A 54,738-nucleotide genomic window follows, 5' to 3' on the forward strand; every position below is an offset into this window, starting at 1 on the left:
TATTACCTGGGCTGGCCGTGGAGCTGGTTGAGTGGGGGCATTCTGGGGTTTTTGATTGGGTTAACCAGCCTGCTGGGGGATCTCACCGAGTCCCTCATGAAACGGGATGCGGGAGTAAAAGACTCCGGGGATCTCATTCCCGGCCACGGCGGCATTTTGGATCGGGGCGATAGCTACGTCTTTACCGGGCCGCTGGTGTTTTACTTTATGGAATGTCTGGAATGGCTCAACGCCTATTTCAGCCAATAATCGGGTTTTGTTCCTCAGCCTTCCTTTGCTGCATCTCCAAGATGACTTGTCTGACGTTTTCCAGACAGCAAAATCCCTGCGGGTTGTTCACCTGACAGCCACAGCCCCTGGCTTTGATGTGGTCGGCAATCCCCTTGAGGATAGCCTGGGGCGTTTTGGATCCCTGGAGCTCTTGCCAAATGCGCCGGCGCGTCCATCCAAAACAGTAGCAGACAGGCACGTCCTCGCCACTTTCTTTTTGAAAGACGGGAACCTTGAGGTCGTCAACCCCAAAGCTCTGACCTTCCTCAGAAAAATAGACGACGGGGCAAAGGGGATCCCGACAAAACGCATAGCTGGCGTTAGCATTAAGTTGCTCCAAAGCCTGACAAGACAGAAGGCTCTTCAGCGTAATCAGTTGAACCGGGATCCCTTGCTCCCCGCTCTTTGGACACAAGGGCTGCCAAGCTTTAGCAGAAAATGGGAAAAAGGGTTCTCTTGTCATGGGTTATTAAGCTGTTGCTGTTGAAAGATAGCGCAAGAGGAACTTTTCTCCTGCTCAGAAAATTTTTGTTGACACTTTTCAATGAGTGTCGATAACTCCCCTCTAAGTTCCTGGAGATGGGCAATTGACTTGTCGATTTGTCTTAGTTTTTCAGTTAGCTTTACGTACACCTGCCAACAGGGCAGGGCTTGCCCGTTCTCCTGAAGCAGGAGCAATTCTTTGATCTCGGCCAGGGTAAGTCCCAAAGCCTTAGCGCGGGCAATGAAAGCTAGCCGCTCCAGCTCAGCTTCTCCGTAGAGGCGGTAGCCCCCCTCTGTCCTACGGGGCTTGGGGATGAGCCCCAGGCGCTCGTAGAAGTAGAGGGTTTGGGGGCTGATGCCCAACTTCTCGGCTACCTGACCCACCCGCAGCAGCTCAGACATGCCGGGTTCTCTACCCTCTCTCCAGAAGCTCTCTTAGTCTAAACCCTGTAGCTAACTACAGGGTCAAGAGGGATCCCCAGCAAAGCCCACCTCCCCAAAAGAGCCCGACGGCTGGGAGTAAGCTTGCTAACCTAGTTAGGGTAGTCCTTTGAGCAACCCAGCCTCCGCATGACTGCTGCACCTTCCCTCGCCAACCTGCCCAGCCAGTACAACCCCTTTGAGACCGAGCCCAAGTGGCAGCGCTTTTGGGAGGAAAAGGGGTTTTACGTGGCGGATCCCAAGGCGCCGGGGGAAGCCTTCAGCATGGTCCTGCCCCCGCCCAATGTCACGGGCAGCCTGCACATGGGCCATGCCTTTGCCTTTACCCTGCCGGATGTGGTGGTGCGCTACAAGCGCATGCGCGGCTACAACGTCCTCTGGCTGCCGGGCACGGATCATGCCAGCATTGCCGTGCACACCATTCTGGAAAACCAACTGCGCCAGGAGGGCAAGAGCCGCTTTGACCTGGGCCGCGAGGCTTTTCTAGAGCGGGCCTGGGCTTGGAAGGAGAAGTCGCAGGGCACCATCAAAAGCCAACTGCGGCGGCTGGGCTTGTCGCTGGACTGGACACGGGATCGCTTTACCCTCGATGAGGGGCTGAGCCGGGCCGTTACGGAAGCCTTTGTCCGCCTCTACGAAGCAGGGCTCATCTATCGGGGCGAGTATCTGGTCAACTGGTGTCCGGCCACCCAGTCGGCGGTCTCCGACATCGAGGTGGACAACAAAGAGGTCAAGGGCCACCTCTGGCATTTCCGCTACCCCTTGGCCGCCGACCCCAGCCAGTACCTGGTGGTGGCCACCACCCGCCCTGAGACAATGCTGGGGGATACAGCCGTGGCGGTTAACCCCCAAGACGAGCGCTACCGCCATCTCATCGGCCAGTTCATTCGGCTGCCCATCAAGGATCGCCTTATCCCCATCATTGCCGACGAGTATGTGGATCCCACCTTTGGGTCTGGATGCGTCAAGGTTACCCCAGCCCACGACCCCAACGACTTTGAGATGGGCCAGCGCCACCAGTTGCCCTTGATCAACATCCTCAACAAGGACGGCACCCTCAACGAGAACGGGGATCCCTTCACCGGCCTGGATCGCTTTGTGGCCCGCGAGAAGGTGGTGCAGTGGTTTGCCGAGCACGGCCTGCTGGAGAAGGTGGAAGAGTACACCCACACCGTGCCCTATAGCGACCGGGGGGGTGTGCCCATTGAGCCTTTGCTCTCCATCCAGTGGTTTTGCGATGTCTCGGGGATGGCAGCTCGTTGCTTGCAGGAGGAGCGGGAACACCACAACCCCCGCTTTATTCCGGAGCGCTGGACCAAGGTTTACACGGGCTGGCTGGAGAAGCTGCGCCCCTGGTGCATCTCGCGACAACTGTGGTGGGGGCACCAGATCCCAGCCTGGTATCCGGTCATCAACGGCCAGCTCCCTGAGGATCCCCAGGTTTTTGTGGTGGCTCGCAATGAGGAGGAAGCCTGGATCAAGGCGCGGGAGAAGTTTGGTCCAGAAGTTGAGCGGCTGGAGCGGGATCCCGATGTTTTGGACACCTGGTTTAGCTCAGCGCTGTGGCCCTTTTCCACGCTGGGCTGGCCAGAGGAGACGGAGGACTTCAAGCGCTACTACCCCACCTCCCTGATGTCGACGGGCTTCGACATCATCTTTTTCTGGGTGGCCCGCATGGCCATGATGGGGGTGCAGTTTACCGGCCAGATCCCCTTCAAAGATGTCTACATCAACGGCCTGGTGCGGGACGAGCACGGGGCGAAGATGTCCAAGTCCAAGGGCAACGGCATCGATCCCATCGAGCTCTTGGACAAGTACGGCACCGATGCCCTGCGCTACGCTCTGGTCAGGGAAGTGGTGGGGGCCGGGCAGGATATCCGCTTGGCTTACGACCGCAAGACCGGCGAGAGTGCCAGCGTGGAGGCAGCCCGCAACTTTGCCAACAAGATCTGGAACGCCTCCCGCTTTGTGTTGATGAACTTGGAGGGACAGACCCCCGCCCAACTGGGATCCCCTGTCCCGGAAGCGCTGGAGCTGGCCGATCGCTGGATCCTCTCCCGGCTGCACTCCACAGCCACCCAAGTGATCGAGGAGCTGGAAGCCTACGGCCTGGGCGAGGGGGCGCGGCTTCTGTATTCCCTAATTTGGGACGACTTTTGTGACTGGTACATCGAGCTGGCTAAACCCCGGCTGCGGGGAGAAGACCTGGCCTCCAAGCGCACGGCGCAGCAGGTACTGGCCACCGTGCTGGAGACCATTCTGCGGCTGCTCCACCCCTGGATGCCCCACGTCACCGAGGAAGTCTGGCAACTCCTCACCCAGGCTAACCAAACCACTTCCATCTCGGTGCAGCCCTATCCCACCCCTGACCCCAGCTGGGTTAACCCCCAACTGGAGCGGGAGTTTGGCTTGGTCACCCAAGTCATCACCAGCCTGCGCAACCTGCGAGCGGAAGCTGGCCTCAAGCCCCATCAAACCATCGCCGCGCTGCTGGTTACCGAGGATCCTGAAGAGCAGCAGATTCTCACCGCCGCCCAGGCCTATATCCGCGAGCTGGCCAAGGTTGAGTCGCTGGAGATTGCAGGATCCCTAGCCACGGAGCCCAGGCAGGTGGCGGCGGCCGTGGTGGGCACGGTGCAGGTGCTGGTGCCCCTGGCAGGGCTGGTGGACGTGGAAGCGCTGCGGGCCAAGCTGCAGAAAGACCTAGCCAAACTGGAAAAAGAGGCCCAAGGGATCCGCACTCGCCTGGAAAACCCCAACTTCTTGAGCCGCGCCAACTCTGACGTGGTGCAGGCTAGCCGCAAGCAACTGGCGGAGCTGGAGGCCCAGAGGCAGCTCTTGCAGGCCCGCCTGGAGAAGCTGGGCTAGGCTATGGCTTGTCCGGCCAGGGATCCGTCAGGTCGGCGGTCAAGGGATCCCAGTCCCATCCCCAGTCGCGGGCAATGGCTTGGGTAAGGCCCAGCTGTCCATGGCCGGGGTAGCGGGCTAGGGACACCAGAAGATCTACCAGTTGCTCGCCGCTGGGCATGCGGCCAAAGATGTGCAGCCCGTCCCGGATTTGGGATTCTTTGAGCTCGCAGAGATAGCCATCCAGGCGGTTCCAATCTTCCTCTTTTTCCAGGTTGAACTGCTGATCCAGGTGCTCTGAGCGGACCAGCTCCTCAATCTGGGCGCGAATGAGGGGACAGCGGCTGGGATCCAACTGTTGGGCCTGCACGTACTCATCCATCAGCCGCTCCAACTCTGCCAAGGGGCCGTACAGCTCGGCGCGCGTGAGGGGCGGGGTGAGGTGGTCGATAATTACGGCTTGGGCTCGCCGCTTGGCCTGGGATCCTTCCCCTGGATCGTTGACGATAAAAGGGTAAAAGTGGGGCAGGGGCCCCAGGGCAATCTCCGGGTAGCAGGTAGAGGAAAGGGCGGATCCCTTGCCGGGCAGCCATTCTAAGTTGCCGTGCTTGCCCACATGCACCACCGCCTGCACGCCAAAGACCTGCCGCAGCCACAGGTAAAAGGCCAAGTACTCGTGGGGGGGCACCAGATCTGGGGCGTGGTAGTTCAAAGAAGGATCCCGGTCGTAGCCTCGCGGCGGCTGGATGCCGACAAAAACGTGCCCTAGCTGCAGTCCCACCACGGGAATATCCTGAGAGGGCGGATCCCCCCATTGCCGGATGAGATCGGTTTGGATGGGCTCCGGCAAGCAGGCAAACCACTCGCGGTAAAGGTCAGCGGAAAGGCATTGCCGAGCCGGGCGCAGGGATCCCAGCGGGTCATAGGTTTGGCTTTGGGTTAGCCAGCCAATCAACTCATCGCCGCTCTGGGGCAGGGGGCCCACTTGGTAGCCGTTTTCCTTCAGGGCCTTGAGGATCTCGACGCAGCTAGCTGGCGTATCCAACCCAACTCCATTGGCCAGGCGTCCATCCCGACTGGGGTAGTTGGCCAAAATCAAAGCCAGTCGCCGCTGGGAAGGGGGAGTGCGCCGCAGTTTTACCCAGTTGGCTGCTAGATCGGCTACAAACTCCACCCGATCCGGCACCGCCTCATAGGCCACGACTTCCGTTTGCAAGCGGGGATCCCGCTGTTGAACAGCTTTAAAGGAAATGGCGCGGCTAATAATGCGCCCATCCACCTCGGGCAAAGCCACATTCATGGCCAGATCCCGCGCCCCCAAGCCCCGCGTCGAGTCCTGCCAGCTCTGCCGGGGTCCACTGCTGAGGATGACCTGCAAAACGGGCACATCCAACTCCTGCCATAGTTTCACATCGAGCTGCTGGCTGTCCAAGCGCGCTAGCGAAAAACTGGTGGTATTGAGCAACACCTCAATCTGGCCGCCAAAGTGATCCCGAAGGGCTTGAGGCAAGTCCGGGTCTTGAAGGCTATAGGTGTAAAGGCAAAAGGGCTGCAACCCCCGCTCCAGCAGGGCTCTGGCCAAAGCATCGATGGGCTGGGTGTTTCCCGCCAGCACATGGGCCCGGTAGAGCAAAATCCCCACCTTGGGAGCTGGGGAAGGAGCCGGCAGAGCGACAGGAGGGTGGTAGACCCCCAGGCGAGGCAACACTTGAGGATCCGGCACGGGATATTGGCGCCCCAAAAATTCCCTGGCTAGAAACAGCAGACAGGCCGCCACATTCTCCGCTCCCCCCTCCAGCCAGTACCGCCACACCCGATCCGCCACGCCCAGGGGCACAGTGGAATGGCTCACCAGATCCCAGTCAGGGCGATCATCGCCGGGAATGACAATTAGGGTGGATCCCGCCTCGGCTGCCACCTGTTTGGCCACCTCTAGGCCGTAGCTCCAGTAGGCCCTTCCCCCCAGCAGGCGAATGAGGATAACTTGAGCTTGCTGCAATACCTTCTCGGCGTAGTCGTCGATGCTCAGGGGCTGCTGCAAGTGCAAGAGATTGGCAGCCCGCACCTCCGGGAAGTCTTGGGGCAGAAGCGAAAGAGCCGCGCTCAGGGCGGTGAGATCCGTATCGGCTGCCGAAAGAACCACAAGGGGAGCCGGATCCTGCTCCAGAAAAATAACCCCGGACTGGGTGGGATCCCATCCTCCGGGCAAAGCTGCTATTCGGTGCATGGCCTAGCGCTAGGTGACCCTCATGCAACCTTTCTCAAGGTATGTCCTGACTAGCGACTGTACTTGAGCACAAAGGCATCTTAACCGCCAGCGCTCGACTGGCTGGGAAGGGCTCCCTCAGTGGATCCCGCTATCCAAACGTTCCCCTGGCCATCAACAGCAACGGAAGTGGCCTCGCCATGCTCAGAAGTTCCGAACTGGCGGAGCCAACCGACTGAATCCGAATCGATTGGACGGTCGACTGGATCTGAATCGGTTGAACGAGGACCGCAGGCTCCCAGAAAAATTGAACCGGCAAAAGAAGTCAAGGCTCCTAAAAGAGCTATCCTAAACACCCTTTTTTTTCATCTCTTCCAAATCCTTCCTTCCGGCCAAAGCCGCACCGCCCAAAGCTTAGCACGGCGTAGCTTTCTACGGCTGCCACCTATTTGGCCACCTCTAAGCCATCAAAATTGGCAGCCCGCACCTCCGGGAAGTCTTGGGGCAGAAGCGAAAGAGCCGCGCTCAAGGCGGTGAGATCCGTATCGGCTGCCGAAAGAACAACCAGGGGAGCCGGATCCTGCTCCAGAAAAATAACCCCGGACTAACGACCGTACTTGCGCACAAAGACATCCTTCATCCCAGCATGGGACTGGTCGGCAAGGGATCCCCAGGTTACGCCTGCCACCACGAGGTTGCCCTCTTGGCCTACAGCAATGGCCTGGATCCAGTCGAAGTCGGCGCTGCCAAACTGATGGCGCCAGAGCTCGCCGCCGTTGGCCTCGTAAAGGCGGACGAAGGCGTCGCTGCGCCTCGAGGAAGACCCCTGCGTGTGGCCTGCTACCCAAATCCTTCCACTCCCATCCACAGCAATGGCTAGGACGCGCTCCCCTTGCCCACCTGCAAATTGGCGGCTCCAGAGCTCGTTGCCGTACAGATCGTACTGATGGGCGAAGACCTCATAGGCCTTGGACGGATTCTTGCCCTGGGCGTAGCCTGCCACCCAAACCTTCCCCTCCCCTCCCACGGCCACGGAAAGAGCGCCGTCGCCTCCTCGGTGGGAAAACTGGCGCATCCAAACCTGGTTGCCACTGGGATCGTACTTGCAGACAAAGCCACCGGTTCTTGCGCGGTCGCGGACAAATCCGGCTATCCAGAGGTTTCCTGCCCCATCGGCAGCCAGGGCAGCGACCTGCTGGTGGGCTCCCAACTCGCGGACCCAAAGCGGCTTGCCGTTGGCGTTGTACTGGCGCACAAAGCTCTTGCCTGCCCCTGTTCCTGCAACCCAGACGTTGCTCTTGCCATCCACAGCGATGGCGATGACCTGGTCAGGCCCAGCGCTACCCAACTGCTGCGTCCAGAGCTCTCTGCCTTGGGGATCGTACTTGCGCAGGAAGATGTCTTCTTCGCCGGCATTGCTGTAGCCAGGGAAGGCACCGTGGGTCATCCCTGCCACCCAGGCATTCCCCCTCCTGTCCACTGCCAGGGCAACAACCTCGTCCGAAGCAGGGGTACCAAACTGCCGCGTCCAGAGCTCTCGGCCCTGGGCGTTGTACTTGCGCAAGAAAACGTCACTGCCCCCCGCAGAACTTTGGCCAGGAAGGCTTCCTTCGGTGATCCCTGCCACCCAGACATTCCCCTGCCCGTCCTCAGCAAGGGCGCGCGCCTCGTCGGAGGAAGGGGTGCCAAACTGGCGAGACCAAGGACCAGGATCCCGGCCACAGGCAGCTAGAAGCGCTGAGCTGGCAAGAGCCACACCAGAGAGAACCACCTTACTCAGCGCTTGCTTCCTGCCCATAGGCCCAGGCTGGCCGTCGGCAAAGGAACCTGTCCTCTCGATAGGGTAGCTATCCGCCTCTCTCCCCGCAACAGCCGTGGCATGTCTGGGCAAGCTGGGGCAGGTGAACTCCGGATGCCGCCGTACGGCCACGGCCCAAGGGTGGGTTTCACGTTCGATGGGCGGGCGGGGCGGATGAAGCTGTGGCGAATGGGCTTGCGACCTGCAGACACGTCCTCGAAGCATCCCCTTCGACGCTGACATAACGCACCCGCAAATGTTGGGAATCCTCTCCATAGGTGCTGGGGCAGAGGTAACAGCAGGCCATCTGCCCTTTCGGAAGGGCTTTGGCCAGGATCCCTAGCCAGCGCAAGTTAGGTTAGTTGCGGAGCTCAATCGTGACGTTGGCTAACTGCACATCGTCGTAATCCACCCACGCTCCACCCTGCTGGCTGAGGGGGTTACCTCCTAGCGGCAGTAGAATTTGCAGGGATCCACCAAAAAGAGGAATACTGACACGGGGGCCGCTGACGATCCCGCCTGTCTGAACCCAAGTTTTGCCAGTGCGCAGCGTTACGGTGTTTGAACCTAGGCGCAAGTGCTGTAGCGGCAGAGGGATGCGCAGGTCGTCTCCTCCTAGCTGAACTTGCTCAACTTCCACCCCATTCAGAAGGACTTGTAGAGGGGACATATCGGCGGTGGGGATCCGAGATTGGCCAGCCCGATAGGCAGCGGCAGTATCCAACCCAATCAGGGATCCAATCCGCAAAACCGGTGGGCGAGGCGGCAGGCGTTCCAAGGTGAAGGAGCGGGTCATCTCTACCGCTTGGGCAGGCCCTAGAAACTGGCTGGCAGCCGCCGACTCAGGCGAATACCGGTTATCGCCGAGGCGAATGACATTGGCCTCCAGCACCAGCGTAGTGTTGGGATCCCAGCGCTCCAACTGCAACTGCAGAGGTCGATCCCGGCCGATCTCTCCGTTGCCTGTGCTCTGGGAATAGGGCAAATAGTTCTCCAGCCGCGCCACCAAAATCTCTTCTGCCGGCAGCGGCCCTGGCAGGCGAAACCGCCCCTGGGCATCGGTGCGCACTGCAATCCCTGCCCCTGGGATGGCTACCTCCACCCCAGCCAAGGGCTGCCCTGTGAGGCGGTCCACCACCTGCCCAGAGTAGGCAGAATCCAACTGCACCTGTCCGGTGGGAGCTTCCGTAGCTGTCTGAAGGCGCTGCTGCAGAACCTGCCAATCGGCTTCCGTAATCCGCCCGTCCTGATCGACATCGGCAGCCAGGATCTGGTTGTCAGTCAGCCCCTGCTCCCCCCGCAAATAGGCCCCCAACAGGTTACGATCGTGCACCGTCAAACGGCCATCCCCATCCAGATCGCCCGGTTGAAAAGGCCGCGCTTGGGCAGAAGCCACGCCTATCCAAGCTAGAGCAAGGGATCCCAGCAGCAAGAGAGAAGGGGCTAGAGGGGAAACCCTAGACATCGCAACTTCCCCGGCGAGAGCTCTGGAAGGGGCTCCTTATGTTTTTTTAGCCCAGTTCATTTTCTCCCAGTTAGAACTGGCAGAGCCGGAGCAGAGTACTCTCGAGCCCAATTTTGCTTGCCTTTGGCTGCAGGAGCCAAAAACTTGATGGTAGGATAGCCGTGGTGACTTGCCGTCCTATGGCTCGATATTCTTGCACTGCCCAGCTTACGGGCTCGGCCGAGCAGTTGAGCGAAGCCATCCGCGCCCTTTTGGAGCGTTGCCAGCTCACCATCCTCCACCACAGTCCTGACTACTGGGTGGCTGGCGAGCCCCCCGGAAAAAACCCCTACACCAAGCTGGTAACCGTGGAAGTGTTGGTGGATCGCACTGGCCAAGGCCCCGACGGGCCTGTTCAGATAACTTGCATTGCCAAAAACGAAGAGCTGCCCCTGAGAAGCGTCAACCACTGCCAACAAACCTTTGCCCAATTGAGGGCAGAGCTAGCCCAGTTGCAAGCCCAACTTGCTGCCCAGCGGAAAGGCGCTATACAATAGCGGGGCTGAGTTGCTTGCCTCCTATGGCACGTCGCTGCCAACTGACCAACAAAAAGCGCAACAACGCCTTTGCCATCTCCCACTCTCACCGACGCACCAAGCGCTTGCAGGAAGTAAACCTGCAGTGGAAGCGCATCTGGTGGGAAGAAGGTAAGCGGTTCGTTCGTCTGCGTGTCTCCACCAAGGCCCTGAAAACCCTTAAGACCAAAGGGCTAGGAGCTATGGCCCGCGAGGCTGGCATCGACCTCAACCAATTTTAAGGCTTGGGATTCCGACCTCTACAGAACTAGGCCCCTAGGCCGACCTAGGATTTGTACCGGCAACAGCCTACAGCAGCCCAAACAGCTTGCGCGACTTAGGTCTTAGCCCTGCCAGCAGCGTGGTGAGAGTGTCCCGCTGGGTCAGCTCGTTGGTGCCGCTGGCGTGCTCAATCAAGAACTTGCGCATTTCCTCGGAGAGCTTGGCGTCGGTAAAGTCGGCGCCGACAAAGCTGGCCCCTTCGATTTGGGCTTCTTGCAGGTTGGCTCCCACCAAGAGGGCTTGGTCGAAGTTAGCCTGTTGCAGCTGACAACAAGCCAGGACTGCCTGCGAGAGGTTGCAGCGAAATAGGTTGGCTTGGCGAAAGTCAGCGGCAAAAAAGTCGCCTCCCGTTAGGTTGGCAGCCACCAAGCTGGCCTTATGAAAGATGGAGTGGCTGAAGTGGCCTTCCTGAAAGCTGCTTTTGTCCAGCTTGGCAGCGGTGAAGTTGCTATAGTCCCCTAGAGCCTGGCTAAAGCTGGATCCCCGCAAATCTGAGGCAGCAAAATTGGCCCGCTCCATCTCGGCGCGGCGAAAGTTGCACAGCCGCAGATCCGCCTGCTGCATGCTGAGCGAGCGCAGGTTGGCCCGCGTCAAGTTGGCCTTGGGCATCCGAATGCGGTCGAACAGGCCCCGCGAAAGGTAAGCGCCTTCGAGGTTGGCACCCACCAGGGAATGTCCTTGCCGCAGGGCTTCCAGCAGATCCCGCGTAGTTTCAATGCGAACCGGCTCCAAGGGTTGAGAAGAAGGATCATTCACGGGTGGGACGTTCCTCACCAACCAACCTAGCTGAGGACGGAGGGCTAATTACCAAGCTAGCGTTTGCGCCGCTTGCTGAGGTTAAGAGGATGTTAACAAAGCTAGCCCTGCTGAATTCGCTCAGATTTATTGCATACTCGGGGCAGCCTTTTGTTTGCGAACCCTAACCACCCATGCAGGTAGCCTTTATCGTCGATCCGCTGTCCCAGTTGCAGGTAAACCACGACACCAGCATTGCCCTGATGGAGGCGCTACAGCGACGAGGACACCGCGTTTTCTGTCTGGAATTGGGCGATCTCTACTGGGATCAAGGGGAAACGTGGGGGTCGGTATCCGAAATCGTGCTGGATCTAAAGGCGGATCCCTGGTATGAGGTCAAAGAACGGCGCCTGGTGCCCTTGAGTCATATGCAGGCGGTATGGATGCGCAAGGATCCGCCGGTGGATACGGCCTATCTCTACGCCACCTACCTCTTGGATCACCTCCCTCCCAGCCGTACCCTAGTGCTCAACCATCCCGCTGGCATCCGCTCGGCCAACGAAAAGCTCTACGCCCTGCAATTTAAGGAGTGGATCCCGCGCACCTGTGTTAGCAGCAATAAGGCCTTGCTCCGCCAATTTGTCGAGCAGGTAGGGCAGGCAGTGCTTAAGCCTCTGGGCGGCAAAGGGGGAGAAGGGATCCTACGGCTCACTGCCGGGGATCCCAACCTCAATTCCCTCATCGAGCTGAGCACTCAATTTGGCCGGCTGCCCGTGATGGTGCAAGAGTATTTGCCCCAGGCAGCAGCGGGAGATAAGCGCATTTTGTTGCTAGAGGGAGAACCTTTAGGTGCAGTCAACCGCGTCCCCAGCGAGGAAGATTTCCGGGGCAATGTGGCTGCTGGGGGTCGGGTGGAGAAAACTGAGATTACCGAAAAGGAACGGGCTCTCTGCGCAGCCTTGGCGCCAGTACTGCGCCAGGAGAAACTCTATTTTGTAGGCATTGACGTGATTGGCGAGCGGCTGACGGAGGTTAACGTTACTAGCCCAACCATGTTGCGGGAGATCAGTCAGTTGCAGGGAGTTGATCTGGCTAACCAAGTGGCCGAGTGGCTGGAGAAAAAGGTACCTGTTAAAACCTAAGCTAGCGTGCCCTTCAACGTTGTAGGGCCAATAAAAAGGGCCCCCAAGGGGGGCATGTCGCGACCGGCCAGCGACCTACAAAACCCTAGAGCAATATAAGACGCGCTCCATTAATGGGTGGCTTTGAACACCGCTTTGATCAAGTCCTAGGATCCCAGAAAAAAAACTCGGTCCCAGCAAACATCATCTTTTTTTTAGATTCTGCTCCTAGGGGGAGGGTGACTTGGGATCAGCTGCCGACTGCCCCCGCCCCAGCCAGCGCCAAGTAGTGGGCAGCAGGGCTGCGGCCAGCGCACACTTCAATAGATCCCCAGGAATGAAGGGAAACACCCCCTTGCTGAGCACCGCCAAGGCGGAGGTGGGTCCAACATTCTCGTTCAGCCACACCCCCAGCCAAGTAGCTCCCAGAGCGTAGATCAAAGCCGAGCAGGAGAGCATTGCCGCGGCCATCTTCCAGGGACTGCGATCTACCCCCCAGCGCTCCACAAACCAGCCCATTAGCCCTGCGGCCAAGGGAAAAGCCAGCAGGTAGCCTCCTGTTGCCCCCGCTAGGTGTCTGAGCCCAGAGCCGCCGCCGCTGAAGAAGGGCAATCCCAAGAGCCCCTCCAGCAGATACAGCAGCAAGGCGAGAAAGCCCAGCCTGGCCCCAAAGCCTGCTCCCACCAGCATTACCCCAAAGGTTTGTCCAGTGATGGGCACCGGTGTAAAAGGCAGAGGGATCCTCACCTGCGCCAGAGCTGCTACGAATAGACTCCCTCCCACCACCAGCAGCAGATCGCGAATGCGAGAAGAACGGGGCAGAAAAGTCTGGGCCAAGGGCAGGTAAGTCGCAGTCATAGAGCACCTGGAGTGTCGAGACATGAAGGTCAGTATAGGGGAATGCAAAGAAGAGGGCAAGTACACACTAACCCTTTCCTAAGGCATTCGCGCTTGGGCAAGCACAGCTTGGGGAATAACTCACAAACGCAGCAAAGCATCACTTGGAAGCAACAAAAAAAGGGCATTAAGCCCCTAAAAATAGCTTCCCCTTTCAGCAAATAGCTAGCCTTTGATACACAGAATTGGCTTTAAGCGCGCTACAAGTTTCGCAATCTTGGCTTGTTCGGCAGCGCGCACCACTTTGTCGACGTTTTTGTAGGCCTGGGGCGCTTCTTCAGCTACCCCCCGCAAAGAGGGACTGCGCACGATGACGCCGCGCCGTCTCAGTTGTTCGATAATCTCCTGCCCTGTCCAGGCTTTGAGGGCCTGGTTGCGACTCATCGCCCTCCCAGCGCCGTGGCAGGCTGAGGAGAGGGAAAGGGCCTCCCCTTGCGCGGTGCCGACCAGAATGTAGGAAGCCGTGCCCATGGAGCCACCGATGATGACGGGCTGACCGATAGAGCGAAAAGCTTGAGGAAGCTCTGGGTGGCCAGGCCCAAAAGCGCGCGTTGCCCCTTTGCGGTGAACGAACAGGCGGCGCTTTTTCCCCTCTATCTCGTGGGTTTCCTCCTTACAGGTGTTGTGGGAGACGTCGTAAATAAGGTCGAGTTCAGCCTTGGGGAAAAGCTCAGCGAACACCTCGCGCACCCAGTGGGTGATGATCTGGCGGTTAGCCAAAGCGCAGTTGGTTGCCGCCCGCATCGCTCCCAGGTAGCTTTGCCCCACTTTGGACTTCAAGGGCGCACAGGCCAGCTCGCGATCAGGTAGCTCTATGCCGTGTTCTTTAGCCGCCTGTTGCATCTTCTTCAAGTACTCAGTGCCGATCTGGTGACCCAAGCCACGGGAGCCGCAGTGGATAGTAATCACCACTTCCCCCGACTTAAGGCCAAAGCCCTTGGCAATCTCGGGATCGTAGATCTCGTCAACAACTTGGACTTCGAGGTAGTGGTTACCCGAACCGAGGGTTCCCATCTCGCGCCGCTGGCGCTCACGGGCGTAGGCGGAGACTTCGCTCGGCATTGCTCCGCGCATGCGGCCATGTTCTTCGATGCGCTCCAGATCCTCTTTCTTGCCGTAGCCTTGAGCAACAGCCCATTCTGCTCCGCCTTCGAGCATAGCTTCCATCTCTTTGTCGCTCAACGAGATCTTGCTGCGGCTGCCGAGCCCTACCGGTACGCTCGCGTACAGGGCATTGGCTAGGGGCTCTGCCATCTCCTCCACTTCCTCGCGCTTTAGCCCGGTTCGCAAGGTTCTCACGCCGCAGGAGATGTCAAATCCCACGCCGCCGGCGGAAATCACCCCCCCTTCTTCCGCATCAAAGGCCGCCACCCCACCGATGGGAAAGCCATAACCCCAGTGGGCGTCTGGCATCACGTAGCAGGCTCCAACGATCCCTGGCAAGGTGGTCACGTTGCTGGCCTGCTCGGCCACTTTGTCGTCCATTTCCCGGATTAACTCCTCGTCGGCAAAGATCAAGACCGGGACACGCATTCTGCCTTTTGGAGGAATGCGCCAGACCGTCTCATCTACACGCTCGAGTTTCTTGATATCCATAGGTTGCCTCCCCTTACACGTCCACCACGCACTGGGCCACCCAAAGCTCACCCTCTCGGGCTACCTTGAGTTCCGTGTAAGTTGCCCCCTTAACTTCTACCGCCGGTCGGTGTCTGGCAGGGTCAACTCTTTCCCCCCACAGGCTGGCCTTGAGATGCTCTTTTGCCAGGTGCACTTCGACTTTTCCAAAGAGCATGCCTCTGACGGCCATCTCGTAGATCACTGCGTTCAGGAAATCCACCAACAACAGTTCCAGATCGCCTGCATTTCCTAGCTCGATCTCTAGGTGTTCTCTGGGAGCTACTTCATCCACGCTAGTGACCACCGCAGTCAGGGCCAAAGCTGCCTGGGCAAAGGCTTCCTCCGGCGTTGCCCCATAGCCGCGCACACCAATGTCGGCCATGTGTTCAAAGTGCTCCCATCTTGCCCGCACCACGGCAGTCCCCCTGCTCTCATTCTCAGGCCAAAGCCAGAGGCCACCTGGATAGATTAAGGTTTCTCTCTAGAAACTGGAAGAGGAAAGAAGGCGTAGCTCAAAGGTGAGGATGTTGGCAGCCAAAATCTCCAGGGCTCCTCCCTCAATGAGCTCGCGGGTGAGGCCGCTTCCAGATCCACTTTGCTGGAGTAACTCACGGCTGCGGCGCATGGTCTCTTGGCGCTGGGGATTGTCGACAACCACCTGCCGCTGGTTGGAGAGACTAAGGCGATAGTAGTTGGGCAGTTCGCCGCGGGTGGCATCAATGGCCAGATTGGTCTCTTCAGGAGCCACGCGAAAAGGGGCGCGGGCAGTGAGCAAAGCCACCTGGATATCCTGGTTTTGCCCGTCCAGACCTTGGAGCTCCGAAAGGTCAATCCGGAACCTAAGGGTGTCGCGATCCCGGTTAACGCGCTCCACCCGCACCTGGTTAAAGCCAACGGCAAACTCTCGCTCCTGCTCACCAAAGCGCTGGATGGTAGCTTGCAAAACGGCCTCCTCGTTAAGAGGGGTAACCCGAATCAGGTAGTCCCAGTCACGCACAAAGGTGTACTCGTTGGGCCCGACCCGGACATTGGGATCTACCAGGTTGGCAGTGGGACCAGGGCTACCGGCTCGGCTAAGGGCCACCATGTACCAGTAGTTAGGGCTAATGGGCAGGCCCAGGGTCATGCGCACTTCCAACAAAAGCCGTGCCCAGCTAGCCCCAGCCGTGAGGGCCACAAGGGCTGCTGCTCCAAGGCCGCTCCACAGCCACCGCTGAGGACGCAAAAACCAAGCTACGCCTCCACTCCTCATCAAGCAGTTCCTCTGGCCTCAAGGCCGAGGGCTCCTACCCCTGATCCTAGCCTCTTAGGACTTCCTCCTGCTATGCGAGCCTGGATCCCTTTCGATGGAGCCTATCCCTAGGAGTTAGCCAACTCTTGCGGCACTTCTGTCTCTTGAGTCCTTCCCCCCCGACCGGTTTTGCCGGCGTGCCTGGACAACTGCCACCGTAAGCAAATGGGAGAGCAAGCCCACTGGCCCGGCAAACAAGCACAGCAGCAGGGAATGGGTTGTCCAAACCCGCTTTTCCCACCCCTCCAGGAAGATCCATCGTCCTACAAACAAATCCATGACGATGTAGTGAACCCACCCCGTCGCCATCACCGAGGGCTGGCTGAATAGAGCTGTTAGATTGCTCAGAGATAGCTGGGGATTGAAAAACTCCCTAAGAGTCGCTGTGCTAAACCCGCCAGCCAGAAGGTAGAGATAGACTGCTGCCAAAAGGGCAATGGGCAAGAGCGATTCCATCACCCTGCGGGTTACTTTCCAACCCGGCAACAGGATCATCAAGGCCCAAAAAGGAAGCGCAAACCAGTTGGCTGCGTTAAAGACTATCTCCAGCATGCTTGGAACCCCCAGCATTACCTGTCTATTATCGGCCCAGCAGCCCTGGCAATAGAGCTGACAGCAAGGCTACTGTTGCTGGCGGCAGCAATGCGGGAAATCCGGGATCCGCTATCGCCCATGCCCCAAAGATTGCTGATGCTTTTGGCTGTGGAGGTAGGTTGAGCTGGGCCGATGCCGGATTCTCCTGCCTCCGCGTCGGGGGATCTCAGCAACTCCCTGGGTTCCTCAACCCGCTGGGCTGCCATGACCTTGGGGGCAGCAGGTTCCCAGGTGGGCTTGGGGGTAGTCTCCGCAGCAGGGTCCTTCTGGGGAGAAGGCTGCTGAACCGGCACTTTGCCAAGCAGATCTGGCAGCATCTTGGATGGGGCAGAGGGAAGTTGACCCGCAACCTTTCCCCACAGAACTTTGAGGAGTTGCCACATATGGCTTAGCTTCCAGCGCAACTCATAAGTCCAGGATGGTGTTATCCTGCCATGCCTTGCTCTCAGAGTCTATCTCTCCGCCAAGGGCTGACAAGATAAACTCATAACGAGTATGATGAAGAAGCCGAACTGAGAAGAGACCCACCATGGTGGAGATTCGCGAGATTCCCCTGGCTCAGATTCGCCGTCCGCTGCCGCGGCAGACGGATCCGGGGAAGGTGCAGGCGCTGATGGCTTCCATCCAGGAAATAGGCCTGCAGGAGCCAATTGAGGTTTTAGAGGTGGAGGGAAAGTACTACAGCTTCTCGGGCTGCCACCGCTACGAGGCCTTTGTCCGCCTGGGCAGGGATCGGATCCCGTGTCGAGTGCGTAGGGCCACGCCTGCTGTTTTAAGACTTCATTTGGCCTGAGGGAGGGATCCTTTCGTTGCCTCCTTCCTCTCGAGAAACGTAGCCCTGCTCATAGGCAAAGCGCACCAGCTGGGAGCGGTTTTCCAGAGAAAGCTTGCTGAGAATATTGGTCAAGTGGGTCTGGACAGTGCGCGGGCTAATGCATAGCCTTTCGCCAATCTGCTTGTTGGTGTAGCCCTGGATAACCTCCCGGAACACCCGCTCTTCGGCAGGGGTTAGGTTGAGCTCCTTCAAGCGGGGGCGAGGGGCAACATCAGCCTTAGCGGAGTTCTGCTGCTGGATGAGACGGAGGATCTCCAATTGCGTGCGGCGGGATCGTTCAATCTGCGCCTCAATCTTGGCCACCAATTCCAGGGGCTCAAAGGGCTTGATGATGTAGTCGTCGGCTCCCCACTCATACCCCTGAATGCGGTCGCCCAGTTCGCCACGGGAAGAGAGAAAGATAAAAGGAACAAGCTCGCCGCCTCGCTGTTGGCGTAGCTGCCGGCAGAACTCGAAACCATTCATTTCCGGCATCACCACATCTGACACCACCACATCCGGCTGCTCTTCAGCAAACAGGCGCAATCCTTCTCTGCCGGAAGTGGCTGTGCGAACCCGATAGCCATGCTGGCTGAGATGGCGGCTCAGAACCTTGAGGGAAATGGGATCGTCATCTACGACTAGGACGCGCTTCATGATGACCTGAGGGGGAGCCGAAGACTGGCAGCCAAGCTGGAGATCCCTAGCCCATGATAATAGCTGCGGCGGCTCAAGGCAGTTCTTAAGCCCCCATTCCCGAGTAGCGCTGCAGACCCTTCCACCAGAGCCAACGGTTGACCAGCCAAAATAGCCCCAGCCAGGCCAGGCCCATGGCAAAGCCGCGCAGGATGTCCTGGGGGAGCCCTACCCAGAGACTGGCGGGAAAATGCACCAAGTAGGGAAAGGGCGTCCAGCCTAAGACCTGGCGCACTGCTGGCGGAAACACTTCTAAGGGGGCGATCACCCCCGAGAGGAACAAGTACACCAAAAAGTGAAATTGCTCCAGGGCTGATATCCTTTCTACCCAAAAGGCCAGCAGCGCCAGCGTGTACTGCATAAGAAAACGCAGGGCAAAAGCCAAGAGAATAGCCAAGGATCCCAGCGCCACTTGTTGCCAAGAGGGGATCCAAAAAGCGCGGGGATAGAGTAGGAAAAAGAGGGCAATTAAAGCCACAGTAAAGGGGAGGCGGGCGAGGCGTTCCATCAGGTGGCTGGCCACGTGGTGCCAGGCGGGATCCAGAGGCTGTAGTAGGCGGGGAGACAACTTGCCCTCGACCACCTCCTGCTCAAAGTCCCAGATGACCCAGATGATGCTAAACTGGCGCACCAGGAACACCGCTAGGAAATAGCGGATGAACTCCAGGGAAGAGAGCGAGAAGTTCCCTGCGCGAGCAGCCTCGCTCCAGAGCCCCATCATGATCAGAGGCAGAGATCCAGCCAGCGCCCACAAAAGAAGTTCCGCCCGGTACTCCAGCATATAGGCGTAGTAGGCGGAGCAGAGGGCAGCCAGTTTGCGCAAAAAAGCCTTCATGAAGACCCTGCTGGCAAGGGATCTAGTGGACGCAAGGCAGGCAAGAAGTTGGCAAGAGTAACTACCGCTCCGACAACCACAATGGCCGGGGGCAACACCGGCGGCGGCTGCACAACCAGGCTGTCCAAACGCAGCAGGTGAACCTCCTGCTCTGGGGTGGTACCCCAGCGGATCAAGGCCACCGGCGTATCGGGAGCTTTCCCCCCAGCCAACAGTTCAGCGGCAATATGGCCGAGGTTGTGGATCCCCATGTAGATCACCAGCGTTTCCACCGCTCCTGCCAAGGCGCGCCAGTTGACTCGGGGGCGGTATTTCCCTGCCGCCTCATGGCCGGTAACAAAGGCAACTGAGGAGCTGAACTCCCGATGGGTGAGAGGGATCCCGGCATAGGCGCTGGCGGCAATGCCTGCAGTAACCCCGGGCACCACTTCCACGGGGATCCCCGCCTGGACTAGGGCCAGCATCTCCTCGCCCCCCCGGCCGAAGATGAAAGGATCCCCGCCCTTGAGCCGCACCACTACAGCTCGTGTCTGCGCTTTTTCAATCAGCAGGGCCGTGATCTGCTCCTGGGGCAAGGTGTGAGCCCCCCGCTGTTTGCCAGCATAGATGCGCTCTGCTGTGGGGGGGATCAGATCCAGGATGGGGGATCCCACCAGGGCATCGTAGATGACTACATCCGCATGGGCAAGCAGGGTCTTGCCCTTAACGGTCAGCAAGCCCGGATCTCCGGGCCCTGCCCCCACCAGATACACTTTGCCCATCTTGTCTCCCAACAGCCTCTTGGAAAGATCCATCTTGCTTAAGCAAGACGGCTTTGACCAGCCCATCTAGCGAGAACAGGCCGTCCGCACCGTCTCAACAATGGCCTGCAGCAGTTGAGGATCGCGCCAGAGGGGTGGCTCCAGCTCAAGCTGCAACAAGGGCCACTGCCGCCGCAACCGCTGAACCTGGTCTTGTAAGGAGCGCAGCAAGCTGCCCGGGAAGAGGAAAAAGGGCAGCACCCGCAGGCGGTACTGGCTAAGGCGCAAGCAGTGAACGACGGTGGTCTCTAGCGTAGGAGGCTGGGCGGCAAAAGCCAGGTGAATCGGGATCCCAAGCAGGTGCTGTTTTAAAGCTTGGATCTCAGCTTGCAGCTGGGCGGCAAACTCGGGCAGACGGCTGCCATGGCCGAACAGGATCCAGGCGTGGATCAACTCCCCCAACTGCTGCGCCGCTGCTACGCGCGCTGCCACCAGATCAAGCAGGGCTGGATGCTGGCCAATCGGCGGTGTCAACAGCAGCTTTAGGCAGGGCCAGCGAGCCCGAAGCTCCTCCAGCACCGCTGGCAGATCCTCCTCCACATGGGCTCCCCTCCCCATGAAGAGCGATACCAACACCACTGGGTTGTCGCACCTGGGCAGCCGAGCCGCCAAGTACCTGTGAATCTGCTCCGCCAGGCCCAGGGACTTGCCTTCCAACTGAACCAGCTCCACCACTTGAGGAGCTAGCTGCTGCCGCACCCTCGCCAGCAAGTCCGCTGCCGCCTGCTGGTATTCCGGATCCCGGCTGCCGTGACAGACCAAAAACACCAGGGGAGGTGAAGACATGACAGAGCTTAGGGATCCAGACGCACTTGTTCCATTTTGCTCCCTACTGGCAAGGTTTCGCGCCAGATCTGGACGTATGATTTGAGATAATGTACACGCCCCTTTTCTAGACTCGCCGGCCCTTTCCCAGGGTTTCATGTCATTTGAGAACCGCTCCACTGCCCCCGAACTGCTGATCCACGTTTTGCGGGAGGGCTTGACCGAATCTACCCATTATTGCCAAGCCGTGGTGGCCGATAGCCGCGGGCGCTCCCTGGCCGTAGCCGGCAAAAGCACCACACCCGTCTTTGCCCGCTCTGCCCTCAAGCCCTTTCAGGCGCTGGCCATGCTCTCCACGGGCATCCGCGAGCGCTATCGGCTTGGCGAGAAAGACATCGCCATCATGTGCGCCTCCCATCAGGGCACTACGGCCCATGCGCGGCAAGTGTTCAGCATGCTCTGGCGCGCCGATCTTTCCCCCGAGCTGCTGGTCTGCCCCACCCCACCCGGCAAGCCTAGCCCACTGTGCCACAACTGCTCCGGCAAGCACGCTGGCATGCTGCTAGCAAGCCGCGCCCAGAACTGGACTTTGCAGGACTACGCCCAGCGGCAACACCCCGTTCAGGCTCTGGTGCGGGCTAAGTTGGCCGATTTGTTGCAAATGCCCTCGGAAGAGTTTTTATTTGCCCGCGATGACTGCGGCGTGCCCACCTACCAGTTGCAACTTAACCAGCTAGCTTACCTGTATGCTCAACTAACTGCAGGAGAGCGGCCTGAGCTGGAAGCCATTGTCCGCGCCATGACCCACTGTCCGGAAATGGTGGCGGGCGAGGGATGTTTCGACACCGAGTTGATGCGAGCTACCCAAGGCGAGCTGGTCAGCAAGTCCGGCGCCGAAGGGATCCAGTGCATTGGACGCGTCGGAGAGGGGATGGGCCTGGCCATCAAGGTCCAGGATGGAGCAGCGCGGGCCAAATATGCCTTGGCTTTGCACCTGCTGCAGCGTATGGGCTGGATTCAGCCTGCTGCTGCCGAAATGTTAGGGGAGCGCTTCCTCTCCATTGGCCCTTACACCCGCCTTGAGGTGGAAGGGGAACTGCGTATGCCTTGAAGAGCCGGAGGTGGGAAGGCCTTGCACCCAAACTCTTGGTGATGCTAGTTTTTTCGAAGAAAAGGCCCAAAAACTAATGATTGAAGCCCTCTTCAAGACTCTTGACGACGAGCTAGGCAAGCTATTTGCCTTGACTAAGAAAGCAAAGGAGACCGCAGGGAAAGCCCAAGTCGCTTGTAAAGGAGGGCAAGTTCCAGCCCTGAGCCGCCAGCTACAAGGCTGTAGCTCTGTCCTCAGCGAGGCTCTTTCCCAGGTGGAGACGGTAAGACAAGCCCTTGAACAAACCCAGCAGGTTTTGGAGAGAACTTCTCTTGAAGAACTTGCTAGCGAGGTAGGAGAACGAGTCGGCCAGCCTTGGCTGCCTACGGAAAGCCCCCATGTCTTTGTAGCCTTCCCCGCCTTAGTGCGCTTTTCCAGGGAGGGAGTGCGCATAGATCGCAAGCTTCTACGCTCTCAACGGCCCAGTGCCATTGCAGAGAAGATTCTCCGAGCAAGAATGACCAAAGGGAAAGAAACTAATCCAGAGGTAGTTCTTGAACGCATCTGGAAAGCGGCAAAAATTGCAGCGGGTTACTTGAGAAAGTCAAGCGCAGAGCTGCCTCGTTCTCTTCAAGTACCTGCTCGCGATGTCTTCGAGGTGCTCCACCTCAACAACCCAGACTACACCGAAGTGGAGTTTACGCGGCATCTTTACCTCTTGGATCGAAATGGCACCAACCATGTGGAGGGCTACCGCTTGATCTTCTCCGCGTCTACAGGCACGCGCTCGGGTCGCTACTACCGCATTCGAGACGAAGCTGGGGTGGAGCACGCCTACTATCTTTTGGAGTTTGAGAAGCTATGAGCGAAGAGGGCCAGGGTCGGCTAGAGCCTGATTTGTGGCTGCGCTGTCTGGAAGAAGACTACTTGCGTTCTTTTATCCCTGAAGGTGGTGCCACTGTCAAGCTGGCCGTTGTTCCGAAAGATTCCTACTCTTGGGTGCGGAAAGCGCTGCTGGAAAAGCTTAACCAGTATTCCTTTCATATTTTTGATTTGACAGAGGAGTGCTTAAAGCTGCATTCAGTCGAACAGCTTTGGTTTGCCCTTGCTCAGAGAGTAGATTGGGAGACTTTTGCCAAAGATCTGCGCTTCAACATTCTCCAAAAAATTGGATACCCTCCCAGGCTAGATCTGCAGGACTGCACTTTAGAGCAGTTGGCCGAATTCTATCAGATTGAAGCCCGTGAGATCAAACTAGAGTTTCAGCGGGAAATTAAGAGAGGTATTTTTCTGGATTACTCACTAGCCCTTGACTTTCGCAAAGCCATAGTCCGACTTGTCTACGAACCCCTTCAAAGCCCAGGCACTCTGGAAGGTCTATGCTCTGCAATTCAAGAGTGGCTTAAAGGTACGCTGAGCTCTATCAGCCGGGTGCGTGAAGCGGCTATTTTTCGAAAGATTGACAGGACAAATGCTCGAGAGATTCTACTTTCTTTCTTAAGACTATTTACACGACGATCCGGCTTAGTAGCAGTCCTTGTCAGCTTGCTTCACTACTACGAGCGGACCCCCAGTGGACGCCCTAACTTTACCAGTCGACAAATCCTTGAGCTCTACGAGACTTTGCGTGAGTTTATCGATGCGGAGAGTGAACTAGAAAAAACTGTGTTAATTTTCTTAGCTCCTCCAGAGTTTATTGAATCTGAGCGTCTGTCTTATCATAGATATCGAGCTTTGCAAACTCGAATTGAGAATGAGGTTTCTTCTCTTCAAAAGCCTAGTCCATGCACAGCTATGGTGCAGCTTCTATGAATGTAGCGATTGCAGCTAGGCGGGCCATTGAAGCCCTACGAAATGGCGTTCCTAACCGGTTCGCAGTTGCAGAACTTGGCTCTTGGCAGTATCAGATTGAGGAGCGTTTTCAAGAGCTGTGCAAGGGTGCTAGTTCAGGCCCTGCAGGAATGCTGATAAAGGGGGATTTTGGGACAGGCAAGTCCCATCTTCTACTAACCCTGCAGGAGCGAGCAAGGAAGAATAATTTTGCCACCTCCCTAGTTGTCGTCTCCAAAGAGTTGCCCCTCGGTAACCCCAATCGCCTGATTCCCCGCCTCCTTGCCCAGGTCGAGCTCCCTGACATGGTTGAGCGTGGGATCCAAGGCATGGCAGCCCGGCTACAGTACTCCTCGCCTTCTTTCCAGAAGTTCCAGCTTTGGGTTAACCAGTGGCAGTTTGGGTCAGGCTGGTGGCCGGCCACCTTGGCTCTGTACCAAAGGTTAGGAGGCGATGACGAGAAGCTAGACGCCATTGTCCGCTTTTGGGCTGGTGAGCCCACTCTGAAGTCCTCAGAGGTAAGGCGAAGCCTACGGGATCACGGCTTGGCAGGTGCTTATCCCATTGGCAAGCTACCCCCTGCAGAAAGCCTACACTGGCAGCGCCTGGCCTTCTGTGCCCAGCTATGTCGGGCCATAGGGTTTGGGGGCTTGGTGGTTTTGGTGGATGAGATTGAGCTTATTGCCCAGTACAGTCTTCTTCAGCGGGTCAAGTCGTACCGCGTTCTTGGGCACTTGTTTGGTACAACAACCCTGCCTGAAGAAATAAAGAAAGCTCCGCTGGTTTTCGTAGGAGCAGTAACCCGCGATTTCGAGAGGGTCATTCTACAAGAAAAAGGAGATTGGGAGAAAGCACCTAAGATAGCTCTCCAGAAGCATATGTCTGAGGAAGTCGTAAAGGCCGGCATGGAGGCTATTAGCCAAGCTACCCCTCTCCGTTCCTGCTTAGAAGCCCGCGAGGCCATTCAATCCATGTGGCATAGGGTAGCGGATCTCTACCAGAAAGCTTATCCCGATTGGGTACGCCCATCGCTGCCACAGCTTCCTGAGCTCTACAGCACAACCACTGTGCGGTCAATTATTCGCCGCTGGATTACGGAGTGGGATGTGCGTCGGTATTACAGCCCCGATACAGAAATTGTGATTGTAGAAGATGAGGCGATCAAGTCTACCCCAACTGAGGAGCTTCCAGAGTTGGAAGAGGACGAAGAATAAGCCCAGTCAATCCCTAACTAGCTTTGAGAGCCCTCAGCGCTGGAAAGGGTTTTGGAAAGGATTCGGGCTGGAGCTTTGCCTTCTGTTGCGGTACTTGGGGTTGATGGTCAGGGTGCCAGCTCCCAGGCCTCGCTGCGCCAAAAACTCCAGGTTGCGGTGGCGCATGGTGGTGTCGTAGTCAGTTTTAACGCGATCTTCTAGAATAGCCACCTGCTGCAGCGCACTTAGCAAAATGGAAGCTGCCTGTTCGGAGGTGTAGCCATTCTGGGAGGCATAGCGCACGGCAAACTCGTCGGCTGCCACCTGGGCCTTCTGGCCTTTCTCCGCTTTGCGCAGAAGGAACACTGCTGACGCCGCCAAACCAGAGGCCAGAGCCACGCCAAGGTTGTCCCCCATCTGCAGCTCCACCAGGATGCCCATCGTGCCTGCTCCAATGAGAGCAGGATACAGCAATAGCGCCGACCAGTTGTCTCCCAAGGCCAGCTCGGTGGCCATCACGGCTTCCCGCAAAAAGTAGATCTTCTGTTGATCAGGGCTCAGCTTCTGCCAACGGCTAAGGTCGATGGCAAAGCGGGTGTACTTCTGCCAGGGGAAGCGCCAGAGCGGCTGCACAACCCGAGACTGGTCAGGGGATCCAATCTCGATCTGCACCTCAGGTCGGATCTCCACCGGGAGAAACTGGATCAGGCGATCGAACTCAGAAATGGTGTACATACCGGCGCGGTAGAGCTGCAGTTGGAGATGGAGATCACTACCTACCTATGGTAAAGGATTCTGGTCTTCTCTGGGGGCTAGCTCCCAAAAAGCCTAGAGCCAAGGGGCTACGCGAACTGGGACTGTTGCCCTGCTACCGGTAATTGACAAACTGCAGTGCCACCGGGTAATCCTGCTGCTTGAGCATTTGAATTACCGCCTGCAGCTCATCTTTGTCTTTGCCGAAAACCCGCACCAGATCTCCCTGAATCGAAGGCTGCACCTTCTTGAAGTTGTCGCGGATTTGCTTGGCAATCTGCTTGGCCAACGCCGGGTCAATGCCTCTTTTGAGGCGAACTACCTGACGCACCCGGTTGCCAGCGGCACTTTCCGGAGCTTGAAAGTCGAAGATCTTCAGGGAGAGGCCCCGCTTAGCTGCTTTGGCTAGGAGAAGATCCCGAATGGAGTTGAGAGCCATCTCGCTGGCGGTGGTGATGGTCAGGGATCCCTCCTCCAGCTTAATTTCCGTCTGGGTATCCTTGAGGTCGTAGCGCTGCTTAACCTCCCGCTGAACCTGGTCTAGCGCATTCACCAACTCCTGCCGGTTGAAGTCGCTGACAATATCAAACGAGTGGGTGGAGGCCATAGCCCTCCTCTTCACTGGCGTTCCGTAGTTTAAGCCTATCAAGGGCTTCGCAGGTGCGGGAGAGGCTACAACAGAGGAAGGGAGACTCCCGCTCCTCCTCGAGTTAGCAAAGCAGCAAGATGGGCGATGTTGTTTTAATTACAGGCGCTTCCGAGGGTATCGGCAGGGCAACTGCCTTTACCTTTGCCCGCGGTGGCTACCGCCTGGCACTGGCTGCCCGCACGGCCGAAACCCTGAAGCAGACAGCCATCGAGCTGGAGCAAAGGCTCAATGCGGAAGTATTGGCTGTCCCCACCGATGTGACGCAGCCGGATCAGGTGCAAAAGCTGGTCGAGGCTACCCTGGAGCGCTATGGTCGCATCGACTGCCTGATCAACAACGCCGGCATCTGTCTGAGTGGCCCTTTCCTGCAGACGACGTTGGAACACTGGCAGGCGCTGATGGCAGTTAACTTCTGGGGCTATTTGCACACCATCCGGGCAGTGCTCCCCGACATGCTGAAGCGCAAAAGAGGCCAGATTGTCAACGTCGGCTCTATAGGTGGCAAAATGCCCCTGCCTCAGATGGCTGCCTATTGTGCCAGCAAGTATGCAGTTAGCGGGCTGACGGAGGCGCTGCGTCTAGAGCTGCAACCCCACGGCATCCAGGTCATCGGTGTCCATCCGGGCCTGGTCAACAGCAACTTTCTCAAGCGGGCCATTTTTCTCGAGGAGCCGGGAGAGGACAACTTGACCCACCCAAGCAGGGCACGGCAGCGAATGCAGCAGGCCTTGGAGAGCTTTTGGGTTAGCCAGCCGGAAGATGTGGCCGCAGCCATCTGGGAGGCTGTCTGCCACTCCAAGTCAGAAGTGGTTGTCGGTATGGCCCAGTGGGCAGTAGCAGCCTACACTCTCTTTCCTGGCTGGGTTGGTCTGTTGCTGCAAAGTTTGCCCGACTGATCCTAGGCTCAACTTCGCCAGTTCAGAGGCGGGTATAGTGTATGGTAGGCCCTGCCAGTTGCAGCGGAAGGATCCTGAGGATCTATGGTAGACCCCGTGCCTTCTCCTCCAAGTGCTCAGCAGCATCTTCTCATCGTGGAAGACCGAGATGGACGCCGCACGCAGGTGCTGACGGCTGCAAAGTACTTTATCGGTCGCGACCTGGCCAACGATATCTGTCTTAACTCTCAGTACGCCTCCCGCCACCATGCCATGCTGTTGCGCATCCCTGCTGAAAAGGAGGGAGAATACTCCTATCGCATACTGGACGGGGATCTGGAGGGCCGGCCCAGCACCAACGGCCTGTTGATCAACGGCCAGAAAGTCTCTACCCACCAGCTTAAGTCGGGAGATGTCATCAGCTTTGGTCCAGACGCCAAGGCTACCTACATCGTCAAGAACCCCTAGCTTGACCTTTATTGGGTTTGCCTTCTTCTTGAGGGTTTTCCTCTAGTCCTCGTTCGCGACAGCGGTGCGGAGTTGCCGGACAATTCGCTACCTTGTGGCACAATGTGCAATTTCGCCAACGCACCTTCTGCCTTGACGTGGACTAGCTAAGCTAGTAAGCTGGCAGGTGCCTTTTTTCTAGGCATTTTGCCTGGGCTAAAGTTGGCTCCGTCTCTAGCCTGTGGGCTCTATCCAGGGCAAGGAGCAACCACTGTCAGCTCGACGGGAGGTGGGGGCTGTGGAGATCCCTCTGGCGGCGCGGTAGGCGTTGAGCCTGCTACCAGTCATGGATCATGGGAGTGTTTGTTAGCGTTTCGTAGGTCTCTCAGAGCGGATGAGTTGGCAGTCACAGAGGGGTCGGCGCTCCTACCAGGTTGTCCCCGTGGGCGGGATTGCCTTGGGCCTGGCTCTGCTGCTGCTGGGATGTGCCTCCTCATCTTTGGAAGCCCAGGGGACGGCAGCCGTGGCCAACGCTGCCCCCGCTAAAGGAGAGCCCCAGCACCTGCCCGTGGAAGCAGAAGTAACCCTTGCCGGTCGGCGCTTTGAGCTGGAGGTGGCTCGCACCCCTGAGCAACAGCGGCTGGGCCTGATGTTCCGCACCGATTTGCCGCCCAATCGCGGCATGTGGTTCCCCTTCGACCCACCCCAGCCGGCTGCCTTCTGGATGTTCAACACACCGCTGAACCTGGACATTATCTTTCTCCACCAAGGCCGGGTGGTGTACATCGCCGCCAATGTGCCCGGCTGTCCCGCCCTGCCCTGCCCCACCTATGGGCCTCCCCCCAGCCAGCTAGTGGACAGCGTGCTGGAGTTCCGTGGCGGGACGGCAGCGGCCTTGGGCTTGCAAGTTGGAGATACGGTTGAGATCCGCGAGCTCTCGCCCAGAACCCCTTGAGGATCCCGTCTGCCGTCTTGATTGCGATTGGGATGGCCTCTTTGCGATGATTCTTCCTAGGGGTCGCTGATGCAAAGAGGCGACGGCGAGCTCAGGATGGTTCGGCTACTGCCAGCAAAGCCCTATGGAGGTTAGCAGCGTAGCCCAGTGGCTGGGGGTCGGGGCTGTGGCCCTGGCTTGTGTGCTTTGGGCCGAGATTGTGCGGGATGTGCGCCATTGGCTAGCCCACCAGTGGCCCTGGCTGATGCCCAAACACACCCTGCACCACCGCCTGTTTCGCCCCGATCTCAGCGTGGTAGACCCAAAGTTATACCGGGAATCCCAGTGGCACCACGACGTCCCAGAAGCGGCGACGATGCTTCTGGCTGGGATCCCCTGGGTGGTGCTGTTGGGACAGGGATCCTGGCTGTACGGCCTGGCGGCGGCGGTGGGAGTGGTCTACTCGGCCAGTTTCTTAGCTGCTGGCCTGCTGCGGGGCTGCGGGCTAGCTCTGCAAACGGATATTACCCACCAGCCGGGGCCTTTCCCTGCTCCTCCCAGCCAGTGGCATGTCAACCGCGCCTACCACTGGCGGCACCACTTCGACGACACCAACGCCTACTTCTGCGGCACCCTAACCTTGCTGGATCGGATCATGGGCAGCAGTCTCTCTTTTAAAGGCAAGCGCGTGGCCATCACTGGCGCCTCTGGCACCCTGGGCCGGGCCCTCTTGAAGCACTTTTCCCGCCATGGGGCCCAAGTCATCGCCCTCAGCTCCCATGCGGATTCGGTTTCCATCGAAGTGGACGGACAACTCCAGCCGGTGCCGACTGTTCGCTGGCAAGTGGGGGAGGAGGGATCCCTGGCCAAGCTCCTGGAGGAGGTCGATATCCTGGTAATCAACCACGGCCTAAACGTCCATAGGCAACGGGATCCCGAATCGGTTCGCCAGTCCTATGCCGTCAACACCTTCTCGGCATGGCGCCTGATGGAGCTATTTTTCCAGACGGTGCGCAGCAATCGGGAAATGGCCACCAAAGAGGTCTGGGTGAACACCTCCGAAGCCGAGGCCAGCCCTGCTTTTAGCCCCCTCTACGAGCTCTCCAAACGGGCCCTGGGCGACCTGGTGACCCTGCGCCGTCTCGATGCTCCCTGCGTGGTGCGCAAGCTTATCCTTGGCCCTTTCAAGAGCCAGCTCAACCCGATTGGAGTTATGTCGGGGGATTGGGTGGCCGCCCAAATCCTGGCCCAGGCCAAACGCGACTGCCGCAACATCATCGTCACCATCAACCCCCTCACCTACCTACTTTTCCCGCTGAAAGAGTTGGCCGTCAGCACCTATTTCCGGCTCTTCAGCCGCCGCTCTTCTCCACTAGCCGTCCCCGATCCCAGCGCTGGGATCCCAATCTAGGGAGTCGGGCAAGTCCTAGCCAGCTTATGGCATTGGGCGCAAAGGTGGAGTAAGACAAAAGCAGGTTCTTTGGCGTCAGCAGGATGGGATCCCTTCGGGGAGCGAAAATGCCCTTTTGGAGAATTCAGCAGCTCGCTCTCTGAATGAACGTTGGGTGTGAGGAGTAGGAGTGAGCGATGAAAATTGCGCAACAATGGGCGTGCGCAGTGCTTTGCCTAGTGGGTGGCGCCTGGATACCGGGGCTTTTGTCCGGCTGTGCCATTCCCATAGCCGCTGCAGGGGTTGCCGAGGTTCAGGTGCGCCTGGTACATGTGGCCCCCAATACCCCTCCCCTTGACTTGGAAGTGGGGGGCGTCAAGGTAGCGCGCAGTGTAGCCTATGGCTTGGTGAGCGAGTATACCCGCTTGCCGACAGGAGAGTACGACATCCTGTTGCTTGCAACGCCCGAGACGTCCTCGGCTTCTCAGGTGGTGGCCAAAACGGTGGCCAACTTTAGAGGTGGGGGAGTATTCTCAGTGGTGGCCGCTGACGAGCCCAATCGCGTGACGGCCTTGGTACTAGAAGACAATATTAACCCCCTGTTCGATCAGGCCCTGGTGCGGTTTGTCCACGCTGCCCCCGACGCGCCCCCTCTGCAATGGCAAGGGGAGCGGGGACGAGTGCTGATACCCCAGTTGGCCTTTGGGCAGGCTTCTACCTTTCAGGCGATGCGCCCCGGCTTTACCCAAGTCCAGGTGTTCACCGTCGCTCCCAGGATCCCCCTGCAACGCTTTGACCTGCAATTGGAGGCAGGCAAAGTCTATACCCTTTATGTGGCAGGGTTGCTGCGTAGCAATCCAAGCTTGAGTGGGGTGCTAGCGGAAGAAACGCGGGCTCGTCGCCTTCTCTAGGTGTCTTCCTCCTACCCTTCGGGAAGTAACAGTGGATACCCTATTCCGGGTGGAGGTGCTCAGCCAAACCCCAGATCCCGAGCGGGTGATCTGGCTGGCGATGCACCAGGACTACAGTGCGGAGTACGTCGCGGCTGCCAGTCGCGTCCCGGCCAATTACGGTGAGGCGGTGGTGCGGCACCTATTGGAGGGTGACCGTGGGCATTATGGGCCTTTGGAGCATCCGCAGATTACGTTTGCTGTGGGGTATTTTCCGCACTTAGTGGTGCAGCAGGCGCGCACGCACCGTATTGGGGTGTCGTTCGATGTGCAGTCGTTTCGGTACACTGGGAAGCAGCTTCTGGAACTGGGATCCGATCCCAGCCCTGACCAACTGGAGCAGGTGTTCTATGTCCCCGCCAACATCAAGGAGGGGCAGGCCAAGACTCGCGAGGGAGTTTGCCCCATCTCCCCAGAGGCGCTAGGCATTGTGCTAGAGCAATACCGCAGCCAAGTGGCCGCCTACCGCCGCTTGGTAACCGAGTGCGGTGTACCACCTGAGGATGCTCGCTGCGTTTTAGGCTACGGCATTCGGCAGCACTTTGTGGTGAGTTTTAACTGCCGTAGTTTGATGCATTTTTTGGATCTACGTGCCAAGGCGGATGCGCAGCGTGAAATTCGGGAGTTGTGCGACCTGATTTGGCCCCACTTTGAAGCGTGGTGCCCGCACATTGCGGCGTGGTACCGCAAAAACCGCTGGGGCAAGGCTAGGCTATCTCCTTAGAAATTGGATGAGAACGCCCTACAAAGCCTAGAGTCAAGGCTTAGAATTCCCTGAGCTTTAACCTCGCCTTTTGGATAGGGGTTTATGGATCCCAAAGCTTATGAACAAATGGCGAGCCTAGAAGATCGGCATTGGTGGTTTCTGGGCCGCCGTCACATTCTCAGCCGGGTTATTGCAAGGATCCCTCTTCCTCCCGCAGCTTGTATTTTGGAAGTCGGCTGTGGCAGCGGTGGCAACCTGGAAATGTTGTCTCAATTTGGCCAGGTCTTCGCAGTGGAAAGAAGCGAGATAGCATTGCCTATTGCCCGGGCCCGTGGAATCGGAGTTGTGGCCGAAGGGGAATTGCCACATCGGATCCCTTTTGGTTCTCAACAATTTGATTTGATTGCTCTGCTGGATGTCCTAGAGCATTTGGAGGAAGACAAAGCGGCTCTGGAAGCCCTTACCAAGAGGCTAAAGCCCCCTGGCTACATGGTGATTACGGTACCGGCCTACCCCTGGCTATGGAGTACCCACGACGAACTCAATCACCACAAGAGACGCTACACGCCGGAACAACTTCGCTCCCTACTTAAAAGCGTCGGCTTGGAAACTTATATCTTTACCTTTTTCAACAGCTTTCTCTTTCCATTGGCAGCAGGGATCCGCCTAGCCCAAAAGGGCCTACGCCTCAGGGAGAGCCAGGATCTGAAGATGCCCTTGCCCTGGGTCAACTGGCTTTTAGCTGAGATCTTTGCTGCAGAAGCCTATTTGATCCCCAAGTTCCCCCTGCCCTTTGGCCTGTCTCTGTTGGCAGTAGCTAGTCCTAGGAAAGATGCGTTGGCCTAGTCTCCCAACTCGGGATCCGGCCGTACCCGCACTTCCATCTGGCGCAGCAGCCGCAGCGAGCTTTCCGGCCCATCGATCATCTGCTGCTCGTTGATCCAGTAGGTGGCAATCCCCAGGTCCTCAAGGAAGCGGATGTAAGGATCCGGCGGCGGCCCGTCAAAAACGGCGGCTTTTTGGACGGAAAAGCCCTGCTCTAGCCAAGGCGTGAGGGCAAAACGCTCGTAGTAGAGCAACTGCCCCACCACCTCCTGCATGACCTCTGCTGCATCTTTGTGGTGTAGCAATTTCACCTCGGCCAAAAGCAGCTGCCCGTCTGCAACCGCCAAGAAGTCAAAGGTGTGCTGGTCTTCGCGCACTTCCAAGCCAGCCAGACGGAACCAGCGGCGAAACTGGTGCAAGATTTCGTTGTGGCGCTCGCTGCGCTCCAACTGACGCCGGCGGCGGCGCTCTGCCATCAGCGGGTCTGTCCCGGCAGAGGAAGGGATACCACTGCTGCAAAACTGGGGCGGCTCGTCGGGATCTAAAACCACCCTACCCCCTGCAGGTTGGTGCAAGAGGGGTGGCATAGAGGGCAACAGCTCGACGGCTCCCCACTCCACCTCCGGCTGCGCAGCCAGGGCAAGCAGAGGGCGGTTGAGAGGGTGTTCCGGGTGGGTGTCAAACAACAGCTTGAGTTGGGAGTGGCTAAACTGAAAATCTAGACGGAACTGTTCCACAGAAAGGCGATCCCGACCCTTTTGCAGAGTCTCCTGGCCAAAGTAGAGCATCACCAGAAGAGGATAGATGGGTAGAGGGCGATGGGGTGGGATAAGCATGGCCCACATCGCGTCAGTCCAGTGGGGAAGCAGGATCTCGGCCTGTCTGCCCTTGCCCACCACCTGCAGCATTTTGGGGTGGCCGGGCTGCCAACCACAGGGATGGTCGTCGAAGCCACAGGTTTGCCGCCCTTGGTCCACGCTTAGGGGGTAGCGCCCGTCGTAGAGGCGAAAGGGACACAGATCCCGGTCTGCTGCTAAAAAACGCTCGTCCTGCCACAAGTGGGCGGCCAGGGCATGACAGCCAATGCCTTCCTGGCTGTTGCAGGCTTTGAGCCAGCGGCGTTCGACCAATTTGCCCCCCACTTTGCTTGGCGCCAGAGGCCGAACAAGGCCATTTTCCCCTTGGTTAAACAGGGGCCACACCAGGGGCTCCCCTGTCTCTGGCAACGTAGGTAAGAGAGGGTGGGTTTTGGTGTAAAACGGGTCACAAATGCGCTGGGCCACCTGCTCCAGGGGCAGGCCATGGGGAGACCCCACCGGCGGCAAAAGGGATCCCGATCCGGCCTGAGCGCGGTGATACTGGATGGCCAGGGCCACCTCCAGCCCTATGGGACGCAGTTCCGGCGTGAGCTGCCGGTAGCGCTGCAGTAGCCGGGAAGCTTGCACGAACAGGTCGTAGCGCCGAACGGGAACTGCCTCAGCCATAGGGTTGCAGGAAAAACTCCCCACTGCCTTGGGCAAGAGCTGGCACAGACAAGCACCATGGCCTCAAGAAATGAGACCTTGGCAACTGTCTCTGCAGACCCTGACCTTGCCGAGGATATCGGGCCGACACCCATTCCCCTTGGCGTCAGGTCAGTAGTCAGTGTAGTGGAGAAACCCAGGCGCGAGAAGATGTTGCCACCTGGCGGCAGGTTGTGGGAAAAATGCGCAGCAGGCCCTAGCGTCGTGGCCACCAAGGAAACCAAGGAAGTCGCCAAGGAAACCAAGGAAAGGGAAAGGGGCGCTCTGTCTCTGCGTCGCGGTCGTACTCCGTAGGTCGGCCTGTATCCCGCTGAATCACCAAGCTGCCCACATAGTCGGCCTCTCGATAGACGCGGGCAATTTGATGGTGAATTTGGGCCATGTCTTCAGCAGAGACCACACCATTGTCGGTGGCTTTGTAGAACTGGATCGTGACCCGAATGGGAAAGCGGGGATCTCGCTCGATGTCCAGGTTGTTGATCTCGGTGAAGGGGCCTTCCACCGGCCCATGTCCGATGACGGCGGCTTCTACATTGCTGAGGCCGGCCAGGCCGGCTGCGGGTCCGAAATTGACAGAGATATCCTCAACTTCCCTTCGCGGCGGCTGCCGCTGCTGGAGAGGTACTTGGATCACCATCACCAGGTTCAGGGCTTCTTCTGCTACTTCCGCCGAATGGGGATCTCTGGGGGTTGGGTTGGCGGCTTGCTCGGCCCGAAAATCGCTGAGGCGCTGCCCGGTGAGGCTGGCCCGTTCACCGTTCTGATTGAAGAAAAGGCGCTGGCCCCAAATAGCCCCGCCCACCCTATCTTCGGTGCGGTTCTCGATCACCGTAATGCTGGTGCCCTCGCGGGTGGCCAAGATTGCCAGCACGGCTGGGTTACCGGGATAGGATTGGTAGTTGAACAACACCGGGTTGAATTGGGCAGAGCCCCCGGCAGGGATAGGCAAAAAGGCAGCTTGGGCGCTCACCAACACATGGCTATCCCGTGGAGCCAGCAGGGAGTTCCGGTTGCCGGCCCAAGAGCCGGGATCATGTAAGTAGCGGCGCAGATTCCCCAGCAGCTCTCGCAACGACACGGGTTGCAGGGGTTTTCCTTTTTCGTTGCCCACCAGCACCTGTAGGCTGTCGAGGGGCAGGTCGGCAGACAGATCGGCAAAGTTGGGGTAGCGGATCACCGGCATCAAGCTCAGCTCGTAGTGACCCGTTCTGGGGTTGAGCTGTTGTACCTGGATGGTCATGTCGCTGATGTTGGGGCCAAGGGCAGATCCCTTGTGGCGTCCGGTATCTTCCCAGGTGATGTTGACGATATCCAGCCCATACTGCTTTGCCAAGGCTCGCGCTTGCGGATCCCAGGTCATGGAGATCGTCCGGTCGATGACCTGCCTGTAAGCCAAGTATTCCGCCCACTCTGAAGGAGTGGGGGAAGAAAGGGACTGGTGGAGCGGAAAATCCATAGGGGTTGCCTGCGAGGTGGACACCATCAGTGTAGGGACGAGGGCTGCTCCGGCCAGGGAAATGCCCACCCAGCTCAGTGAACTCAGCAGCCAGGGGATGGGGGCGCGCATAGCAATACTCCTGAGGATTGGAAATTGGGGGACTATACCCTGACAATAGCTCCCAAAAGGGGAGAGGACGTGGCGGTTTCACTTTTGGCAACCCCATGCTTTTGCCGGGATCCCAAGCCACCTGGGCTACCATATAGAAATCGTAGCGCTCCTGCCAACTTTCCCAGATCATGGCCAATCTTCAACGGGATCCTGAGGTCAACTTGTCGGCTGCTTCGGCTCTTGCCCAAAACCCCCAGCCGGCAATCCCCTCCTTGCCGTTGCACGTCATGTTTCGCTTGGGCCTATTTCAGATGGGCTTGGGGATGATGTCGCTGCTGACGCTGGGGGTGCTCAACCGGGTCATGATCGACCCCAATCTCTTGGCCATCCCGGCCACGGTAGCAGGGGGATCCCTGGCCATGCACCAGTTGGTGTCTCCGGCCCGCGTCTGGTTTGGGCAGCTTTCCGATGCCAAGCCTTTGTTTGGGACGCACCGCAGCGGCTATGTACGCCTGGGATCGGTGCTCTTTGCCCTGTGCATCTTTTTGGCAGTGCAGGTGGTGTGGGGTTTGGGGCAGAGCTTTGCTAGAAGTGGCTGGTCGCTGGCCACCTATGGCTGGATTGCTCTGGCCGCCTTCATGTTTGCTCTTTACGGGCTTTGCCTCAGTGCCTGCTCCACGCCCTTTGCGGCGCTGCTGGTGGACGTTTCCGATGAGCACAACCGCTCCCAGTTGGTGGGGATCGTCTGGTCGATGCTGATGTTGGGCATTGCCGGGGGAGCGATTGGCTCGGCGGTGCTGCTGCGCGGCCTGGATCTAGAGAATCTCCAGAGTACGATTAACCGCCTCTTTATCGTCATTCCTGCCGTGGTGATCCTGCTGGGGGTCATCGCTACCTGGGGGGTAGAAAAGCGCTATTCCCGCTATGGATCCCGTTCCACCTTGGCCGGGCGGGAGGATCAGATTACCCTGGGCACGGCCCTCAAGGTGCTCACCGCCAGCCGCCAAACCCTGATCTTCTTTAGCTTTTTGACCCTGATGACCATGGGCCTGTTCATCCAACAGCCGGTTCTCGAGCCCTATGGCGGCGAGGTCTTTGGCATGACGGTAGCCCAGAGCACCCAACTCAACGCCTTTTGGAGTATAGGCGTCTTGGTAGGGATTGTGGTGACTGGCTTTCTCATCGTGCCTAGGCTGGGCAAGCAGACGACTGCCCGCTTGGGCTGCCTGCTGGTGGCCCTTTCTTTTGGGCTGACCATTGCCGCAGGGTTTACAGGCAAGCCGCAGCTGCTGCAGCTATGTATGATCCTGTTCGGCTTAGCCTCGGGGATCACCACCAACGGCGCCATTAGCCTAATGTTGGATTTGACAGCAGCAGAGACCGCCGGCACCTTCATCGGCGCGTGGGGCTTGGCCCAGGCGATGTCGCAGGCGCTTTCTACCCTCATTGGCGGCGCTTTGCTCGATCTGGGGCGGCTACTTTTCCCCACTTCCTCGGTGCTGGCCTATGCCACCGTCTTTGGAGTGGAGGCAGGGGTGATGTTGCTGGCAGTGTATCTGCTGGGCCGGGTGAGCGTAGCGGAGTTTCGGGAAAACACCAGCCGCGCTCTCACCAAAGTGCTAGCGCTTGAGTTAGAGGGCTAACGCCGTGGCACCGGCTCGTAGTGCGGGCAACCCTGGCAGGGCCCAGTGGGGTTAACGGCGCAGCGCAACAGGGGCGAGCGGGCATTGAAGCGACAGGAGGGATCCCCCAAAAACTGGCCTGCTTCAGGGGGTGGGCTCACTGGGCGAATGAGGGCGCGGATGCCACAGAGGTGATATTTGCCCTGCCGCAACTGGTAGGAGTGGCGCTTTTCTAAAACCAGGTAGTGCTGCTCGGCTAGTTGAACGTAGGTGCCCGGATGGGGGCTGGTTTCCCAGGGGCATTCGTCTACCACCTCTCCCGAATCGGCATCGATCCACTGAATGGGCAAGGTTGGGTTGACAGAAGCCATAGGGCACAGCGGCAGCCAGCCTGGAGAACAGCTCGGCAAACGAAGGGATGGACGCAGGCTGGCTTGTACTACCAGCTTTACTCAGTGTAGTGGATTTCCCGGGGTGGCTGGACGGCTTGGGGGAGAGAAGGAGGCAGCTAGAATACGTGGGCGAGAAAGGATCCCGGCAGAGCATGGGCAAAGTAGTGGTTATCGGGGCGGGGCTGGCCGGCTTAACCTGCGCCAAGGTGCTGAGTCAGGCGGGGTGGAGGGATGTCCTAGTTTTGGAAAAAAGCGACGGCCCCGGGGGCCGGGTGCGCACCGACGAGGTGGAGGGCTTTCGCCTGGATCGCGGCTTTCAGGTGCTGTTTACGGCCTACCCTCAGGTGCGGCGGCATCTGGATCTGAGCAGACTTGACCCCTGCCCCTACCGTCCGGGAGCTATCCTGGCCCGATCCGGTCGCTGCTGGCTGTTAGGGGATCCGCTGCGGGATCCAGCCAGCCTCGTCTCTTCCCTATTCAACCCCCTGGCTAGCTTTGGGGACAAGCTCAAGGTGCTGCAGTTGCGAGCGGAGCTGGCGCAGCGCACGCCGGAGCAGGTCTTCCAGGAAGGGCTGGGGGGATCCGATGGCTCGGTGCGAGAGTTCCTAGAGGGGTACGGGTTCTCCGCCAAGATCTGCCAGCACTTCTTCTACCCCTTTTTCCGCGGCATTCTTCTGGATCCAGAGCTGGCCAGCAGTGCCCGTCTCTTGGCGTTCTATTTCAAGATGATGGCCGAGGGGGCCATTGTCACCCCAGCGCTGGGCATGGGAGAACTTGCCCGCCAACTGGCCAGCTACCTTTCCCCAGAGCAGATCCGCTACCAAACCCCGGTGGAGCGCATCCTGGTGGAGGAAGGAAGAGTGCGCGGGATCCGCACCGCCGGCGGAGAGGAGATCCCTGCCGAGTGGGTAGTCTGCGCCACCGAGGCCCCTCAGGCGCGGGCCTGGCAAGCCGAGCTCTGTCCCCACGCCACTGTGCCCATCCCCACCCAGGGACGGTCGGTTACCTGTCTCTACTTCTGCGCTCCCTTTTCTCTGGCCCGCGGCGCCTACTTGTACCTCAACGCCAGCGGCCAAGGCTGGATCAACCACTGGGTTCAGCTCACCCGCATCAGCCCGGCACTAGCTCCTCCTGGCCAACACCTCTATTCGGTGACGGTATTGGGGGATCCCCCCTTGAGCGACGAGGAGCTGGCCCAAACCTGTCGGGCCGAGCTGCAGGTCTATTTTCCCAAAGCCCCCTTGAAACAGTTGCGCCTGCTGCGGGTGTATCGCATCCCTTTTGCCCAGTTTTTGCAGCCGCCTGGCTTCCAGCAGCATTTGGTTCCCACCCATAGCGGCCTGCCAGGCCTTCTCTGGGCTGGAGAGTACACTCACCAGAGCAGCATCGAGGGATCCCTGCGCAGCGGCGAACAGGCAGCGGCCTGGATCCTGCAAAAATCGGCCTTGTAGACTTTCTTAACTCTACTCCCGGAACCAAAGCTGGGATCCCGTGGTATGAAGGGGGTGGACTTAATCGCCCACAGGGATCCCTCCGCCATGCAAAACGCCACCCTTAGCCCAATCCCGCTCCTGCAGCGGTCGTTTGAGTTGGTAGGTCCCATCTACTGGCCGCTGCTGATCCTGGCCTCTCCAGGCTTTATTCTGGCCATCGTCACGGAGCTGACCCCACTTCTCGGGGGGATCCTCCAACTGGCCTATGGCATTGTTGTTGCACCGATCCTAGGCGGAGCAGCCTTGTGGCTGGTGGATCAGCGCCTGAAGCGGCAAGCTCCCCTGCTGGGCAACAGCCTCGACCGAGCTGTCTCGAAGGCAGTGCCTCTAGTTCTGGGCACCCTCTTAGCAGCACTCCTCTCTTCCCTTGCCTCCATCTTTCTGATCATCCCAGGCATTTATGTAGGGGTTAAGCTGGCCCTCACACCTTGTGCCATTGCTCTAGAAAATCAAGGAACTACAGGAGGGCTGCGCTACAGTTGGAATCTCGTCAAAGGTCGTTGGTGGGGCGTGTTTTGGGCCCTTCTGGTCCTGGGCTTGATTCTTGGTTTTGCGGGTGGATTGATAGTTGGATTTGTCACAGTTGTGGCTGATGTTGGCGACTTTGGGGTGAGCATGGTTGCGACTGCCGCTGCCACAGCCGCTGTGCCCATCTTCTGGGTCTATGTGGTTCTCCTGTTCCGATCCCTGCAGCAGTTGAAGGGGCAGGCGGCCTAGTTTTGCCCCGCCGCTCAAGCCGGGGGCTTTTCGTAACCCTGGAGCTTACAAGGGCAGCCCCTGTGAGCAGACGTTCAATCCGCCATTTAGCGGAGCCCAGAGCAGGAACTCTTGTCGAGAATAGACAAGAGACCTCCCCCGGGAGCACCTCTGCTATGAGCGAAGCTAGGGCAACCGCCATCCAGCAGATCATCCAAGCAGCTATGAGGACTGGTCTGCTTACCGCTGCTCAAGAACACGAGCTGAACCTGAGGCTATTTCAAGATGGCTGTTCCGAGGCGGATTTCTTCCTGCTGCGTCGCCTGCACTCCTGCTTGCGCCAGGGATCCATCCGTCAAGTGCCAAGCTTGCTCAACCCAGTAGCCAGGGGTTGCTTTGGCGCCCCTCTAGTGACCGACAAAGTCGAGGAGGCTCAGCTCCAACCTTGCGAGCTGAGTCGAGCGCACAACCCTAAAGTTAGCTAGGGGAAGGCCCAGGGTGCATTAGAGTTGGAATCCGAGTGATAATAACTCCAGCAATGTGCCCTAGTGGGATCCTCTGCAATGGAAGCTTTTTTCGAGTTTCTCTGGTCTGCCTCGGCTATTTTGCTGGTGATCCTGGTGCTGTTGCACAGCCCCAAGGGAGATGGCCTGGCGGCTATTAGCGGGCAAGCCCAGTTGTTTGCCAGCCCCAAGAGCGCTGAGCAAAATCTGAACCGCCTCACCTGGACGGTGGCTACCCTTTTTCTCTCCATCAGTGTGGTGCTGGGAGCAGGCTGGCTCTCCACAGGCGCAGGGCAATAAGTAGCGTGGCAGTCATCTACTTGCACGGCTTTGGCTCGGGGCCGCAATCAGCCAAGGCTGCCTTTTTCCGCCAGCGGCTGCAGCGGCTTGGGATCCCTCTGGAGGTGCCGGATCTCAACCAAGGCAACTTTACCCAGCTCACTCTCTCTCGCCAGATCCGGCAAGTTTCTGAACAGTTGGCTGCCATGGGGCATCCTCCTGTTACCCTGATTGGCTCTAGCCTGGGAGGTGTAGTGGCTGCCTGGGTAGCTGAGCAGCAGTCTTGCGTGGAACGGCTGGTGTTGCTGGCACCGGCCTTTGGCTTCTTGCAACATTGGCTGCCGCGGCTAGGGGCTGAAGCCGTGGAAGCTTGGCAACGCAGCGGGCAAATGCTGGTCTTTCACCACCAAGAAGGGCGGCCGCTGCCCTTGGCCTATGACTTTGTTACCGATGCCCAGCGCTACCCCGAGGAGGCACTGCGCCGGCCTGTGCCCACCCTGATTGTGCATGGGACCCGCGACGAAGTCATCCCCATCCAAGCCAGCCGCAACTACGTCGCCCATCGCCCCTGGGCGCAACTGGTAGCTGTGGAGAGTGACCATGCCCTCACCGATGTTCTAGAAACCCTCTGGGAGGTGGTCAGCCGCTTCTGTGGCTGGTCCCAGTTGCCTTCGGAAACGCCCTCCTAGCCTATCTGCCGTTTTGGCCCCCCAACGTCCTTCAGCCCCATGCTGCCCCCCAAAGTGCTCCGTGCCGCTGAGGCAACTGCCGGCCTCTTTTTGGATATGGACGGGGTAATCGTGGATTCGGAGCCAATCCACGCCCGCGCCGGTGCCATTGCCCTAGAGCGCTGCCGGCTTGCTCTAGATCTGGCTCCTGTCTCCCTGCAGTTTAAGGGGCGCACTGACCGGGACATGTTTGAGTATCTCGTGGAACACCTGACGGACACCCCGCCTGCAGAGCGGCCCCTGCTGGTGCAGCGCTTGATTGAGGAAAAGGCCAGGGCTTTTGGGGAGCTGTTGGAAGAGGTGCCCTTGGTGCCGGGGGTGTTGGAGTTTCTGGAGCTCAGCCGCCGTCGCTTTTCGGCCCTTGCCCTCACCACCTCTGCTACCCGTCGGGATCAGGAGCAGATTTTCCAACGCTTTGACCTAGGCCGCTGGTTTGACGCTGTGATTACCGCTGAAGATATCCAGCGAGCCAAGCCCGACCCCGAGCCCTATTTGAAAACAGCTGCCAAAGTGGGCTTGGATCCTAGCTTGTGTTTGGTGGTTGAAGACTCTGCCCACGGGATCCGCGCGGCTAAGGGGGCAGGCTGCCTTGCGGTGGGCCTCACCACTGCTTTTACACCACTAGAGCTGCGTCAGGCAGGCGCCGATGCTGTGGTGGACAGCTTTGCCGAATTGGCAGAACTTCTGGAGCTGGAGTAGAAAGAATCGTGGAGTCAGGACAAGTCTTCCAGAACCGGAAGGCTCTAGCCCATCGTCATGCCGCCGTCGATGGCAAAGACTTGGCCGGTGATGTAGGCCGCCGCCGGGTCAGCCGCCAAAAAGCGCACTAGCCCCGCCACTTCCGCCGGGGATCCCAGTCGCCCCAGAGGAATTTGGGCCAGGATGGGGCCAGGATCCAGCTTTTCCGTCATCTGGGTAGTGATAAAGCCAGGGGCGACAGCGTTGACGGTGATGTTGCGGCTGGCCAGCTCGCGGGCTGCTGTCTTGGTTAGACCAATTACCCCCGCTTTGGCAGCGCTGTAGTTGGCCTGGCCGGCGTTGCCCACCAAGCCCACCACTGAGGTGATGTTGATGATGCGTCCCTGCCGCTGCTTGACCATGATCTTGGCGGCTGCTTTCAGGCAGAGGAAGACTCCCGTAAGGTTGAGATCCAGCACTGCCTGCCAGTCTTCCGGCTTTAGGCGCAACAAGAGGGCATCGCGGGTAATGCCAGCATTGTTAACCAGCACGTCCACCCGGCCCCACCGCTCCATCACCTGCTCAAAGAGCCGCTCCACTTCTAGGGGTTGGGAGACATCGGCGGCCAGGGCCATCCCCTCCCCTCCCACGGCGGCAATCTCCTGCACTAGCGCTTCGGCCTCGGCGGCAGAGTGGGCGTAGTTGACGACTACCTTGGCGCCAATGGCCCCTAGATGCAGGGCAATGGCCCGGCCAATGCCTCGGCTGGCTCCCGTAACCACGGCCACCTGGTTGTGGAGCGAGGGCAAGGGGAGGAGTTCAGACATAGGCAGCAGCCTCCATGCAAGGGCGATAGCCGCACTAGTATAGGACGCTTTGGCTTCCTTTGGAGCCTTGCCGTCGGCCACGGCCCGTTAGCTAGCCCCGCCGGGAAGCCCCGCCCTCTACCCGCCAGGGTGTTCGCGCTGGCGGCGCGGAGCGCTTGGGTCGGGATGAGAGGCGGGGACACCTTGGTTTTCAATGTACTGACGCAAAACCGAAACGGTAACGCCGCCACACGAAGCAATGAAATACGATTCATTCCACAGAACATCTTTTCGGTAGATCCTTCTGTCCGTAAATTCGCTTCTCAGTCTGCGACTAGAGACAGATTTAATATTATTCACAAACTTGGACAAAGTTATCTGTGGGTAGTATTGAAATAGAAGGTGAGCATGATCTACTTCACCGTTAAACTCAATAAGCTTGCAGTTCCATTTTTGGCAGAGATTATACAGGATCTCATGTAAGCGCTGTAACATCTCAGCAGTGAGTACCTGGCGGCGGTACTTGGTCGTTAAGACTAAGTGCGCCTTTAAATCGGACACAGCCCTGCCGCTAGAGACAAAGTCGTCTTTCATAGCCCTTCAGCTTTCACTGCTGCTATAATCAGTGTAGTAGCTCTTGGATACTCTTACGTGAGAGTTGCCTACCAGTACCGCTTGCGTCCTACTTCTAGCCAAATTGCCCTGATGGAGAAGTGGCTAGAGTTGCTGCGCAAGCAGTACAACTATCGCTTAGCAGAGCGCTTCAAGTGGTGGAAACAAAACCGCTGCGATGTCCATGCCTGTTCTCTACTGGTCTGTCACTTACCTGAGCTGAAAGATGAGCCAGACTACTACTCACAGAAGCGCGACCTAGTAAACACAAAAGCACTCTTTCCGGAGTACAAGACCATTCACTCGCAAGTCTTGCAAAACTGCATAGAGCGAGTACAGCAAGCCTTTGACCGCTGGCTGAAAGGAAACATTAACGGCAAGAGGCTAGGCAAGCCAAGGTTTAAGGGGGCAGGTCGGTATCGTTCCTTTACGTATCCCCAGATGAAACAGAACTGTATTCGGGGAAAGTTTATCCACTTGCCTAAAATCGGCTTGGTTAAGCTCATCCAGCACCGTCCTCTGCCTGGAGGTTTTGTGATTAAGACGGCTACCGTCACCCGTAAGGCTGATGGCTGGTATGTGACGTTGAGCCTGCAAGACTCTTCTGTTCCCGAACTTGATCCCGACCCTCCAACCCTGGAAAACACGATAGGGATCGATATGAGGTTGGATTCGTTTCTAGTGACTGACCAGGGGGAAGCCATTCCAGTTCCACGGTACTATCGCAGGGCACAAAAAAGGTTGAAGCAATTGCAGCGGTCTTTGTCCCGTAAGCGGAAGGGGTCAAACCGCTACAAGAAAGCCTTGAAGCGGTTGGCAAAGGCGCACCTGAAAGTCGCCAATCAGCGCAAAGACTTCCACGACAAGGTAGCCAAGTGGTTGCTGAGCAAGGGGAAAAACATTGCCCATGAGGCGCTTAACGTTAAGGGTCTTGCCAGAACCAACCTAGCCAAATCTGTTCTGGATGCCGGGTGGACCAGTTTCTTGCGCATTCTCACAGTAAGGCTGAGAGAGCTGGACTGTTGACGATTGCAGTGAACCCCAACGGCACAAGTCAAGAGTGTTCTGGGTGCGGTCGGAAAGTCCCCAAAAGCCTGAGTGAGAGGTGGCATTCCTGCCCTCACTGCGGCTTGGAGTTGCCCAGGGAAAGGACTACGTCCCGCTTACGCGAACAGAACTCTGCCTTACTTAATCAAGTACAGGGCGGTGGGGCATCCCGTCCTTTTCGCGCCAGCGGGACGGAGTCCTTAAGCTCAGGAAATGTCCTTAACCGGAGTCACTGTTAGCGAAGCGTGGCGTAAGCCATGAAGCCCGCACTCTACCCGACAGGGTGAGGGCGGGAGTATGTCACGATAGAAAGTTGGCTTCTGGCAGAGAAACCGTCCATGCAAGTGGAGTTTCGGGAGTGCGATCCAGGCAACCTCTGGATTTGGTTTGAGTTTGCCGAGCCGCCCGTGCCGGCAGAGCTGGAGTACCTCAGGGAAGTGCTGGAATCGTGGTATGTGCTGGGCAAGCTGGGAGGATTTAACGCCGAGCGCTTGGTGGTTCAGGAGGCTGAGGCGGATCTCAGCTACCTGGAGTACCCCAGTGACTTGCCTCCCGTCACCTCGCTCATGCACAACATGGGATCCCTCGAGGAGAAGGGCAACTGGGCCCGCTGCTGGTTTGACCTGGGCACTGCCGACGCAATGGCGCTGGACGTGTTGATCAATGCCCTGCGCACCCTTAGCTTAGAGTACATTGGCCTTACCCGCGTCATCATCGGCGGGCAAAACGAGGATTGGCCAGCGCCGGATCTCGAGGAGACTGACGCCTACGATCTCCACAGCTACCTCCAGGATCACTGGGGGGAAGAAGGAGAGCTGGAGTAGCTTCTACTCTAGGTAGCCCAGCTCCTGCATCCGCCGCAGCAAGTCTGCATCGCTTTCCACATCCACCTTGCGAGGAGCCAAGCTGGGGCGGCGCGATTCAGCCCACTCCAGCCACCGCCTTAGCCCTTGTTGCAGGCGAATTAGCCAAGCTTGGGGAGAAAGGGATCCCAACGCCGGATCCCCAGGCTCAGCCAAGAGCAGATCCCGCTGCTCCGCCGGATCCTGCTCTAGGTTGTAGAGGCTAGGGCTCTCCCCAGTTTGGATGAGTTTGATCCCTCCTTCGTAGAGGGCGCGGCGGGTGGCGTAGCAGGCGCGGGCCTGCAAGAGGCTGTCGTTGCGGCTTTCCATGGCCCGCAAGAGAATCTGCGGCGGGAAGGCCTCGCTAAGCACTACGCCTTGCTCGGGATCCTCCCCAGCCAGGGTACGGCTTAGGCTAAGGCGGGCAACTTCGCGGCGGAGCCGGAGGCTAACCCGAGGGGTGCCGTCGGCTAGAGAAAGGCTGGGGCCAAAGCCGGCAGCCTCCAGGAGAGTGTGGAAGAGGCGGCGGGTGGAAACGGGGGTGGCCACCCGCTTTCCTGCAGGAAAGTGGCCGGGGTAGTGCAGGATCAGGGGCACGCGGATGAGCTCTTCGTAAACCACAAAGGCGTGGCCGACGAAATCGTGCTCTCCTAAGCCTTCGCCGTGATCGGCGACGATGGCCAGCAGAGTGTTTTGCTCCAGGCCAGTGTGGCGCAAGGTGGCAAAGACAGATCCCAGCAGGTGATCCTGGTAGGCTACTTCTGCATCGTAGATGTCCCGCAGCACCCGCGCCTGCAGGGGAGAAAGCGGCTGCGGTAGGGGTGCCATCCAGCGGTAGGGCTCAGCGTTGTACTGGCGCAGGAAATCCCGGGCCTCTCGGCTGCTCTTAAAGTAGGGGGCGTATTTCTGCACAAAAGGCTCTGGCGGCCAGTAGGGCAGGTGCGTCTCCATTAGGTTGACAAAGCAAAAAAAAGGAGGCGCCCCCGCAGGGCGGCGGGCCATTTGCTGGAGGTAGCGATTGAGGTCGGCAATGGAGGCAGCGGTGTTGCCCTTAAAGTTCATCAAGCAGGTCCAGAGGGAGGCAAACCAGGGGTGCAGGGCCAACTGAAAAAGGGTGTCGGAGCGAGCAAAGGCATTTTGCACGGGGTAGGAGAGGCGGCGCCAAAACTGGGTGTAGGCGGCCAGCCAGCGGTTGAGGGGAGGCGGCAGAGGGTTGCCCTCAGGGGGGCGGGTGGGCAGAGCCCCGCCGTAGTTGTAGAAGGTGTCAAAGCCGCGCCGCAGGCCATTTTTCAAGATCCCGACTAGGGGGTTGTTGCAGAAGCCAACGGTGGTGTAGCCAACCAGCTTCAGCAGCTCTGCCAGGGTGGGTAGGGTAGGACTCAGCTCTAGGTCTGCCTGAATGGTCTGGTGGGTGCTGGGGTACTCTCCTGTAAACAGGGAGGCGTGGGAGGGGATCGTCCACTGGGCAGGGGCAATGGCCCGTTCGAAGAGAGTGGATTCTGCAGCCAGCCGATCCAGGTTGGGGCTGGTGGGGACTTGGCGGGCCCGCTCTTCCTCCGACCAGTAGCAAGAGAGACGATCCGCCCGCTGGGTATCGAGCACAATCAACAGGATATTGGGGCGCTCCCCCTTCGGGATCTCTGCCATTTCTGGAAACCTCACCACAACCCACCGCAGAGGGTTCTTAAACTATCTTGACATGCTCCCACCTGCCTTTTGGCCCCTAGGGCAGGGTGAGATGGGTTTGGCTGTTGCCTTGGATCCGGATGGTGTTGCTCTGCCAGTCGAGGAGGCCCCTGTCGCCACTCACGGTCAAAGCCTGACTAGGCTGGCGGTAGCGCACCTGGCCCAGAGCCTGCAGTTGGGTGGAGCCGATGCGCCACCGGATCTCCTGGGCCTCGAGGGACGCTGCCCTGCTGACGCGGGCGGTTTTGGCTTTCGCATTGCCCACCAGGCGCAGCTCAGTTAGAGGCAGGGGAGCCCGCAACTCCTCGCCACTAAGGCGCACGCTTTGCCGGGGGGCATACACCTCTACTGCTCCCAGCGCCTGCACTTCCCCCGCGCCAAACTGCCATAGGAAGCGCCTAGCAGCTAGCTCCAGCTCTGGAGCCCGATACTCTGCCCGTATCGGTTGCGTGGGATCCAGGTTCTCCACCTGCATCTGACCTTGGCCAAAGTCCATCAGCAGGCGATCCCCCTGCAGGAAGCCCTGATCCTCCAACAGCTCCACTTTTACCTCGCCTTCGGCCTTGAGCAGGCGCTGGGCTGGCAGCCACTCCAGCCGCTGGGCCTGTAGGCGCAGGTTATCCCGCTCGGACTCCACCTCGACTTGCCCCCTCAATTCCAGCCGCCGTTGGCTGGGGTAAGCGGATCCCTGCTTGGCCCGGACGCGAACGGCGCGGTCGTCTTCGTCAAAAAACTCTCCCTCGATGGCCTCCAAATGGGCGGATCCCAACTGCACGGGGGTAGCCTCTGACGGCGGCGGCTCGTACTTGGCTAGGCGTGCCTTCAAGCGCCAGAGCAGACCACCGTCGGGCTTGGCCTGGGTAAGGGTGATGTCTTCGTAGAGTAACTGGGGGGTGGGAAGGGAGGCTGCAGGTGTGGGATCCCTGCTTGCCGTCAGCTCTGGCCCACTACAGGCAGGGCCCAGCAGAGCGAAAGCCACAAGCCACCCTAGCATCCAAAGAGAATGAGGCTGCATGGATCTCTCTTGGGCGCCCTCCCCATACCCTAGCGCTATCCTACTGAGATCCGCCTGTGGCATCATCAGGCAAGAGATGGCGGCACAGCTGTGGAGCAACTGTTGCAACTGTTCATTTACGGCCTTGTGTTGGGCAGCATCTACGCCCTGGGGGCCATTGGCGTGTCCCTGACCTTTGGCATTTTGCGCTTTGCCAACTTCGCCCACGGGGATCTGATGACCTTGGGGGCCTATTTTGCCCTGACCTTTGTCAGCTGGGGCTGGCCCTTAGGGGTCAGTTGGATCCCGGCAGCCTTGGCAACGGCAGTGTGTGCGGTGGGGATCGACCGATGGGTCTATCGCCGCCTGCGCCGGGAGGCCCCCGTTATTTTGCTCATTTCCTCCTTTGGCACGGCCCTGATTTTGCGCAGCCTGGTGCAGATTCTCTGGGGACCCGACAACCAGGTGTACCGCCAGGGCATCCAGATCCCCTGGGAGTTGGGTGGGCTGCGCATGAAGCCGGACTGGGTGGTGATTTTGGCGGGAACGGCGCTGCTGGTGGTGGCGCTGCACCTGTTTTTGCAGCACACGCGGGTGGGGAAAGCCATGCGGGCCATGGCCGACAACTTTGACTTGGCCAAGGTGACCGGCATCGATACGGAGCAGATCATTCTCTGGACCTGGACCCTCGGGGCGGCTTTGGCCTGTCTGGCGGGCATCTTCCTCGGCCTAGATACCCGGCTGCACCCTACGATGGGCTGGCGGCTGTTGCTGCCCGTTTTCGCTGCTGCCATCCTCGGCGGCATTGGTCGTCCTTACGGAGCCATTGCTGGGGGGTTGGTGATTGGCCTAGCGGAGGAGTTCTCGACCTTGGTGATTAGCCCAGCCTACAAGACGGGGGTGGCCTTTGCCATCCTGGTCCTCCTGCTGATCTTCCGGCCTACTGGGCTAGTGGGGGGGCGAGCCTGATGCTGAGCTATGCCATTTTCTTCTTGATTTTGGTTGGGATCTACAGCGTACTGGCGCTGGGCCTCAACATCCAGTGGGGCTACGCCGGTATGTTCAACATTGGCGTGGGGGCCTTTTTTGCCCTGGGGGCCTACGCCAGCGCTATTGTTACGACGCCGCCAAGCCCTGAACATCTGGGGGGCTTTGCGCTGCCCTTTTGGGTGGGCTTTGCGGTGGCAGCGGTAGTGGCGGGAGCCATTGCTTTTTTGATTGGCTTGATTACCCTAAACCTGCGCTCTGACTACCTGGCCATCGCCACCATTGGCATTGCCGAGATCATCAGCCAAATCCTGAAAAACGAGGGCTGGCTAACCAACGGCGTACGCGGTATCACTCGCATCCCGCGGCCCTTTCGCGGTTGGATCCCAGGGCAGGATACGCTGCTGTACCTGGGCTTGGTGCTCTTGGTTTTGGCAGGCGTTTACTGGCTAAGCGAGCGGGCCTATCGCTCCCCTTGGGGACGGGTGCTGCGGGCCATTCGGGAGGACGAGCCGGCAGCCCTAGCTGCGGGCAAAGATGTCCTCCAGTTTCGTCTCCAGGCATTTGTCCTGGGATCCATGCTCATGGGGTTGGCAGGGGCCCTCTATGCCCATTTTGTCAACTTCATCAGCCCGGAAGCCTTTCAGCCCGAGTTTGCCACCTTCATTGTCTGGGTGATGTTGATTGCCGGGGGCAGTGGCAACAACCGTGGCGCTTTGCTGGGGGCGCTGGCCATTTGGGGGGTGTGGTCGGCCAGTGAACTGTTCACCAATCGTCTGCCGCCCCAGTGGGCCACGCGGGCCGGCCCCTTGCGCATTCTGCTCATCGGGCTCCTCCTGCAGGTTATTCTCCTCACTCGTCCACAGGGTCTGCTGCCGGAACGTCCGCCCCAGCCGGTTGGGGATGCCTCTTCTTTGTCCAGGGCGAGCAGAACCCCTGAGGGAGAGTCAGCAGGATAGGATGGGGTCGGCTGCCCCCTCGCCAATCCCGCCTTATGACGATGTTGCCTCCAGGAAACACTCCTTCCTCTAACCCTGGCCCGGGCAATTGTCCAGCGGAAGTTGGGGTTGACCCGGGTGGGATCCCGACTGCCCCCATCAAAGAGGGCTATGCCCTGCCCGAGCATTACTTTAACCGCGAGCTCAGTTGGATTGAGTTCAACGCCCGGGTGTTGCACGAGGCCCTGGACGAGCGCACTCCCTTGCTGGAGCGGCTGAAGTTTCTGGCTATTTTCGAGAGCAACCTGGACGAATTCTTTATGGTGCGGGTAGCAGTGATCCGCCGCCAGTTGGAAACAGGCGTGCTGCTGCCAACCCCCGATGGCCTCACCCCCCAGCAGCAATTGCGCCAGATTTCCCAGCACCTACGGCCCCTGATTCAAAAGTTGCACGAGTGCTTTCGGCAAGAGCTGGTGCCTAAGCTGGCAGAGCAAGGCATTCACATCCGCAACTTTAGCGACCTGACGGAGGCAGAGCGGCAGGAACTGCGGGAGTATTTCGATCGCCGCCTGTTTCCCCTGCTCACCCCCCTGGCGGTGGATCCGGGCCATCCTTTCCCCTATATTTCCAACCTCAGCCTTAACCTGGCGGTGGTGGTGCGGGATCCAGAAACGGGCAAGGAGCATTTTGCCCGCGTCAAAGTGCCCAACACCCTGCCCCGCTTTGTGCCCCTGCGGGATGGGGTGAGCTTTGTGCCGCTGGAGCAGGTGATTGCCCACCACCTGGAGGCGCTGTTTGTGGGCATGGAGGTGCTGGAGTACCATCCCTTCCGCATCACCCGCGACGCTGATCTAGCCATCCAGGAGGACGAGGCCGACGATCTGCTTGCCGCCATTCAGGAAGAGCTGCGCAAGCGCCGCTTCGGCTCGGTGGTGCGCATGGAGGTTGCCAAGTCGATGCCCCCTGCCATCCGCCAGCGGCTGTGTGAGGAACTCCACCTGGATGCCGACTTGGTGTACGAAGTGGATGGCCTTCTGAACCTGGGCGGGCTCATGGCGTTCCTCAACCTAGACCGGCCCGACTTGAAGGATCCGCCTTGGGGGCCCGTCACACCGCCCCGCCTGCGCACTGCTTCGGTGAGCGAGGAGCCGGTGGATATTTTTGCCGTCATTCGGGAAGGGGATCTGCTGGTGCACCACCCCTACGAGTCTTTTGCCGCCAGCGTAGAGCGATTTTTGGAGGAAGCGGCCAACGATCCCCAGGTGCTCACCATTAAGCAAACCCTCTACCGCACCTCCGGAGACTCCTCAGTGGTGGGATCCCTCATCCAAGCTGCCGAAAATGGCAAGCAGGTGGCCGCTTTGGTGGAGCTGAAGGCTCGATTTGACGAAGAAAACAACATCCTCTGGGCCAAGAAGCTGGAAAAAGCCGGGGTTCACGTGGCCTATGGCCTGCCAGGGCTGAAGATCCACTGCAAACTGGCTTTGGTGGTGCGAGAAGAGGAGGGATCCCTGCGCCGCTACGTCCACATCGGCACCGGCAACTACAACCCCAAAACTGCCCGTATCTACACCGACCTAGGCCTGTTTACCTGCAACGAGACGCTCTGCCACGATGTTACCGAGTTGTTTAACGTGCTCACTGGCTACTCGCGGCAGCGGCACTTCCGCAAGCTCCTGGTAGCTCCCCGCACGCTGCGCCAGGGGATGGAAGCTCTCATTCGCCGCGAGATGCGCCACGCTCAGGCAGGGGGTCAGGGGCGGATCATCGTCAAGATCAACTCCCTCACTGACCCGGAAATGATCCGGCTGCTCTACGAGGCTAGCCAGGCAGGGGTGGAGATTGACCTCATTGTGCGCGGCATGTGCTGCCTAAGGCCAGGGATCCCAGGCTTGAGCGAGCGCATCCGCGTCATCAGCATCATTGGGCGCTTTTTGGAGCACTCCCGCATTTTTTACTTCTACAACAACGGCCAGGAGGAGTACTTCATCGGCAGCGCCGACTACATGACCCGCAACCTGGATCGCCGCGTCGAGGTGGTTGCCCCCGTGGAGGATCCGGTGTTGAAGCAGGAGCTGAAGGTTATTCTGGACATCTGCCTGACAGACAACCGGCAGGCTTGGGAGCTGCGTCCTGACGGCACTTACGTGCAGCGACGGCCTAGGCCGGGAGAGCCTGTGCGCTCCACCCATCAACGCCTGATGGAGCGGGCTGCTGGTCGCGCTTAGCCCTCACCCGCAGACCTGAGGGAAGGGACCAGCTCAGGAGGGAGGCGGCGGAGGGGCTTCGGCCGCTTCTTTCTCCGCTGCCCTAACCTGCTCTGTAGCCGCTTGCAAAGAAGACTGCAAGCTCTCCAGCTTTTCTCGGCTAGCGCGGTTTAGCCACGATTCGATGGCGTTCACCAAAAGCTGATCCCCCGAAAACCAGCCGCCACCATTCACAGCAAAGGCCAAGAAGATGGCCGCGTAGATAGCTGATAGCTCCAGGTAGGAAACGCTGAAACCAGCCACCTTGATGTGGTGAAACATGGCCACCGCCATTGTTGCTACCAAGCTCAACGCGGCAGGCCGGGTGAACAGGCCGAGGGCTACCAGGGGGGCCGCGATCAGTTCAGTGTAGGCAGCTACATAGGAGAAAAAGATTGGGAAGGGCAAGCCGATGACTTCTACGTAAGCCGCTGCAAACCCTTCGACATCCGCCAGTTTATCGAGGCCGTTGTGGATCATGAAGAGCCCTGCCACCCCCCGCAGGATTGTCCAGCCCACCTGAGACCACCGCGGGCCAACGCTGTCGTGACGCAGGACAGAAGTCAGCAGCCCGAGAAACCGCTGAAGGAGGGCCATAGGGGAAACCTGCTCTGCTAAGGAACGTAAACTACTGTAACGATTCTGAATGGTCTGCAGCAAGACGAAGCCGGAGCGTCGCCACTCCCGCTAGGAGAGGAGATCCCCTAAGGTTTGCCGGAGCAGTTCCCAAGGGGTACTGGCGCGGCTTTCCTGGCCAGCGATCCCTGTCTTCGTTCGCTTCTTGCGACTGCAGTCCGAAGTCCCCGTTCTGGCACAGCACCTGCTGCCGCAAGGAGCTCTTCTAGCGCTTCCGGCGTCGAGAGCAGATCCTGCGCCGTCTTTGGGCTAGGGCCCTCGACCCTCCACTGCCCTACCGTCCTAGACCGGAGTGGAGCTGCGGTTCAAACTTTCCGGTAAGAGAGCAGGAGGGCTCCATCTGCAAACTGAGATCCGACTCTTCCAGTAGCAGGGGCACCCGCTCGGCTACTTCCAGGCCAAATCCCCTCAAGCCGCTGATGTGGCGGGAGGTGTTGCTGATAAGACGCATCTTTCGCACCCCCACATCCCGCAAAATCTGGGCGCCAATGCCGTAATCGCGCAGGTCCATTGCCCCTGCTGGCACCGTCTCGGCAAGACCTAGATCCTGCCGGGCATAGGACTGAATTTGCTCGATGAGGCTAAGCTCTGGGCGCCGCAGGTACACCAGCACCCCCTTGCCCTGGTGGTCGATCATCTTCAGGGCAGCAGTCAGTTGGCGACGACAGTCGCAGCGCAGGGATCCCAATGCATCCCCCAGGGGGCACTCCGCTTGCACACGCACCAGGACAGGCTCGGCGGCAAATTGGGTCGGATCCCCCTTCACAAGCGCTAGGTGTTCTACCTGGTTGAGGGTGTCGCGGTAGCCGTAGACCTGAAACTGGCCAAACTCCGTCGGCAGGGTGGCGGTAGCCCCACGATGGACCAACCGCTCCGTGCGCAGCCGGTACTCGATGAGATGGGCAATGGTGATGATCTTAAGATTGTGCTTGCGAGCAAACTCAACCAACTGGGGCAAGCGAGCCATGGAGCCATCCGGGTTTTGGATCTCGCAGAGCACGCCTGCCGGGTAAAGCCCTGCCAATAAGGCCAAATCCACCGCTGCTTCGGTGTGCCCGGCCCGCTTGAGTACCCCACCTTCTCTTGCCCGCAAGGGAAAGACATGCCCCGGTCGGCGCAGGTCTTCCGGCCGCGTATGGGGATGGATGGCCGCCTGGATGGTACGAGCGCGATCGGCAGCGGAAATGCCCGTGGAAACCCCTAACTCTGGCCCGGCATCGATGCTGACCGTAAAGGCAGTCTGGTTGCTGTCGGTGTTCTGCCCCACCATCAGCGGGATCTTCAGCTCGTCGAGGCGGGATCCCTGCATGGCTAGACAGATAAGACCCCGCCCATGGGTGGCCATGAAGTTGATCACCTCTGGCGTGGCAAACTGGGCAGCACAGATGAGATCCCCTTCGTTTTCCCGATTCTCGTCATCGACCACGATGACCATGCGGCCACCCCTAAGGTCTTCCAGGGCTTCGGGGATGGAGTGGAAGAGGGTTTCCGTCTCCGCTGGCAAAATGGCGCTCATGGGGGTAAAAAGAGCCCTCCAGTTTATCCTAAGCGAACCCCCAGGGAGGGCCAGAGCTATGGACTACTAGTATTTAGGAATGGAGGGATCGTAGGCTTCAGCCCAGGCAAGGATACCACCGCGCAGGTTTTTCCCCTCGATCCCGGCTGCCTTCAGGATCTTCAAGGCTTTGGCCGAGCGCACCCCACTTTTGCAGTGGACGACTAGCTCCGAGCCGTTGAGAAGCCGCCGCACCTGCTCCACTCCATCTCCATTTTCAATCTGGGGCAACGGGATCAAGTGAGCACCTGGAATCCGGCCAAGCTCCCACTCGTTGGGATTGCGCACATCGACAAGCACAAAATCCTTGCCGGCATCCATCCATGCTTTCAGCTCGTCTACCGTGATCTCGGGGATTTCTGCCTGTTCTCCAGCCCGCGCTTGCGGGATGCCGCAGAACTGCTCGTAGTCGATGAGCCGAGTAATGGGCGGGGTGTCAGGATTCTTGCGCAGCTTTAGCTCGCGGAAGCTCATCTTCAGGGCATCGTAAAGGAGTAGCCGCCCGCTTAGCGTCGTGCCGATGCCCAGCAGGATTTTCACGGTCTCAGTTGCCTGGATGAGGCCGATGATGCCCGGGAGGATCCCCAACACCCCCCCCTCGGCACAGGAGGGCACCAAGCCTGGCGGGGGTGGCTCGGGGTAGAGGTCGCGGTAGTTGGGACCGCCCTCGTAGTTGAAAACCGTTGCCTGCCCCTCGAAACGGAAGATGGAGCCGTAGACGTTGGGCTTGCCCGTTAAAACACAGGCATCGTTGACCAGGTAGCGGGTGGGGA

General features: G+C 59.0%; 58 protein-coding genes and 1 pseudogene (1 of these 59 only partly in view). 30 read left to right on the plus strand and 29 right to left on the minus strand.

The features are described from left to right. Window positions 1-249, plus strand: a 249-nt coding sequence (locus tag NW804_RS04875; RefSeq protein WP_414422992.1) for a phosphatidate cytidylyltransferase, incomplete at its 5' end; no start/stop codon positions are given. Here the strand turns inward: NW804_RS04875 and NW804_RS04880 are convergent. Continuing rightward, the gene (locus tag NW804_RS04880) at window positions 239-685 is read right to left on the minus strand and encodes a putative iron-sulfur cluster-binding metallochaperone (protein ID WP_414401615.1); all 447 of its coding nucleotides are present in this window, start codon (window positions 683-685) and stop codon (window positions 239-241) included. The two genes, NW804_RS04875 and NW804_RS04880, sit on opposite strands and share 11 nt — an antisense overlap. Window positions 686-729: 44 nt before the next feature. Then, on the minus strand, window positions 730-1,155 hold the full coding sequence (locus tag NW804_RS04885; protein WP_414401614.1) for a heavy metal-responsive transcriptional regulator: 426 nt from the start codon (window positions 1,153-1,155) through the stop codon (window positions 730-732). Between the two features lie 168 nt (window positions 1,156-1,323). Here NW804_RS04885 and NW804_RS04890 point away from each other — a divergent pair, with 168 nt between their 5' ends. Continuing rightward, complete coding sequence (locus NW804_RS04890; RefSeq protein WP_414422993.1) at window positions 1,324-4,062, plus strand: valine--tRNA ligase; 2,739 nt, start codon at window positions 1,324-1,326, stop codon at window positions 4,060-4,062. 1 nt (window position 4,063) lies between these two features. On the opposite strand, the gene cobN is transcribed toward NW804_RS04890, so the two are convergent. The 4 genes from cobN to NW804_RS04910 all read right to left on the minus strand — a co-directional run bounded on the left by cobN (window position 4,064) and on the right by NW804_RS04910 (window position 9,510). Further along, entirely contained in the window at window positions 4,064-6,268 is a 2,205-nt protein-coding gene (gene cobN / locus NW804_RS04895) for a cobaltochelatase subunit CobN (protein WP_414422994.1), read from the minus strand. A gap of 80 nt (window positions 6,269-6,348) precedes the next feature. Beyond that, window positions 6,349-6,603, minus strand: coding sequence for an SBBP repeat-containing protein (locus NW804_RS04900; RefSeq protein WP_414420910.1), 255 nt, complete (start codon window positions 6,601-6,603; stop codon window positions 6,349-6,351). 248 nt (window positions 6,604-6,851) lie between these two features. Beyond that, window positions 6,852-8,045 carry an SBBP repeat-containing protein gene (locus NW804_RS04905; RefSeq protein WP_414420909.1) on the minus strand — a complete coding sequence of 398 codons (1,194 nt, stop codon included), beginning with the start codon at window positions 8,043-8,045 and terminating at the stop codon, window positions 6,852-6,854. 358 nt (window positions 8,046-8,403) lie between these two features. Continuing rightward, entirely contained in the window at window positions 8,404-9,510 is a 1,107-nt protein-coding gene (locus NW804_RS04910) for a dockerin type I domain-containing protein (protein WP_414422995.1), read from the minus strand. 179 nt (window positions 9,511-9,689) lie between these two features. Here NW804_RS04910 and NW804_RS04915 point away from each other — a divergent pair, with 179 nt between their 5' ends. Both NW804_RS04915 and rpmB read left to right on the plus strand, forming a co-directional pair. Beyond that, the gene (locus tag NW804_RS04915; RefSeq protein WP_414405094.1) at window positions 9,690-10,046 is read left to right on the plus strand and encodes a hypothetical protein; all 357 of its coding nucleotides are present in this window, start codon (window positions 9,690-9,692) and stop codon (window positions 10,044-10,046) included. Window positions 10,047-10,069: 23 nt separating this feature from the next. Beyond that, entirely contained in the window at window positions 10,070-10,306 is a 237-nt protein-coding gene (rpmB, locus tag NW804_RS04920; protein ID WP_414395357.1) for a 50S ribosomal protein L28, read from the plus strand. 67 nt (window positions 10,307-10,373) lie between these two features. Here rpmB and NW804_RS04925 read toward each other — a convergent pair whose 3' ends face one another. Next, complete coding sequence (locus NW804_RS04925; RefSeq protein WP_414422996.1) at window positions 10,374-11,102, minus strand: pentapeptide repeat-containing protein; 729 nt, start codon at window positions 11,100-11,102, stop codon at window positions 10,374-10,376. Between the two features lie 173 nt (window positions 11,103-11,275). Between NW804_RS04925 and gshB the strand changes: the two genes are divergently transcribed. After that, on the plus strand, window positions 11,276-12,223 hold the full coding sequence (gene gshB, locus NW804_RS04930) for a glutathione synthase (RefSeq protein WP_414405096.1): 948 nt from the start codon (window positions 11,276-11,278) through the stop codon (window positions 12,221-12,223). Between the two features lie 207 nt (window positions 12,224-12,430). Here gshB and NW804_RS04935 read toward each other — a convergent pair whose 3' ends face one another. The 6 genes from NW804_RS04935 to NW804_RS04960 all read right to left on the minus strand — a co-directional run bounded on the left by NW804_RS04935 (window position 12,431) and on the right by NW804_RS04960 (window position 16,918). Continuing rightward, window positions 12,431-13,060: a biotin transporter BioY gene (locus NW804_RS04935; RefSeq protein ID WP_414422997.1), complete on the minus strand. Its 630-nt coding sequence runs from the start codon at window positions 13,058-13,060 to the stop codon at window positions 12,431-12,433. 204 nt (window positions 13,061-13,264) lie between these two features. Then, window positions 13,265-14,695 carry an RtcB family protein gene (locus NW804_RS04940; RefSeq protein WP_414410097.1) on the minus strand — a complete coding sequence of 477 codons (1,431 nt, stop codon included), beginning with the start codon at window positions 14,693-14,695 and terminating at the stop codon, window positions 13,265-13,267. 13 nt (window positions 14,696-14,708) lie between these two features. Next, a complete protein-coding gene (locus tag NW804_RS04945) occupies window positions 14,709-15,131 on the minus strand; it encodes an archease (protein WP_414405098.1) in 423 nt (140 codons plus the stop codon). Window positions 15,132-15,197: 66 nt separating this feature from the next. Then, window positions 15,198-15,968: a hypothetical protein gene (locus NW804_RS04950; protein ID WP_414422998.1), complete on the minus strand. Its 771-nt coding sequence runs from the start codon at window positions 15,966-15,968 to the stop codon at window positions 15,198-15,200. Window positions 15,969-16,082: 114 nt separating this feature from the next. Beyond that, a complete protein-coding gene (locus NW804_RS04955) occupies window positions 16,083-16,559 on the minus strand; it encodes an ABA4-like family protein (protein WP_414422999.1) in 477 nt (158 codons plus the stop codon). Between the two features lie 17 nt (window positions 16,560-16,576). Next, the gene (locus tag NW804_RS04960) at window positions 16,577-16,918 is read right to left on the minus strand and encodes a hypothetical protein (RefSeq protein WP_414420902.1); all 342 of its coding nucleotides are present in this window, start codon (window positions 16,916-16,918) and stop codon (window positions 16,577-16,579) included. Between the two features lie 212 nt (window positions 16,919-17,130). Between NW804_RS04960 and NW804_RS04965 the strand changes: the two genes are divergently transcribed. Further along, complete coding sequence (locus NW804_RS04965; RefSeq protein WP_414395378.1) at window positions 17,131-17,394, plus strand: sulfiredoxin; 264 nt, start codon at window positions 17,131-17,133, stop codon at window positions 17,392-17,394. Here the strand turns inward: NW804_RS04965 and NW804_RS04970 are convergent. From NW804_RS04970 to NW804_RS04985, 4 genes are all read right to left on the minus strand, one after another. Continuing rightward, window positions 17,374-18,072, minus strand: a complete 699-nt coding sequence (locus tag NW804_RS04970) for a response regulator transcription factor (protein ID WP_414420900.1) — start codon at window positions 18,070-18,072, stop codon at window positions 17,374-17,376. The two genes, NW804_RS04965 and NW804_RS04970, sit on opposite strands and share 21 nt — an antisense overlap. A gap of 85 nt (window positions 18,073-18,157) precedes the next feature. Then, window positions 18,158-18,946: an ABC transporter permease gene (locus NW804_RS04975; protein WP_414395383.1), complete on the minus strand. Its 789-nt coding sequence runs from the start codon at window positions 18,944-18,946 to the stop codon at window positions 18,158-18,160. Then, window positions 18,943-19,707, minus strand: coding sequence for a uroporphyrinogen-III C-methyltransferase (gene cobA / locus NW804_RS04980; RefSeq protein ID WP_414410090.1), 765 nt, complete (start codon window positions 19,705-19,707; stop codon window positions 18,943-18,945). Before cobA ends, NW804_RS04975 begins: the two co-directional genes overlap by 4 nt. Before the next feature lie 66 nt (window positions 19,708-19,773). Then, the gene (locus tag NW804_RS04985) at window positions 19,774-20,532 is read right to left on the minus strand and encodes a sirohydrochlorin chelatase (RefSeq protein ID WP_414395389.1); all 759 of its coding nucleotides are present in this window, start codon (window positions 20,530-20,532) and stop codon (window positions 19,774-19,776) included. 136 nt (window positions 20,533-20,668) lie between these two features. On the opposite strand from NW804_RS04985, the gene NW804_RS04990 reads away from it, so the two are divergent. From NW804_RS04990 to NW804_RS05005, 4 genes are all read left to right on the plus strand, one after another. Beyond that, window positions 20,669-21,622, plus strand: a complete 954-nt coding sequence (locus NW804_RS04990) for an asparaginase (protein ID WP_414405104.1) — start codon at window positions 20,669-20,671, stop codon at window positions 21,620-21,622. Between the two features lie 574 nt (window positions 21,623-22,196). Continuing rightward, window positions 22,197-22,466, plus strand: coding sequence for a hypothetical protein (locus NW804_RS04995; protein WP_238376915.1), 270 nt, complete (start codon window positions 22,197-22,199; stop codon window positions 22,464-22,466). Continuing rightward, entirely contained in the window at window positions 22,463-23,413 is a 951-nt protein-coding gene (locus NW804_RS05000) for a hypothetical protein (RefSeq protein WP_414423000.1), read from the plus strand. The genes NW804_RS04995 and NW804_RS05000 overlap by 4 nt, the downstream gene beginning before the upstream one ends. Then, on the plus strand, window positions 23,410-24,645 hold the full coding sequence (locus NW804_RS05005; RefSeq protein ID WP_414423001.1) for a BREX system ATP-binding domain-containing protein: 1,236 nt from the start codon (window positions 23,410-23,412) through the stop codon (window positions 24,643-24,645). Before NW804_RS05000 ends, NW804_RS05005 begins: the two co-directional genes overlap by 4 nt. Window positions 24,646-24,678: 33 nt before the next feature. On the opposite strand, the gene NW804_RS05010 is transcribed toward NW804_RS05005, so the two are convergent. Beyond that, window positions 24,679-25,359 carry a DUF3318 domain-containing protein gene (locus tag NW804_RS05010; RefSeq protein ID WP_414420897.1) on the minus strand — a complete coding sequence of 227 codons (681 nt, stop codon included), beginning with the start codon at window positions 25,357-25,359 and terminating at the stop codon, window positions 24,679-24,681. Between the two features lie 133 nt (window positions 25,360-25,492). Next, window positions 25,493-25,984, minus strand: coding sequence for a YajQ family cyclic di-GMP-binding protein (locus NW804_RS05015; RefSeq protein WP_414395400.1), 492 nt, complete (start codon window positions 25,982-25,984; stop codon window positions 25,493-25,495). A 119-nt stretch (window positions 25,985-26,103) separates the two neighbouring features. Between NW804_RS05015 and NW804_RS05020 the strand changes: the two genes are divergently transcribed. From NW804_RS05020 to NW804_RS05050, 7 genes are all read left to right on the plus strand, one after another. Continuing rightward, window positions 26,104-26,922, plus strand: a complete 819-nt coding sequence (locus NW804_RS05020; RefSeq protein ID WP_414420896.1) for an SDR family oxidoreductase — start codon at window positions 26,104-26,106, stop codon at window positions 26,920-26,922. Between the two features lie 84 nt (window positions 26,923-27,006). Further along, window positions 27,007-27,369: an FHA domain-containing protein gene (locus NW804_RS05025; RefSeq protein WP_414395404.1), complete on the plus strand. Its 363-nt coding sequence runs from the start codon at window positions 27,007-27,009 to the stop codon at window positions 27,367-27,369. A 373-nt stretch (window positions 27,370-27,742) separates the two neighbouring features. Then, window positions 27,743-28,303 carry a DUF192 domain-containing protein gene (locus tag NW804_RS05030; protein WP_414423002.1) on the plus strand — a complete coding sequence of 187 codons (561 nt, stop codon included), beginning with the start codon at window positions 27,743-27,745 and terminating at the stop codon, window positions 28,301-28,303. A gap of 124 nt (window positions 28,304-28,427) precedes the next feature. After that, on the plus strand, window positions 28,428-29,693 hold the full coding sequence (locus NW804_RS05035; protein ID WP_414423003.1) for a bifunctional sterol desaturase/short chain dehydrogenase: 1,266 nt from the start codon (window positions 28,428-28,430) through the stop codon (window positions 29,691-29,693). A 176-nt stretch (window positions 29,694-29,869) separates the two neighbouring features. Beyond that, window positions 29,870-30,583 (plus strand): DUF4397 domain-containing protein, encoded by a 714-nt coding sequence (locus tag NW804_RS05040; protein ID WP_414423004.1) that lies wholly within the window; start codon window positions 29,870-29,872, stop codon window positions 30,581-30,583. Window positions 30,584-30,614: 31 nt separating this feature from the next. Continuing rightward, a complete protein-coding gene (gene thyX, locus NW804_RS05045; RefSeq protein WP_414423005.1) occupies window positions 30,615-31,346 on the plus strand; it encodes an FAD-dependent thymidylate synthase in 732 nt (243 codons plus the stop codon). An 84-nt stretch (window positions 31,347-31,430) separates the two neighbouring features. Continuing rightward, complete coding sequence (locus NW804_RS05050; protein ID WP_414423006.1) at window positions 31,431-32,174, plus strand: class I SAM-dependent methyltransferase; 744 nt, start codon at window positions 31,431-31,433, stop codon at window positions 32,172-32,174. Here NW804_RS05050 and NW804_RS05055 read toward each other — a convergent pair. Together NW804_RS05055 and NW804_RS05060 are read right to left on the minus strand one after the other, a co-directional pair. Next, the gene (locus NW804_RS05055; RefSeq protein WP_414423007.1) at window positions 32,171-33,637 is read right to left on the minus strand and encodes a hypothetical protein; all 1,467 of its coding nucleotides are present in this window, start codon (window positions 33,635-33,637) and stop codon (window positions 32,171-32,173) included. The two genes, NW804_RS05050 and NW804_RS05055, sit on opposite strands and share 4 nt — an antisense overlap. Before the next feature lie 235 nt (window positions 33,638-33,872). Beyond that, window positions 33,873-35,243 carry a hypothetical protein gene (locus NW804_RS05060; RefSeq protein ID WP_414420890.1) on the minus strand — a complete coding sequence of 457 codons (1,371 nt, stop codon included), beginning with the start codon at window positions 35,241-35,243 and terminating at the stop codon, window positions 33,873-33,875. Window positions 35,244-35,413: 170 nt separating this feature from the next. Between NW804_RS05060 and NW804_RS05065 the strand changes: the two genes are divergently transcribed. After that, window positions 35,414-36,868: a BCD family MFS transporter gene (locus tag NW804_RS05065; protein ID WP_414410079.1), complete on the plus strand. Its 1,455-nt coding sequence runs from the start codon at window positions 35,414-35,416 to the stop codon at window positions 36,866-36,868. Here NW804_RS05065 and NW804_RS05070 read toward each other — a convergent pair. Then, window positions 36,865-37,218, minus strand: a complete 354-nt coding sequence (locus NW804_RS05070) for a DUF6464 family protein (protein ID WP_414423008.1) — start codon at window positions 37,216-37,218, stop codon at window positions 36,865-36,867. The two genes, NW804_RS05065 and NW804_RS05070, sit on opposite strands and share 4 nt — an antisense overlap. A gap of 146 nt (window positions 37,219-37,364) precedes the next feature. On the opposite strand from NW804_RS05070, the gene NW804_RS05075 reads away from it, so the two are divergent. The 6 genes from NW804_RS05075 to NW804_RS05100 all read left to right on the plus strand — a co-directional run bounded on the left by NW804_RS05075 (window position 37,365) and on the right by NW804_RS05100 (window position 41,637). Then, window positions 37,365-38,690, plus strand: a complete 1,326-nt coding sequence (locus tag NW804_RS05075; protein ID WP_414423009.1) for an FAD-dependent oxidoreductase — start codon at window positions 37,365-37,367, stop codon at window positions 38,688-38,690. A gap of 45 nt (window positions 38,691-38,735) precedes the next feature. After that, window positions 38,736-39,449 (plus strand): hypothetical protein, encoded by a 714-nt coding sequence (locus NW804_RS05080; protein WP_414423010.1) that lies wholly within the window; start codon window positions 38,736-38,738, stop codon window positions 39,447-39,449. A gap of 155 nt (window positions 39,450-39,604) precedes the next feature. Next, entirely contained in the window at window positions 39,605-39,913 is a 309-nt protein-coding gene (locus tag NW804_RS05085; RefSeq protein WP_414410076.1) for a hypothetical protein, read from the plus strand. A gap of 78 nt (window positions 39,914-39,991) precedes the next feature. Then, window positions 39,992-40,231: a preprotein translocase subunit SecG gene (gene secG, locus NW804_RS05090; RefSeq protein WP_414395434.1), complete on the plus strand. Its 240-nt coding sequence runs from the start codon at window positions 39,992-39,994 to the stop codon at window positions 40,229-40,231. A 5-nt stretch (window positions 40,232-40,236) separates the two neighbouring features. Beyond that, window positions 40,237-40,899: a YqiA/YcfP family alpha/beta fold hydrolase gene (locus tag NW804_RS05095; protein ID WP_414395435.1), complete on the plus strand. Its 663-nt coding sequence runs from the start codon at window positions 40,237-40,239 to the stop codon at window positions 40,897-40,899. A gap of 39 nt (window positions 40,900-40,938) precedes the next feature. After that, window positions 40,939-41,637 carry an HAD family hydrolase gene (locus NW804_RS05100; RefSeq protein ID WP_414423011.1) on the plus strand — a complete coding sequence of 233 codons (699 nt, stop codon included), beginning with the start codon at window positions 40,939-40,941 and terminating at the stop codon, window positions 41,635-41,637. Window positions 41,638-41,681: 44 nt separating this feature from the next. Here the strand turns inward: NW804_RS05100 and fabG are convergent, their stop codons facing one another. Beyond that, a complete protein-coding gene (fabG, locus tag NW804_RS05105; RefSeq protein ID WP_414395568.1) occupies window positions 41,682-42,425 on the minus strand; it encodes a 3-oxoacyl-[acyl-carrier-protein] reductase in 744 nt (247 codons plus the stop codon). A gap of 135 nt (window positions 42,426-42,560) precedes the next feature. Further along, on the minus strand, window positions 42,561-43,016 hold the full coding sequence (gene tnpA, locus NW804_RS05110; protein WP_414423012.1) for an IS200/IS605 family transposase: 456 nt from the start codon (window positions 43,014-43,016) through the stop codon (window positions 42,561-42,563). A 57-nt stretch (window positions 43,017-43,073) separates the two neighbouring features. On the opposite strand from tnpA, the gene NW804_RS05115 reads away from it, so the two are divergent. The 3 genes from NW804_RS05115 (at window position 43,074) to NW804_RS05125 (ending at window position 44,905) form a co-directional block, all read left to right on the plus strand. Further along, window positions 43,074-44,060, plus strand: a complete 987-nt coding sequence (locus NW804_RS05115; RefSeq protein WP_414423013.1) for an RNA-guided endonuclease InsQ/TnpB family protein — start codon at window positions 43,074-43,076, stop codon at window positions 44,058-44,060. 8 nt (window positions 44,061-44,068) lie between these two features. Then, a complete protein-coding gene (locus NW804_RS05120; RefSeq protein ID WP_414423046.1) occupies window positions 44,069-44,320 on the plus strand; it encodes a zinc ribbon domain-containing protein in 252 nt (83 codons plus the stop codon). 99 nt (window positions 44,321-44,419) lie between these two features. Further along, window positions 44,420-44,905 carry a DUF3531 family protein gene (locus NW804_RS05125; RefSeq protein ID WP_414395441.1) on the plus strand — a complete coding sequence of 162 codons (486 nt, stop codon included), beginning with the start codon at window positions 44,420-44,422 and terminating at the stop codon, window positions 44,903-44,905. 3 nt (window positions 44,906-44,908) lie between these two features. Here the strand turns inward: NW804_RS05125 and NW804_RS05130 are convergent, their stop codons facing one another. Together NW804_RS05130 and lptC are read right to left on the minus strand one after the other, a co-directional pair. Then, window positions 44,909-46,570: a sulfatase gene (locus NW804_RS05130; RefSeq protein WP_414395443.1), complete on the minus strand. Its 1,662-nt coding sequence runs from the start codon at window positions 46,568-46,570 to the stop codon at window positions 44,909-44,911. A gap of 76 nt (window positions 46,571-46,646) precedes the next feature. Next, the gene (gene lptC / locus NW804_RS05135; protein WP_414423014.1) at window positions 46,647-47,624 is read right to left on the minus strand and encodes an LPS export ABC transporter periplasmic protein LptC; all 978 of its coding nucleotides are present in this window, start codon (window positions 47,622-47,624) and stop codon (window positions 46,647-46,649) included. 102 nt (window positions 47,625-47,726) lie between these two features. On the opposite strand from lptC, the gene NW804_RS05140 reads away from it, so the two are divergent. The 3 genes from NW804_RS05140 to NW804_RS05150 are packed head-to-tail and all read left to right on the plus strand — an operon-like array spanning window position 47,727 to window position 51,756. Further along, window positions 47,727-48,572, plus strand: a complete 846-nt coding sequence (locus NW804_RS05140; RefSeq protein ID WP_414423015.1) for a branched-chain amino acid ABC transporter permease — start codon at window positions 47,727-47,729, stop codon at window positions 48,570-48,572. After that, window positions 48,572-49,549 (plus strand): branched-chain amino acid ABC transporter permease, encoded by a 978-nt coding sequence (locus tag NW804_RS05145; protein WP_414395449.1) that lies wholly within the window; start codon window positions 48,572-48,574, stop codon window positions 49,547-49,549. Before NW804_RS05140 ends, NW804_RS05145 begins: the two co-directional genes overlap by 1 nt. Before the next feature lie 35 nt (window positions 49,550-49,584). Further along, complete coding sequence (locus tag NW804_RS05150; RefSeq protein ID WP_414420882.1) at window positions 49,585-51,756, plus strand: RNA degradosome polyphosphate kinase; 2,172 nt, start codon at window positions 49,585-49,587, stop codon at window positions 51,754-51,756. Window positions 51,757-51,789: 33 nt separating this feature from the next. On the opposite strand, the gene NW804_RS05155 is transcribed toward NW804_RS05150, so the two are convergent. The 3 genes and pseudogenes from NW804_RS05155 to moeB all read right to left on the minus strand — a co-directional run. After that, window positions 51,790-52,371 carry a DoxX family protein gene (locus NW804_RS05155; RefSeq protein ID WP_414395451.1) on the minus strand — a complete coding sequence of 194 codons (582 nt, stop codon included), beginning with the start codon at window positions 52,369-52,371 and terminating at the stop codon, window positions 51,790-51,792. A 391-nt stretch (window positions 52,372-52,762) separates the two neighbouring features. Beyond that, window positions 52,763-53,926, minus strand: a pseudogene (gene ribB / locus NW804_RS05160) (3,4-dihydroxy-2-butanone-4-phosphate synthase); the annotation flags it as partial. A gap of 66 nt (window positions 53,927-53,992) precedes the next feature. Next, window positions 53,993-54,738, minus strand: partial view of a molybdopterin-synthase adenylyltransferase MoeB gene (moeB, locus tag NW804_RS05165; RefSeq protein ID WP_414395453.1) — the 3' portion only. 415 nt of this gene lie beyond the right edge of the window; 746 of the gene's 1,161 nt are visible here — the last part of the coding sequence; its start codon lies beyond the right edge, outside the window; its stop codon occupies window positions 53,993-53,995.

The organism is Synechococcus sp. WC10meta (genome assembly GCF_047461475.1).

Coding starts and splice junctions, on each gene's coding strand:
- NW804_RS04885 (WP_414401614.1), bottom strand. CDS start 1,155: ATGTCTGAGCTGCTGCGGGTGGGTCAGGTAGCCGAGAAGTTGGGCATC.
- NW804_RS04890 (WP_414422993.1), top strand. CDS start 1,324: ATGACTGCTGCACCTTCCCTCGCCAACCTGCCCAGCCAGTACAACCCC.
- cobN (WP_414422994.1), bottom strand. CDS start 6,268: ATGCACCGAATAGCAGCTTTGCCCGGAGGATGGGATCCCACCCAGTCC.
- NW804_RS04905 (WP_414420909.1), bottom strand. CDS start 8,045: ATGGGCAGGAAGCAAGCGCTGAGTAAGGTGGTTCTCTCTGGTGTGGCT.
- NW804_RS04910 (WP_414422995.1), bottom strand. CDS start 9,510: ATGTCTAGGGTTTCCCCTCTAGCCCCTTCTCTCTTGCTGCTGGGATCC.
- NW804_RS04915 (WP_414405094.1), top strand. CDS start 9,690: ATGGCTCGATATTCTTGCACTGCCCAGCTTACGGGCTCGGCCGAGCAG.
- rpmB (WP_414395357.1), top strand. CDS start 10,070: ATGGCACGTCGCTGCCAACTGACCAACAAAAAGCGCAACAACGCCTTT.
- gshB (WP_414405096.1), top strand. CDS start 11,276: ATGCAGGTAGCCTTTATCGTCGATCCGCTGTCCCAGTTGCAGGTAAAC.
- NW804_RS04935 (WP_414422997.1), bottom strand. CDS start 13,060: ATGACTGCGACTTACCTGCCCTTGGCCCAGACTTTTCTGCCCCGTTCT.
- NW804_RS04940 (WP_414410097.1), bottom strand. CDS start 14,695: ATGGATATCAAGAAACTCGAGCGTGTAGATGAGACGGTCTGGCGCATT.
- NW804_RS04950 (WP_414422998.1), bottom strand. CDS start 15,968: ATGAGGAGTGGAGGCGTAGCTTGGTTTTTGCGTCCTCAGCGGTGGCTG.
- NW804_RS04955 (WP_414422999.1), bottom strand. CDS start 16,559: ATGCTGGAGATAGTCTTTAACGCAGCCAACTGGTTTGCGCTTCCTTTT.
- NW804_RS04960 (WP_414420902.1), bottom strand. CDS start 16,918: ATGCTGCCAGATCTGCTTGGCAAAGTGCCGGTTCAGCAGCCTTCTCCC.
- NW804_RS04965 (WP_414395378.1), top strand. CDS start 17,131: ATGGTGGAGATTCGCGAGATTCCCCTGGCTCAGATTCGCCGTCCGCTG.
- NW804_RS04970 (WP_414420900.1), bottom strand. CDS start 18,072: ATGAAGCGCGTCCTAGTCGTAGATGACGATCCCATTTCCCTCAAGGTT.
- NW804_RS04975 (WP_414395383.1), bottom strand. CDS start 18,946: ATGAAGGCTTTTTTGCGCAAACTGGCTGCCCTCTGCTCCGCCTACTAC.
- cobA (WP_414410090.1), bottom strand. CDS start 19,707: ATGGGCAAAGTGTATCTGGTGGGGGCAGGGCCCGGAGATCCGGGCTTG.
- NW804_RS04985 (WP_414395389.1), bottom strand. CDS start 20,532: ATGTCTTCACCTCCCCTGGTGTTTTTGGTCTGTCACGGCAGCCGGGAT.
- NW804_RS04990 (WP_414405104.1), top strand. CDS start 20,669: ATGTCATTTGAGAACCGCTCCACTGCCCCCGAACTGCTGATCCACGTT.
- NW804_RS05000 (WP_414423000.1), top strand. CDS start 22,463: ATGAGCGAAGAGGGCCAGGGTCGGCTAGAGCCTGATTTGTGGCTGCGC.
- NW804_RS05005 (WP_414423001.1), top strand. CDS start 23,410: ATGAATGTAGCGATTGCAGCTAGGCGGGCCATTGAAGCCCTACGAAAT.
- NW804_RS05010 (WP_414420897.1), bottom strand. CDS start 25,359: ATGTACACCATTTCTGAGTTCGATCGCCTGATCCAGTTTCTCCCGGTG.
- NW804_RS05015 (WP_414395400.1), bottom strand. CDS start 25,984: ATGGCCTCCACCCACTCGTTTGATATTGTCAGCGACTTCAACCGGCAG.
- NW804_RS05020 (WP_414420896.1), top strand. CDS start 26,104: ATGGGCGATGTTGTTTTAATTACAGGCGCTTCCGAGGGTATCGGCAGG.
- NW804_RS05025 (WP_414395404.1), top strand. CDS start 27,007: ATGGTAGACCCCGTGCCTTCTCCTCCAAGTGCTCAGCAGCATCTTCTC.
- NW804_RS05030 (WP_414423002.1), top strand. CDS start 27,743: ATGAGTTGGCAGTCACAGAGGGGTCGGCGCTCCTACCAGGTTGTCCCC.
- NW804_RS05035 (WP_414423003.1), top strand. CDS start 28,428: ATGGAGGTTAGCAGCGTAGCCCAGTGGCTGGGGGTCGGGGCTGTGGCC.
- NW804_RS05040 (WP_414423004.1), top strand. CDS start 29,870: ATGAAAATTGCGCAACAATGGGCGTGCGCAGTGCTTTGCCTAGTGGGT.
- NW804_RS05050 (WP_414423006.1), top strand. CDS start 31,431: ATGGATCCCAAAGCTTATGAACAAATGGCGAGCCTAGAAGATCGGCAT.
- NW804_RS05055 (WP_414423007.1), bottom strand. CDS start 33,637: ATGGCTGAGGCAGTTCCCGTTCGGCGCTACGACCTGTTCGTGCAAGCT.
- NW804_RS05060 (WP_414420890.1), bottom strand. CDS start 35,243: ATGCGCGCCCCCATCCCCTGGCTGCTGAGTTCACTGAGCTGGGTGGGC.
- NW804_RS05065 (WP_414410079.1), top strand. CDS start 35,414: ATGGCCAATCTTCAACGGGATCCTGAGGTCAACTTGTCGGCTGCTTCG.
- NW804_RS05070 (WP_414423008.1), bottom strand. CDS start 37,218: ATGGCTTCTGTCAACCCAACCTTGCCCATTCAGTGGATCGATGCCGAT.
- NW804_RS05080 (WP_414423010.1), top strand. CDS start 38,736: ATGAAGGGGGTGGACTTAATCGCCCACAGGGATCCCTCCGCCATGCAA.
- NW804_RS05085 (WP_414410076.1), top strand. CDS start 39,605: ATGAGCGAAGCTAGGGCAACCGCCATCCAGCAGATCATCCAAGCAGCT.
- secG (WP_414395434.1), top strand. CDS start 39,992: ATGGAAGCTTTTTTCGAGTTTCTCTGGTCTGCCTCGGCTATTTTGCTG.
- NW804_RS05100 (WP_414423011.1), top strand. CDS start 40,939: ATGCTGCCCCCCAAAGTGCTCCGTGCCGCTGAGGCAACTGCCGGCCTC.
- tnpA (WP_414423012.1), bottom strand. CDS start 43,016: ATGAAAGACGACTTTGTCTCTAGCGGCAGGGCTGTGTCCGATTTAAAG.
- NW804_RS05125 (WP_414395441.1), top strand. CDS start 44,420: ATGCAAGTGGAGTTTCGGGAGTGCGATCCAGGCAACCTCTGGATTTGG.
- NW804_RS05130 (WP_414395443.1), bottom strand. CDS start 46,570: ATGGCAGAGATCCCGAAGGGGGAGCGCCCCAATATCCTGTTGATTGTG.
- lptC (WP_414423014.1), bottom strand. CDS start 47,624: ATGCAGCCTCATTCTCTTTGGATGCTAGGGTGGCTTGTGGCTTTCGCT.
- NW804_RS05145 (WP_414395449.1), top strand. CDS start 48,572: ATGCTGAGCTATGCCATTTTCTTCTTGATTTTGGTTGGGATCTACAGC.
- NW804_RS05150 (WP_414420882.1), top strand. CDS start 49,585: ATGACGATGTTGCCTCCAGGAAACACTCCTTCCTCTAACCCTGGCCCG.
- NW804_RS05155 (WP_414395451.1), bottom strand. CDS start 52,371: ATGGCCCTCCTTCAGCGGTTTCTCGGGCTGCTGACTTCTGTCCTGCGT.